Raw genomic sequence first — 57,671 nt, 5'->3', positions numbered from 1 at the left:
TATTACCAATGGCCTTACTGCCTGGTTGCTGCCGCGCGCAAAAAAGATATCCAGGTTCTCTGATGAATTCGGATGTATGTACCCTACCAATAGCTTTATAGCGTCTCATGAGGCCGGAGATAAGCGGATAGAAGAGCAGGAATTTTATTTTACCGAATATCCTTCTATTGAAAATGCGGACAATACCGTTTCTTTCGGCAATTATTATATTTTTAAATATTTTAATGAAGATGCGGTGTTGAGCACGGCTCAAAACGACCTGAACTGGACATTTATCCGTTATGCGGAAGTACTGTTGACTTATGCGGAGGCCGGTTTTGAGGCTTACGGAGCTACCGCAGAGGTGCTGGATGCCGTAAACCAGGTGCGCGACAGGGCCAACCTGCCGCTTTTTGATGCCTCGGTAAGCCGGGAAGATATCTGGAAAGAGCGTTTTCACGAACTGGCTTTTGAAAACAAGACCTGGTTCGATATGGTAAGAAGGAGGAAAGTACTCAACCTCGAGTCCGGGCAATGGGATGATTTTGTGGGACATAGGTTCTCTTACGGAGAAAATCCCCCTACCCTTACGGAAAAGTACCTGCTGTTTCCCGTACCCCAAAGAGAGATTAACAACAATACCAAACTGTCCCAGAACCCGGGGTGGTAGATAAGAAAACCGTATTTTTAATAAATTTTTAAACCTCCTATGAATAAGAGATCATTAACAGTATTTCTACTCGCCGTAACAATGCTGTCCGGAGTGCCCCGGGCGCAGACGGTTATGGTAGACCGGGTGGAGAACCCGGTGGAATGGGCCAGTCCGCTAATGGGAACCGATTCCAAACACAGTCTTTCCAACGGTAATGTATACCCGGCAATTGCCCGCCCGTGGGGGATGAATTTCTGGACGCCCCAGACCGGGGAAATGGGCGATGGCTGGGCGTATATGTACAGTGCAGACAAGATACGGGGGTTCAAACAGACGCATCAGCCCTCACCGTGGATGAATGATTACGGACAGTTTGCCATCATGCCGGTAACGGGAGAACTGCGGTTTGACCAGGACGGCCGTGCCAGCTGGTTTTCCCACAAGGCCGAAACGGTAACGCCGTATTACTACAGCGTTTACCTGGCCGACCACGATGTGACTACCGAGATCACGCCAACCGAACGGGCGGCGCGTTTTCGCTTTACCTTCCCGGAGAACGACAAGTCGTTTGTGGTTGTCGATGCCTTCGACAAAGGGTCCCGGGTAAAGATCATCCCTTCCGAAAACAAGATTATCGGTTACACTACCAAAAACAGCGGAGGGGTACCGGATAATTTCAAAAATTACTTTGTTATCGTATTTGATAAACCTTTTGAATTTACCCATACCTTCAGCGGGGACAAGCTGGGCGATGCCCTCGAGGTCGAGGCCGATCACGCCGGTGCTGTTATAGGATTCAGGACAGGAAAGGGAGAACAGGTCAATGCAAAAGTGGCTTCTTCCTTTATAAGCTACGAGCAGGCAGAGCGCAATCTCAACGAGATCGGCAACGACGGTTTCGATACAGTAAAACAAAAGGGATACGACGAGTGGAACAAGGTACTGGGGCGCATTACCCCCGAAGGAGGTACCGTGGAGCAGATGCGTACGTTCTATTCCTGCCTGTACCGCTCGCTGCTGTTCCCGAGAAAGTTTTTCGAATACGATGAAAATGGTGATGTAGTACATTACAGCCCTTACAACGGGGAGGTCCTGCCCGGCTATATGTTTACCGATACCGGTTTCTGGGATACCTTCCGTTCCCTTTTCCCCTTCCTGAACCTGCTGTACCCGGAGATGAACGCCCAGATGCAGGAAGGCCTGGCCAATGCCTATAAGGAAAGCGGATGGCTGCCGGAATGGGCCAGCCCGGGGCTCAGGAACGTCATGGTGGGGAATAATTCCGCCTCCGTGGTCTCCGATGCCTACCTGAAGATCGGGGAAGACTTCGATTACGATATCGAGACCCTGTACGAAGCGTTGATCCACGGGGCAAACAACGCCGGTCCGCTCACTGCCGTGGGACGTGCCGGAGCAGCGTATTACACAGACCTCGGTTATGTGCCCTATGACGTTGGCATCAACGAAAATGCAGCCCGTACCCTGGAGTATGCCTACGATGATTTTACCATCTATCAACTGGCCAAAAAACTGGGAAAACCCAAAAAGGAAATAAAGCGCTATAAAAAACGGAGCCTTAATTACAAAAATCTTTTTGACCCTGAGACCAGGCTGATGAGGGGAAAGAACAAGGATGGCAAATTCATGGCGCCTTTCAATCCCTTCAAATGGGGTGATGCCTTTACCGAAGGGAACAGCTGGCATTACACCTGGTCGGTATTTCACGACGTGCAGGGGCTTATAGACCTGATGGGGGGAGAAAAGGAGTTCGTAAAGCAACTGGACACCGTATTCAGCCTGCCCCCTGTATTTGACGACAGTTATTACGGTGGTGTGATCCACGAGATCCGCGAAATGCAGATCGCCGATATGGGCCAGTACGCACACGGGAACCAGCCCATACAGCATATGATCTACCTGTATAACTACGCGGGAGAACCCTGGAAAGCCCAATACTGGGTACGTGAAACCATGGAGCGGATGTACCGGCCTACTCCAGACGGGTACTGCGGGGATGAGGATAACGGGCAAACCTCGGCCTGGTATGTGTTCTCAGCCATGGGATTCTACCCGGTATGCCCTGCTACCGATCAATACGTGATGGGAGCTCCGCTGTTTAAGAAGATGACCCTGAAATTGCAGAACGGGAAGGAAGTGGTGATCAACGCTCCCGGAAATGACAGGGACAACCGGTATATCAGCAGGATGAGCGTCAACGGACAGGAGTACGGCAAAAACTGGCTGAGCCACGAGGAACTCATGAAAGGGGCCGTGATCGATATGGAGATGTCCGGGGAGCCCAACCGGAACCGGGGAACGGATAAGGCTGATTTTCCCTATTCCCTGTCTAATGAATAAAAGTATAATATGTCGGAACATTCAGAACAAATGAGACCTGCCGTATATCCCTTTCTCAGGAAGGGATATACGGGGCTTATGATCGCCACCTCGGTTTTGCTGGCGGCATGCTCAGATCATAAGGAAACAGCTTCCCGGGCTTCGGAAAACGGAGAAAAACAGGAAATACAAGACCTGGCCCGTTATGTGGATCCCATGATCGGTACGGCAAAAATGGGCCATACCTACCCCGGGGCCACCGTGCCTTTCGGAAGCGTACAGCTCAGCCCGGATACCGATACCATACCCTATGCGGTAGACGGGAAATACAACCCCGATGTATACCGGTACTGTGCAGGCTATCAATACGACGACCAGACCATAGTGGGGTTCAGCCATACCCATTTCAGCGGTACCGGGCACTCCGACCTGGGTGATTTTCTCGTGATGCCCACTATGGGAGAACTGCAACTCAATCCGGGAACGGCAGATAAACCGGAAAACGGCTTCCGTTCGCGGTTTTCCCATGACCATGAGAAAGCCGAACCGGCCTATTACAGTGTACTGCTCGACGATCATGGCATCAATGCCGAACTCACGGCCAGCAACCGGGTGGGCATGCACCGGTATACTTTTCCCGAAACGGAAAAGGCCCATGTCATACTCGACCTCATGTCGGGCATCTACAATTACGATGATAAGAATGTATGGACCTTTGTGAGGGTGGAAAACGATACCCTGGTTACCGGTTACCGGCAAACCCACGGCTGGGCGCGTACCCGTACGGTGTATTTTGCCATGTCGTTCAGCAAGCCATTTGTGAATTACGGCCAGGCCAATTACGACAACAATGTGTACAAGGGGTTCTGGCGGAAGTTTGACCAGAATGAGAATTTTCCGGAAATGGCCGGGAAAAAGCTGCGTACCTACTTCGATTTTGACGTGGAAAAAGGGGAACAGGTACAGGTGAAACTGGCCATATCACCGGTAAGTACCGAAGGGGCCCTGGCCAACATGGAGGAGGAAATCCCCCATTGGGATTTCGACCGTGTGCGTGAAGAAGGCCGGGAACTGTGGAACAGGGAACTGAACAAGGCGGTGGTGGAAACCGTGTCTGACGAGGACAAGGTCAGTTTTTATACCGCCATGTACCACGCCTTCCTCGGCCCTACCGAATATATGGATGTGGATGGCCAATACCGGGGGCTGGACATGAACGTGCACCAGGCCGGAGATTTTGTGAATTATACCAGCTTTTCACTATGGGATACCTACCGTGCGCTGCATCCGTTGTTTAATGTATTGCAGCCTTCCCGCAATGCCGATATGGTCAGGTCGATGATGGCGCATTACGACCAGAGCGTACATCCCATGCTGCCCGTATGGTCGCACTACGCCAACGAGAACTGGTGCATGATAGGATATCACAGTGTTTCGGTGATTGCCGATGCCATCGTAAAGGGCAATGCGGATTTTGATGCGGAACACGCCCTTGAAGCCAGCGTAAGGTCGGCCAGGGTACCTTATTATGACGGACTCGGATATTATATGGACCTGGGCTATGTGCCGGAAGACAAAAGCGGGGCATCGGTCTCCAAAACGCTGGAATACGCCTATGACGACTGGGCCATTGCACAGGCGGCAAAAAAACTCGGGAAGAACAAGGAGTATGAGGAGTTTATGGCGAGATCGGAAAATTACAAAAACGTATTCGACAGTACCATCGGCTTTATGAGGCCGAAGCTCAGCGACGGTACGTTCAAAAAAGATTTTGACCCCCTGGACACGCACGGGCAGGGCTTTATAGAGGGGAATGCCTGGAATTACAGCCTTTACGTCCCTCACGACCCTGCTGCCATGATCGGTATGATGGGAGGAAAGGAATTCTTTTCCAGTCACCTCGACACCCTGTTTACGATGGACCTGCCTGACAAGTATTTCGAGAAGACCGAAGATATCAGCCGGGAGGGGATCATCGGGAACTACGTGCACGGCAATGAGCCTTCGCACCATGTGGTGTACCTGTACAACTGGACCGACACGCCCTGGAAATCCAACGACAAGATACGGATGATCCTCCGCAGCATGTACCGGACCGGGGCAGACGGTCTGGGCGGGAACGACGATTTCGGGCAGATGAGTGCCTGGTACATTTTCAGCGCTCTCGGCTTCTATCCCGTAGCTCCCGGTTCGGCAGACTATGCCCTCGGAAGCCCGGCGGTAAAACACGCCGTCCTCAACCTCGAGAACGGAAACACCTTTGAAGTGGTTGCCGAAAACCAGTCTGATGACCATGTGTATGTAGAAAAGGCAGAGCTCAACGGAGAAGTATTGCAACGGCCTTTTATCACTCATGAGGACATTCTCGCGGGAGGGACCCTGAAATTTTATATGAGCGATAAACCCAACACAACCCTTTACCGGTAATTGCTCCTGATTACCGGTAGCCCCTCCGGACCCCGGGTCCGGAGGGGTTTTTTATTCCCGGTTTTCCCCTGTTATGCTGTTTTTTTGTGAAATATCACATTAGCAACTTGTAATGTTATATTTGATTAGATATATTTGAGTGTAATTTAATGCAGACATCCATGAAAGCCGATCTTTTTGAAGCCCCCGATTATTATCATCTCGACGACCTTCTTTCCGACGAGCACAAGCTGGTGCGTTCGGCGTGCAGGGAATGGGTGAAGCGGGAAGTATCACCGGTTATCGAAGACTTTGCCCAGCGTGCGGAGTTTCCCGAAAAACTTCTGGGAGGACTGGCAGAGATAGGCGCCTTCGGGCCGTATATTCCGGAAGCGTACGGCGGGGCCGGGCTGGACCAGATCAGTTACGGGCTTATCATGCAGGAAATAGAGCGGGGCGATAGCGGTATCCGTTCTACGGCATCGGTACAGTCGTCGCTGGTCATGTACCCCATATGGAAATACGGTACCGAGGCACAAAAGAAGAAATATCTCCCCGGCCTTGCCGAAGGGAAACTGATGGGTTGTTTCGGGCTTACCGAGCCCGACCATGGATCTAATCCGGGTGGGATGACCACCACTTTCAGGGATATGGGAGACCACCTGCTGCTCAACGGGGCCAAAATGTGGATATCCAATGCGCCCTTTGCCGACCTGGCCATAGTGTGGGCAAAAAATGAAGAAGGCAGGGTATACGGCCTGATCGCAGAACGGGGCATGGAAGGATTTACCACCCCGGAAACGCATAATAAATGGTCGCTCCGGGCTTCGGCTACGGGCGAACTGATCTTTGACAATGTAAAGGTGCCCAAAGAAAACCTGCTTCCGGAAAAGAGCGGTCTCGGCGCTCCGCTGGGGTGCCTGGATTCGGCCCGTTACGGGATTGCCTGGGGGGCGATAGGCGCGGCCATGGACTGCTATGATACTGCCCTGAGGTATGCCAGGGAACGTATACAGTTCGGCAAACCCATAGCGGCGACACAGTTACAGCAGAAAAAACTGGCCGAGATGATCACCGAAATTACCAAGGCCCAGCTGCTGACCTGGAGGCTGGGGGTGCTGCGCAATGAAGACAGGGCCACCTCGGCACAGATCTCCATGGCCAAGCGGAATAACGTGGAAATGGCCCTCCGGATTGCCCGGGAGGCCCGGCAGGTGCTCGGGGCCATGGGTATTACGGGGGAATACAGCATTATGAGGCATATGATGAACCTGGAAAGTGTGATCACCTATGAGGGTACCCACGATATACACCTGCTGATCACCGGGGCCGATATTACGGGATTCGGAGCTTTTAAATAGGATGTTTTACCCGATAACCGGGATCAGCAGGCAGGTTTCCGTTTCATACCTCGGGTTTGCCCCGGTATTCTCGATGGTCTTTGTCGCGGCAGTGATAAGGAGGGTATTGTGAAAAATCAATTTTGTTTACTGGAATAAACAAAAAATATGTGTTTTTGTTTGCCGGAATAAACAATTATGGAGTTTTTAGCAAAACAGTTTCAACAAGGACCGGAAGATATCTCCCCGAATGTTCACCGGTCAGTAATCAACAAGGTCTACAGAGGAAGTCCTGCTTACCGGGATAAATGAAAGTTTGAACGGGTTCAGTATTTAATCCGCTTCCCGTAATGTAATTATTGATTATATTAGAGGTATGTTAGAAGTGCTAAAGCAAAACTACGACTATCTTTTCGAACCGGCTCTTCTCGAGGAGATCAGCAGGATCGGGTCCCTTAAGAAAGTACCGGAAGGATTTCAGTTCATGGATATCGGAGACCCTATAAGAGGGATGCCGCTCATTCTTAACGGAGCGGTAAAAATACTGAGGGAGGACGACAAGGGCCGGGAGCTGGTCCTTTATTTTATAGAAAAGGGCGATACCTGTACCATGACCCTGTCGTGCTGCGTAGGCTCGGCAAAAAGCGAGATCCGTGCCGTGGCCGAGACCGATACCACCCTGGTGATGATCCCGGTGGAGAAAATGGAGGTCTGGATGGCCACCTACAAGACCTGGAGGCAGTTTATACTGCAGAGTTATCACGACCGGCTGATGGAAATGCTCGAAACCATAGACAGCATTGCCTTTCTCAAGATGGACGAACGGCTTCTCAAATACCTTCGGGACAAGGCCATGATCGCCAGGGACGAGGTGATACATACCACACACCAGGAGATAGCCCGGGATCTGAATACTTCGAGAGTAGTGATCTCACGGCTATTGAAAAAGCTGGAAAACCAGGGGAAAATACAGCTGTTCCGCAATAGCGTAAAAGTGATAGACCTGTAGTTGTAATATCCCTGGCCTGTAACCGGTCATGTAACCTTTGTTACGTTTGCCAATGATGCAGCTGCTACTTTTGCAGTGAATCGAGGCAGAAACTATGGATGTATTTCTCATATCGGGTTATCTGGGGGCTTTTGCGATAGGCGTGGTGCTCGGGCTCATAGGTGGCGGAGGTTCTATCCTTACGGTGCCGGTGCTGGTCTACCTTATGGGGGTCGACCCCGTTACGGCTACCGGTTATTCCCTTTTTGTGGTCGGTACTTCCTCCCTGGTCGGGGCCCTGATCAATATGCGGAAAAGACTGGTGGAAGTAAAAACGGCATTTGTGTTTGCCTTTCCTGCCTTTGTGGTGGTTTACCTCATGCGGCGCTATGTGGTACCGGCCCTTCCGGATACTATGATGTCCCTGGGAAATACGGTGGTCACCAAGGCCGATGTCATTATGGTGGTCTTTGCCGTGATCATGCTGATCACCTCGGTAAGTATGCTGCGCAATAAGAAGAAGAATATTATTACCAATGTTTCCGACTATCACTATCACATCCTTTTTATGGAAGGGATACTGGTAGGGGTCGTTGCGGGATTTGTAGGGGCCGGAGGCGGTTTTCTCATTATTCCCGCCCTGGTGCTTTTTGCCAGGTTGCCCATGAAAAAGGCCGTTGCCACTTCCCTGCTTATCATTTCCATCAACTCCCTGATAGGCTTTACCGGCGATGTGGGGGTGATGGAGATCGACTGGACGTTATTATTGCTGTTTACCGGTATTGCCGTCCTGGGGATATTCCTCGGCGGCTACCTTTCTGACAAGGCAGACGGGAAGAAACTGAAGAAGGGGTTCGGATGGTTCGTACTCGTCATGGCCCTGTATATCCTTACTACCGAATTCATCCGGTTGTAAGAGTGCGTGAGAAATAGTTAATTACAAAAAAGAACCTGTGAAAATAGAACAGATTTATACCGGATGCCTCGCTCAGGGGGCATATTATATAGAGAGCAAAGGCGAAGTGGCCATTATAGACCCCCTCCGGGAGGTAAGACCTTATATGGAAAAGGCGGAAAAGAACGGAGCCCGTATCAAATATATTTTCGAGACTCATTTTCACGCCGATTTTGTGAGCGGGCACCTGACGCTTTCCAGGGCCACCGGGGCGCCTGTGATCTACGGCCCTACCGCCAGTCCCGGTTTTGAAGCGGTCATAGCCGGGGACGGACAGGAATTCCGGTTGGGAGAAATTACCATCGTCGCGCTGCATACTCCCGGACATACCATGGAGAGCACGACCTACCTGCTTCGCGATGCCAAAGGAAGAGACCACGCCATATTCAGCGGGGACACCCTTTTTCTCGGTGATGTAGGGCGTCCTGACCTGGCGCAGAAAGCTGCTCACATGACCCGGGAGGAACTGGCCGGGTTGCTGTATGACAGTCTCCGGAACAAAATAATGCCGCTCCGGGACGAGGTCATCGTATACCCGGGACATGGAGCGGGGTCGGCCTGTGGCAAGAACATGATGAAGGAAACCGTGGATACGCTCGGTAACCAGAAGAAAATAAACTATGCCCTGCGCAGCGACATGACCCGGGAAGAGTTTATAGCGGAGGTCACAGACGGGCTTCTCCCTCCTCCTCAGTATTTTCCGCATAATGTACGGATGAATAAGGAGGGCTATGCCGATATTGATGAGGTGCTCGCCAGGGGTGCCCGCCCCCTGGCCCCCGAAGCATTTGAGGCTATGGCCAATGAAACCGGTGCCGTGGTGCTCGATGTACGCCACCAGTCCGATTTTGAAAAGGGACATATCCCGAGGTCCGTATTTATCGGTATAGACGGTAGTTTTGCCCCATGGGCCGGAGCGCTTATCATGGATACGAAGCAGCCGATCCTGCTGATCACTCCCGAAGGCAGGGAAGAAGAGGTGGTGACCAGGCTTTCCAGGGTAGGGTTCGACCATACCCTCGGATACCTGGAAGGAAGTTTCGAAGCCTGGAAGGCAGAAGGCAGGGAATACGATACCGTAAATACCATACCCGCCGGAGAACTCGAAAAACGAGCTGCTGCCGGGGAGATCCCGGTATTTGATGTCCGCAAGGAAAGCGAATACGAAAACGGCCATATTCACGGGGCACATCTCACCCCCCTTGATTTTATAAATGACCATCTCGATGAATTTCCGAAAAAGGAGGTCTTTTATGTGCATTGTGCCGGAGGATATCGCTCCATGATCGCGGCGTCGATATTAAAAAGCCGGGGAATACACAATTTTGCCGATGTTTCCGGAGGATTCGGGGCCATTAAAGAAACCGGTATAGCAATCTCCGGAGAAGGCGGAACACCCTGTTCGCTTTAATAAACTTACACTTTACACTAACCCGGATTTCAGGGGAGAGCCGTTCCGGAGTATGATCCGGGGCGGTTTTTTGTTTCCGGAGTGTCATCCGGACCGGGAGAAGCCCTTGAAGCAGTATTCGGGGTGTATTCATCCATAAAAAAAGGCGGAGTAGAACTCCGCCTTTTTGCCCCAAATCTTACCATGAACTTAACCTACTTATGCTATGGTGATCCGAAAGTATAGCCAATATTTTTACAGACCTAATTATTTCGATAAAAAGCGGCTTAAAAACGTTAAAGTGTAATAACTTGTTACCTGCCTGAAAACCACCGTACAAATATAATTCCCGAAAACATATCCGTGAACATCCGCAAGGTGTTATCCGGCTGGTTTAAGAGGGGAAACAGGATAGTGCAGGATGCGTACTTCAGGCCCGTGTTCTAATTTTATTTCGGAAGAGAGATGCCTGGTTCTGATAACACGGAAGTGTATGGTGTATATGAAAAACCCATAACCCACGGAACGCGAAGTTGGCAGGTTTCGGGTTGCACGTTACAGGTGCAGGTTTGTCTAATTTGCAACCCCACACAGAAATAACTTTTTAATCTCTTAATTTGAATTTATTTGTGTAGAACAGATATGAGCAAGCAGATTTTATTTTTACTGGGGAGAGTGTTTCTAATCTGGTTCCTGCTGGCCGTTTGCCGGGAGAGTTATGCACAGTCGGCGCCCGTGAAGGACGGGGAGCATAAGGCAACATCCGAAATGACCAGGCCGTGGACGAGGTGGTGGTGGATGGGAAATGCAGTCGACAGGGAAGGGATCACTGCAAATCTTTCGGCCCTGAAAAAAGCGGGTATCGGGGGGGTGGAGATCACTCCCATTTATGGGGTAAAGGGGGAAGAAAGCCATTTTATTTCTCATCTTTCAGACCGGTGGACCGCCATGCTTGAGCATACCCTGGATGTAGCCGATAGCCTGGGGATGGGCGTTGATATGGTTCTGGGTACAGGCTGGCCTTATGGTGGTCCCCAGGTTTCACCGGAATATGCAGCCGGTAAGCTGGGGGTCAGTGAATATCACCTTCGTCCCGGTGAAAGTATGGACCGCAACCTGCAGAAGGAATACGGGCCAGGGTCTGTAAATGCGGTGTTACAATATGTCTTTGCCTTTAGGGGCGACGGAGAGTTTGAAAATATAACAGCTGATGTAAAGGGCGGAAGGTTACAGTGGCAGGCAGGTACATCGCCCTGTACGATCTACGCCGTATTCTGCGACAAGACCGGGCAGAAAGTAAAAAGAGCGGCCCCGGGCGGAGAAGGGTTTACACTGGATCATTACTCCGGCAATGCTTTTAAACACTACGTAAATCCGTACGATAAAGCCTTGAAAGGACTTCACGGCAGGCTCAGGGCATTTTTTAATGACAGCTACGAAGTATACGGTACCGATTATACCCCGGACCTTTTTGAATATTTCAGGAAGAAAAGGGGCTACGACCTGGCGCGGGTATTGCCTTTGTTACTGGATACGCTTTCTTCGGAAGCGGGGAACAGGGTGAAGAGCGATTACCGGGAAACCATATCGGATATGCTGCTGGAAAATTTTGTACGGCAATGGACTGCCTGGTCTCATGAAAAAGGCAGTAAAAGCAAGCTTCAGGCCCACGGTTCCCCGGGAAACCTGATCGACCTGTATGCAGCTGCGGATATTCCGGAATGTGAGACCTTTGGCTCCATGCCATTTGATATTCCGGGGTTCCGGAGGGAAGCTTCGGACATCCGTGAAGGGGACGCTGACAGGATGATGCTGAAGTTTGCCTCTTCTGCAGCTCACATTGCGGGTAAACCCCTGGTGTCTTCTGAAAGCTTTACGTGGTTGCGGGAACATTTCAAGACCGCACTTTCCCAGTGTAAGCCCGAGGTGGAAGAATTGTTCCTGGCCGGCGTAAACCACACTTTCCTGCACGGAACCACATATGCCCCGGAACGGGCGCAGTGGCCGGGATGGAAATTCTATGCCTCTGTCAACTTTCATCCCAACAACACGATCTGGGAAGATGCCCCGGGATTGTTCTCTTATATCGACAGGGTGCAGTCTGTATTGCAGACAGGGCAACCCGGGCGCGATGTACTGCTGTACTGGCCTATTTACGATACATGGGGTAAAAATCTCGGGGGTACACGGTTTTTCCAGTTCAAGATCCATTCTCTTGAAGAGTGGTTGTACGGAACATCGTTTTACGAGATGGCCAACCTGTTGCTCGATGGCGGATATGCTGTGGATTTTATTTCGGACCGTTATATTTTACAGGCCGGGAACGAGAACGGAAGTATAAAGCTTCCGGGAGGGAACTACAAGGCAATAGTGGTTCCGGACAGTGATAAAATGCCGCTGGAAACGCTGAAAAAACTATTGGAACTCAAGGATAAGGGAGCAAAGGTCATTTTTGCGGGGCTTCCCGGATCGGTGCCGGGATTTCACCGATACAAACAGCAAAACAGGCAGATGGGGGAGCTTCTTGCACAGCACAGCATCACAACCATAACAGGGGGAAACCTTCTGGAAACCCTTGAAAGGTCAGGGGTGTCCGGAGAACCTCTGGCTGCTTCCGGGATCAAATATCTGAAAAGGGTCAAAGGGGATGAAAGTTATTATTACCTGGTCAATCATCAGGACAAAGCTATCGACGAATGGCTTCCCTTGCGAACCCGTGCCAAAGGCGCAGAACTGACAGACCCGCTTACGGGTGGTTCGGGTAGGGTAAAGGTACTCCAGGAAGGAGATCTTGTAAAGGTCAGGGTGCAGCTGGAACCGGGGCAGAGCCTTCTGGTACACCTGATGCCCCGTTTACCCGAAGGAGAGGAATGGACCTATTATAAGAAAGATGCATCATTCGCTGTAAAAGGGATGTGGGAAATATCTTTTCTGAGGGGAGGCCCGGTTCTCCCCGAACCGGTAAAGGCGGAAAATACGGGATCATGGACGGATTACGGTGAAAACTACGAGGCATTTTCCGGTACCGCCAGGTATACCGTTCTGTTCGACCGCCCGACTGGAAGGGCCGAGAACTGGCAGTTACAGCTGGGAGATGTAAGGGAAAGCGCGAAGGTATGGCTCAACGGAAAATATCTCGGTAGCGCATGGTCGGTACCCTATGTGCTTGAAACCGGGAAATTGCGCAAAAGGAACAACAAGCTGGAAATCGAGGTGACCAACCTTTCGGCAAACCGGATACGGGATATGGAATTGAAGGGTGAAGAATGGAAAATATTCTACGATGCCAATATAGTGGACCGCAATTACAAAAAGTTTGATGCGACCGGCTGGGAACCCATGCCCTCCGGGCTTTTGGGCCAGGTGAAACTGGTGGCCCTGGTCCGGGATGATAAATGATAAAACAGAAATCATGAAAAAGATATGGGTTGCCCTTTTGGCGGGGGCATGCGGAATAATACAGGCACAAACACCTCCCGACAGGGCCGGAGTGCTCAAACAGATGGAACGGGCCAATACCTACTTCATGAAAAAATGGCCTGATGTGGGCAAAACCATTATTACCAATAAGGAGCGCCCGAGCCATATCTGGACCAGGGCAGTGTATTACGAGGGGCTTATGGCGCTGCATACCATTCATCCCAGGGAGGAATATTACAACTATGCCAAAGACTGGGCCGATTTTCATCAGTGGGGGCTCCGGGGAGGCAACACTACCCGGAATGCGGATAACTATTGTGCCGCACAGACTTATATAGACCTGTACAACCTGGCTCCCGGTGCTGAAAAACTCAGGAATATCCGTATACAGACCAATATGTTGCTCCATACCCCCCAGAACGACGACTGGTCGTGGATCGACGCCATACAGATGGGGATGCCGGTCCTGGCAAAGATGGGCGTTCTGGAGCAGGACGACCGGTATTTTGAAAAGATGTACGAGATGTATATGTATACCCGTAACCGTCATGGTAAAAACGGCCTGTTCAACGAAAAGGACGGCTTGTGGTGGCGCGATGCCAGTTTTGTACCTCCGTATAAGGAGCCCAACGGTGAAGACTGTTACTGGAGCCGGGGCAACGGCTGGGTGATCATGGCCCTGGCAAAAGTACTGGAGATCATTCCGGAGGATGCACCACACAGGGATCAGTATATCAAAGATCTCCAACATATGGCAAGGGCACTGGTCCCGGTCCAGCGCAAGGATGGTTTCTGGAATGTAAGCCTTCACGACCCTACCCATTTCGGAGGAAAGGAGCTGAGCGGAACAGCCATGTTTGTGTACGGGATGGCCTATGGTGTGAATAACGGTTTTCTGGACAGGGAGACTTACCTGCCTGTTATCCTTAAAGGGTGGAATGCCATGGTCGGTGATGCCCTCCATGACAACGGGTTCCTGGGGTATGTACAGTCTACCGGGAAGGAGCCCGGAGACGGGCAGCCTTTGAGCCATACCAAGGTCCCTGATTTCGAAGATTATGCTCTCGGGGCCTTCCTCTGTGCGGGAAGTGAGGTATACCGGATAGAGAACCCATAAACAGGACGTCTTTGTTTTTTATGTACCTTTAGACAGTTTCTTGGAAAGTGAAAACAATTTTTAAAACAGATGAAGTTACATTTGGTTCTTTTGACATTTTTTTATTCTGCAGTTTCTTTCGGACAGCAAAAAACCGTAGAGGTATGGCCCGGAAAAATACCCGGTGCTATTGACGCCGGTTCGTATAAAAAGGAAATAAAATACGACAGTAACGGGAAATCGCCGCGTATCAGCAAGGTCACAGATCCCGTTATGGAAGTTTACCTGCCTCCTGCGGAAAAGGCCAATGGTACGGCAGTCGTGATCTGTCCGGGCGGAGGGTATTCCGTGCTGGCCATTGATCATGAGGGCAGGGATATCGCTGCCTGGTTCAACAGCCTCGGCATTGCGGCATTTGTGTTGCAGTACCGCCTGCCGAGCGATGTTATCATGGAAGAGAAAAGTACGGGCCCGCTTCAGGATGCACAGGAAGCCATGCGGATCGTAAGGCGCAATGCCGGGAAGTGGCACATAAAAACCGACAGGATCGGGATCATGGGATTTTCGGCCGGGGGGCACCTGGCTTCTACCCTGTCTACCCACTACAATGCCAAGGTATACCCGGTGGATAAGAAAGTCAGTGCCCGGCCCGATTTTTCCGTGCTGGTCTACCCGGTGATTTCCATGGATGAAAAGATTACTCATAAAGGGTCGAGAAATAACCTTATCGGCAAGAATCCCGATCCGCACCTGGTGAAAGAATTCTCTAATGAACTGATGGTTTCGGAAGATACCCCGAAGACCTTTATGGTCCATTCTTCTGACGACACCGTAGTGCCGGTAGAGAACAGTATCCGGTATTACCTGGCTCTTAAAGACCACGGCGTGCCGGCAGAACTGCATGTATATCCCTATGGAGGGCACGGTTATGGTACCGGGAGGTCGGATAAGACGGAAAGTACCTGGCCCCGGGCACTGGAAAACTGGCTGAAAATGAATGACTGGTTATAACCATAAGGTTTGAACATAAAAAGCTGTTTCACGGTGCCTGAAAATACCGGGGACAGCTTTTTTGTCATTTATTGCGCTTTGATGCCGTAACCGGCAGCGGAAAACAGGATTGTACAGGATGCGCATACACTTTAAAAAAGGGATATTGGCTTTCGAAATGAAAGCTCAGGACCATGCGCAGTATTTTATTCTTACCACTTATATGCATCACAACACTCTGCTCGTGCCGTAAGGAGATTTCGCGGCCGCAATCCGGGGAGTCCTCTTTATGGTGGCATGGAAAGGAAAGGCATGTACATTATCTTCCGGACGGGGAGGATTTTGTGCTTTACCGGGGAAAGAGAAGGTTCAACCGTGCATTGTACGGCTCCGGTTCCGCATTCCGTGTGGAAGCGGGCGACCTGCCCGAATTTGCCATGTACATGCCGGGTATGGGCGGAAATTTTAAATTGGGAATAGTGCGGAATGACAGCAGTAAGTGGCTTATCGATGCAGATTCCATCGAAACCCGTTACCGTCCCGGAAGTATGTTGTATGCCATACGCGACAGCCTGCTGGGGGAAGGGACCGTGAGACTACAGTTGCTGCCTCTTGCCGACGAAGAGGGCTTCGTGCTGAAAAGCGAAGCGGAAGATCTTCCCGGGGAGGTCAGGATTTTCTGGGCTTTCGGAGGGGCAAGCGGGAAGAAATTTTCAAGAAACGGTGATATAGGAGCAGACCCTGAATCGGTCTTCTATCTTCAGCCCGGGTATTGTACGGAGAATGAGTACCGGGTTTCAGGCAATAGATTCGAACTGGAATACGGAGCGGCTTCCAACAGGAATGGGGGGACTAACAACAGAAAAATATTCGGGATATTCCCTGCAGGCTCGGAGGTCAGGATTGCCGATGCAGAAAAACAGGATACGCCGGCGAGACTCTTTGCATCCGGGGAGGGTTCCCTGCCCTTAATTTCGGGAATGAGTAAGCCGGACCCGGACATATCCATGTTCTGGATGATCAGGAATGCCTCAGGGGCAAAAGAGAATGAGACGCCGGAACAGGCATTTCTGAAAGCAGAAGAATTTCGCAGGGAGCTGACTTCCAGGGTAAAGGTGCAAACTCCTGATCCGTTTATCAATACCCTGGGAGGGGCACTTGCGGTTGCAGCCGACGGGATATGGGGAGGAGAGGCCTATCAGCACGGTGCCGTGGCCTGGAGAATGCCGCTCAACGGGTGGAGGGGAGCTTATATCGCCGATCCTCTCGGGTGGCATGACCGTGCCGGGATTCATTTCGGAGGATATGCCAATTCGCAGGTGACCCGTCCGGAAACGGGGCCCGTGGTTGCCGATACGGCACTTCAGCTGGCCCGCCAGAAAGAAGTGATGGGGACCTCGTTGTTCAGCAGCGGTTATATCAGCCGGAATCCCAATAATAATACCCGGCCGCACCATTACGATATGAACCTGGTATTTATAGACCAGGTACTGCACCATATGATGTGGACGGGAGACCGGGAGTTTATGGAAAAAATGTGGCCGGTGCTTCAAAGGCACCTCGACTGGGAGAAAAGGAACTTCGATACCGACGGAGACGGACTGTATGATGCCTATGCTTCCATTTGGGCCAGTGATGCCCTGCAGTATAACGGCGGTGGTGTCACCCATTCCTCGGCCTACAATTACAGGGCAAATCTCCTGGCGGCCCTTCTGGCGGAAAAACTGGGTAAAGACCCTTCGGAATACACAGAGGAAGCGGATAAAATATACGCGGCCGTCAATGAGGTGCTGTGGATGCCCGGCCCGGGCAGGTATGCGGAATACAAGGATATCATGGGAAACCGTTTGCTCCATCCCTATCCCGGGTTATGGACCGTTTATCACGCTATGGATGCAGGGATCCCGGATGCCTTCAGGGCATGGCAGCTGTTGCGGTATGTGGATACGGAACTGCCGCGTATTCCGGTACGCGCAAACGGCCTTGGGAAGGATAGCCTCTATCTTGTCCCCACCACAACATGGCAACCCTATACCTGGTCTGTAAACAATGTAGCGCTGGCTGAAGTACTGCATACCGCGCTGGCCTACTGGCAGGGAAACAGGCCCGCTGAAGCTTTCCGTCTCTGGGAAAGCGCACTTGCCGAAAGCATGTACCTCGGGGCCAGCCCCGGAGGGTTTCACCAGCTTTCCTTTTACGATGCCATGAGGGGAGAACTGTACCGGGATTTCGCAGACCCCATAGGTATGGCGGGACGAACCCTGGCAGAGGGGCTTTTCGGGATCCGGCCGGATGCTGTTTCGGGAAAGCTCGCCATCCGCCCCGGGTTTCCCCGGGACTGGGAAGCGGCAACTCTCGATATTCCCGATGTCAGGCTGGACTATAAACGCCGGGACAACCGCGACGAATACGGTATTGTCCCTTCTTTTAAGACGAAGATGGACCTCGAACTGGTTATTCCCGCTCGTGGTGCCCAGGTCGGGGCCGTGACGGTAAACGGAGAAGAGGCAGACTGGGCGGCCGAGGAGAATGCTGTCGGGTTTCCTTCCGTGGTCATCCGGGCTCCCTCCGCCAAAACCTATGATATTGTGGTGGAATGGGAAGGAAGCCCTCCTGCGGAACAGCTGAAGGGGACAGGGATATCCGGCGGGAATGCGATAACTGCTTTTACGGGCGGGACGGTAAACTTTCATGTTCCCGGTGCGGAGATATCAGGGGTGTATGATCCTCAGCAGGTGCTCGACAGCCCCTCGGTTTCGGAAAATGAAGTGTCGGCCGGAATAGCTTCGGAAAAAGGGGAAAAAACATTTTTTGTACATGTAGGACAGGGAGAATTTCGTTGGTGGCTGCCCGTTGAGGTCTCTGTGGGCCGTGCGGTAACCATTATCCCGCCTCCTGATATGTACCGGGAAAATGAGAAGGGCAATGAAATCACAATACATAATAATACGGGAGAAGAGATCAATGGCAGGATGACAGTAAACCCGGGAAAGGGGCAGCCTGCCGGGGATATTCATATCCCGGGACATTCCGGAATCACCGTACGGTTGCCCCCTGCAACTCTCGTGCCGGGAAGCAATACCGTACGGATCAGCCTGGAAAACGGAACAGAGGTGAAGGAAAAAGTTCTGTGCTGGGAGCAGCAGGCCAGTCCGGAGACAACGTGGAAAACCGTCGATCTGAAGCAATATTACAACAGCCGGGTAGGTGATATCTTTAAAAATGAATACAAGTCGCCCCGACCGGTATCCCCGACACTGCAACTGCCATTACACGGTATAGGAAACTGGTGTTATCCCGGGGTCCAGGTTAATATAGACGACTCCGGATGGCGCAAAAAGGCCGGTGCTGGCAACCGCGTCGTAAGTCCGCAGGGAATCCCTTTTGATACCCCCGGTGCGGAAGGGGCGCACAATGTTGTTTACACTTCCATGTGGGACAATTATCCCGAAGCGGTGGAGATTCCCCTCTCGGGAAAGGCCTCCCATCTGTATATGATCATGGCGGGGTCTACCAATCCCATGCAGAGCCAGCTGGTAAACGGTGAGGTTGTTGTGGAATATGACGATGGCAGCCGGGATGTACTGCAACTCCGCAATCCCGAAAACTGGTGGCCCGTAGAACAGGACTACTTTACCGACCGGTATGCTTTCGATACGGGAGCGCCGAAACCACCGAGAGTGTATTTTAAAGAGGGAAAGATTACCCGCGATTTTAATGATTTTATAACGATAAAGGGCTTTACCGGTTACGGAGTGGACGGAGGGGCCGGAACCCTTCTTGACCTGTCGCTGGATGCTGAAAAGAATTTGAGGAAAATGCAGGTAAGAACGGTAGCCAATGATGTGATTGTAGGCTTGATGAGCGCTACATTGATGCAATATGCCGAATAGAACCGTTGTTTCCGGAATAAAAATACAGAACATGACAAGAGAAGAATTTTTACAACGCATATCCCTGTTTTCGGCAGGAGTTCTGCTTCCTGCTCCCGGGATCGCTGTTCCGGGGACATGGAACAACCGGAACCCGGAAGGTTTTGCGGAACGGCTTATACCCGTAGGGCGGCGCCTGCAACTGGAAGGATATTACGTCTGGTGTAACAGCCCGATACAAGGGGACGACGGAAAGATACACGTATTTTTCTCGAGGTGGAAAGCCGAAAAATCAATGAGTGGCTGGATACGCGGCTCGGAGGTATGCCACGCCGTGGCCGATCATCCGGAAGCACCCTTCCGGTTTATGAGTGTGGTACTGGCACCGAGAGGGGGTAACTATTGGGATGCGACTACCTGTCACAATCCTCATATCCGAAAGGTAGACGGAAAGTACTGCCTGTTTTTTATGGGGAATTCTAACGGAAAGACCAATACCAAAAGGATCGGACTGGCTACTTCCGATTCCCTTTACGGTCCGTGGAAACGCCCGGACAGGCCCTTGCTGGAAGCAGGAGAACCGGGGGCATGGGACGATCATTGTACGACCAACCCTTCTTTTATAAAACATCCCAACGGCGAATACTGGCTTTTCTACAAGTCCTGGAATACTGCCGAGTACCGCAAGGCCGCCGGAAAGGCGGTAAGAGGCAATAGAAAATACGGGCTGGCTATCGGAAAGACCCTGGAGGGGCCTTATGTGAGGTATGAAAACAATCCTGTAGTGGATTTTTCCGGGCGGGGAGATCATGCGCAGTTCGAGGATGCCTTTATATGGTACCGCGGGGATAAATTCAGGATGCTGGCAAGAGATATGGGAGTGTTTGGTGATGATGTGGGATTGTATATGGAATCTGACGACGGAATTCACTGGGGAGAACCTTCTTTGGGATACAAACCCCTCAAGGCATATATCAGGGAAAAAGCCGCTCCTTCATATCTCCGGAGGTACGGAAGGATGGAAAGGCCGCAGCTGCTTTTTCTGGACGGAAAACCGGCCTACCTCTTTACGGCGGCACAGGGGGGCAGGTACGGTACATCGACTGCTGTCCTTCTGAAAATTGCGGAAGGATAACCAGTGGTGCCCGTAGAAATTTAAACAAGTTCTTAAAAGATAAAACCTGGAGTAATGATTGGAAATTTACGGAATTTAATAACTTTTGTGAAGAGAATATCCGTTCTTGCCCTTGTGCTGGTCCCGGCCTGGGGATGCGGGGAAAAACAAGGGGAGAGAAAACAGGAAAACACTATCGCGGTCATAGACCGGGAAGCCCTGGTAAAACGGCATAATGTAAAAGTAAATGAAGTGGACACCCTGGCTTCGCTGTCTGTAGGGAACGGAAGTTTCGCATTTACCGTTGATGTTACCGGTCTGCAATCCTTTCCTGCGGCATATCAGAACGGGATTGCGCTGGGCACTCAATCAGAATGGGGATGGAACAGCCTGGAGAACAGCCGGGGGTACCGGTTTGTGGAGAGCCTTAAGACCTATGAACAGTACGGCCGGAAGATCACCTATGCCTCGCAGTGGTCTGAAGCGGGAAGACACAGGGATGCTGCGGACTGGTTCCGCAAAAACCCGCATCGTCTCCAGCTGGGCAATCTCGGGTTCGAGATAGCGAAGCAGGACGGCAGTATGGTAACGCCGGATGATATAAAGGACATCCGGCAGGAACTCGATCTCTGGACAGGGCAGATAAAAAGTGTATTCAGGGTAGACGACGAGGTCGTGGAAGTATGGACGGTTGCAGATCCGGGGACAGACCTGGTGAGCTTCCGGGTAAAATCCGGGCTTATCGGGCAGGGCCGTCTGAAGATAAGGCTGCGTTTTCCCTATCCCACCGCCGGCTGGGCCGATACCGGTACCAACCGGGGGAGTGCCGGCCGGCATAAAACGGCATTGTCGTCGGTAACCGGTCAGGGGGCCACCGTAGTACATCAGCTGGATTCGTTATCCTATGCGGTTAAAATGAACTGGGAGGAGAAAGCACAGGTCAGTGAAAAGGAACCGCATTATTTTATTGTTGCTCCCGGAGAAGAAGAAAATTCTTTTTCGATGAGCTGCCTTTTTACGACGGATCGTAGTGATACGGGCAAACTTCCTTCGTTCCCGCAAGTGGCGTCGGCGAGTGCCGATGGATGGGAGTCCTTCTGGAAATCGGGGGGAGCCGTTGACTTTTCGGGAAGTACAGACCCGAGAGCCGGTGAGATCGAAAGGAGGGTGGTGTTGTCCCAATATCTGACCAGGCTTCAGTGTGCGGGAGCTGTGCCCCCTCAGGAAACCGGGCTTACGCAGAACAGCTGGTTTGGAAAGCCCCACCTGGAAATGCACTGGTGGCATGGGGTACACTATCCCCTATGGGGTAGGCCGGAACTGCTGGCGAAAAGTATGGACTGGTATAAGAAGGTTTCCCGGAAGGCCCGGAAAATAGCGGAAAGACAAGGTTTTGAAGGGGTGCGATGGCAAAAGATGACGGATATTTACGGAAATGAATCCCCATCCTCCATCGGTGCGGTACTGATCTGGCAGCAACCGCATTACATTACTTTTGCCGAATTGCTGTACCGTTCCGGGAATGGTGAGAGCGTACTGGAGGAATATGGCAACCTGGTTTTCGCTACAGCCGATTTTATGGCTTCCTTTGCACATTACGACGAGGAAAAGCAGCGTTATATGCTGGGTCCGGTACTCATTCCTGCCCAGGAGCGTTTCAGGGCAGAGGAAACCTTTAACCCTACCTACGAACTGGCGTACTGGCGATGGGCGCTCGAAACGGCGCAGCAGTGGAAGGAGCGGCTCGGGGAGGAACGGGTAGCAAAATGGGATGATGTACTGGATAAGCTGTCTCCCCTGCCCGTACAGGACGGATTGTACCTCGCGGCCGAAAGCGCCCCGGATTCGTATACCAATCCGGAATATATAACCGACCATCCTTCTGTTTTCGGGACTTTCGGGATGTTGCCGGAGACGGACGGACTGGATAAGGAAATCATGAAAAATACGTTCGGCTATATCTGGGAGCACTGGTCCTGGGAGGATACCTGGGGATGGGACTTTCCGATGACGGCCATGACAGCTGCAAGGCTGGGACTCAGGGAAAAGGCTGTAGATGCATTGCTTATGGATATACAGACCAACACCTATCTGCCCAACGGACACAATTATCAGGACGAGCGGCTTCGTTTATATCTTCCCGGTAATGGCGGGGTGCTTACCGCTGTGGCCATGATGTGTGCAGGATGGGACGGAAGCAGGGGTAAGAACCCGGGATTCCCTGAAAACGGGAACTGGAAAATAAAATGGGAAGGATTACAGAAAATGCCCTGAAACTAATCTGCAAAATCCCGGTATAGTTTTTCAATACGCGCAACAGGGAGTTTCCTGTGGTGTACTATGACTCTGTGACGAAATTTCAGGGGTTCATCCACGGGTACCCCAAGAAGTCCCCGGCCCGGGAATGCGGGGTTCTGCATGCTTTTTTCCGCCCGGAGTATCCAGCCCTGAAAGGAAGGTAATTTTTCAGGTTCACACATGATAATTACGCCGGTCTGCTCCTTCCCCGCCCCGTAATCGGGGATGGCCTGTATCCAGTTTCCGGCCTGTACGGCGGTATTCCGGGGAGCCACTTCACCTTTCCCGGAGAAGAAGCTGATGCTTTTCGCAGCGTGTATCCTTGCGGAAAACCCACCGTACCCCTTATCGTCTTCGGAGCCTCCTATACGGATATCTTCCCTGAGCCCTGAAAGAGTGGTATCGAAATCCAGGATGTAAAAACCATTTCCGGGAGAATAGGTTATGGAGGTCTTTTCGCGGATGACGGCCTCTCCCTCTTCCCCGGCTTTCCACAGTACTTCCGTTTCCAATACGGCCGAATTGCTCTTGATCCGGGTTTGGATATTTTCGTTTGTCCAGGTAATATTCTCGCAAAACCACGGATCGGCAAGCCTCTCCTCTCCGGCAAAAAGCTGGTGCCACGTCCAGAAGATACCCCGGTGGTGGGGATGGTCACCAGGAAAGTCTTCGGTGAGCATATTGCCCTGCATGTCGTAAAGGGGATGGATGTAATTTGCCCTGGGATAGCGCCCGTCAAGGCTTTTGGTATCCGACTGGTACGTATACCTGGGAGTACCGTTTTCTACCAGCGTCACCGTCCCGTTCCCTTCTTCGAACCGGAGCGACTGGGCATGGCAGAAAATACCCGAACACAGGAAATAAGCAAAAATCAGGAGTTTTTTCATAACTGATCTATATCATTTCAGGGGTTATACCATATATTGTTTTCGTTGTTAGTGGCAGGTTGCAGGTTTAAATCATCACTGTGAAGCCCGGAGATTCACAGAGAGGATCATACGGAATTCCGGTCCAGAAAGCGGAAGACATTCCTGATATTGTCATTCCTGCCCTGCAGCAACAGGTCTGCTGCGGTTTCTCCCATGATCCTGAAATCGGTACTGATCACGGTGATGCCCAGCAACTCTTTGAGCGGAGTGTCATTATACGAAATGATACCTATGTCCCGCCCGGGTACGAGTTGTTTTTCCCTGACCTGTTTTACAAGATTTACCAGGTCGTTTTCTTCTATGATAATGTAGGTATCTCCCGACTGTAGCCCCATATCGTCATAAATTTCGTCGAGGATCTCAAAGTCGAAGGAATGCTCCACACAGAATTTCCGGAAACCGTGAAGAATGCGTAGCGGATAAGGGTATACCGCTTTTCGCGGGTATACCAGGATAAGCTTGTTGTAGCGCTGCAGTTTGTTCAGGGCTTCGGTGAGGGCCTGGTATATGTCATTTTCAAAATCCTGGTAAATGGAGGGGTATTTCCCGGAAACAGGAGGCTTGCCGTTGTCCAGCAGCAACAGCTTGTTTTTCGGGATCTTCTCTATGGCCCGTACGACTTCTTCGGTATTGCTGATGTGCATCAGCTTGTCGTTCTTGAAGTGTGGCATGATCACGTAATAATCGTATGCGCCTATATTTTTTTCAAGGGTCCTGACAAAGAGGGATTCTTCACAGTGGTAGACAAAGAGACTGACGTGGCCGTTTACCCCGATACGGTCTACAAAGGAATTGTATATCCGCATTTTATACGAACTGAGCTTGTTGACCATAAAAAAGACATTGATCCTGGAGATCAGGTCCGTACGTGCCGTATAATAGCCTTTTCCTTTTACCGATACTATAATCTTCTTCTCTTTCAGGAGCCGGTACGCCTTTTCTACAGTGTCCCTCGAAAGATAACATTCCTCACTGAGCTCGTTTATGGAGGGGATTTTCTGCCCTATCTTCAGGTCTCCGCAGGCTATTCCCTCGATAATGGAATCTACGATCTGTTTGTATTTGGGAATACGGGAATTTTCATTGATCCGAATATCAGAAATGGCTGGTGTAATATTCATAGTGCACCCTTTATGTTAATTAATAGCAATTTTGTTAAAAAGGAGAGGTGTTTTATTATAATGGTAAAAATAATAAAAAATGTGTTTCTTACACACTATATTGCGGGAAGCTTGTGTTTTGTATTGAGCAGTACACTACAGGATAGTTGTTTGATACAGAACATATATTTTCGTCCATGCTTGAATTGTAAACCCTGGCCGTTATAGCCTTGCAATGCTATGGGGCCTAAAAAAGAAAGTCGATGAAAATAGTGGAGAAAAAGAATTTCAAATACGTGGATTACCTGTGGGATGAAGCAAAGGCTGCCACACTGGAGGGCAACGAAGTGGATTTATTGCTCTATCGTTCCAATCTGCTCGGAACAGATCTCCGGATCACGAATTACGGCGGGGGAAATACCAGTTGCCGTACTGTTGAGAAAGATCCCTTAACGGGGGAAGAAACCGGGATCATGTGGATCAAGGGATCGGGAGGAGATATCGGAAGCCTTACCAGGAGCGGCCTGGCCGGATTGTATGTAGATAAGCTGAGGGCCCTGAAGAAGGTATACCGCGGCATTGAACACGAGGATGAAATGGTAGCCCTGTTTAATCACTGCATCTATGACCTTGACAGTAAAGCACCTTCTATAGATACTCCCCTGCACGGCCTGTTGCCCTTTAAACATATAGACCATCTGCATCCGGATGCCCTGATCGCCGTGGCGGCGGCAAAAGACAGCAGGAAAGTGACCCGGGAGATTTGGGGCGACAGTATGGGGTGGGTACCCTGGCAGCGCCCGGGATTCGACCTCGGGTTACAGATCGAGAAGTGCCTGGCCGAAAACCCCGGTATCAGGGGGATAGTCCTCGGAAGCCACGGACTTTTTACCTGGGGGGATACGGCTTATGAATGTTATATCAACAGTCTTGAGGTTATCGAAATGGCCTCGGAATATATAGAAAAGAAGATTGCGGGAAACGGAGGAGTTGTTTTCGGAGGGGAAAAAATAAAGAGCCTGGAACCCGGAAAGAGAAAGTCGCAGGCGGCAGCCATCGCACCTTTGCTGCGCGGGCTGTGTTCTTCCGAAAAGCGGATGATCGGGCATTTTACCGATGCCGACAGGGTATTGCAGTATATCAACAGCAATGACCTGGAAAGACTGGCCCCTATGGGTACATCATGCCCGGACCACTTTCTCCGCACCAAGATACAGCCGCTTATCCTGCCCCTGGAGGCCGGGGCCGACCTGTCTGATACCACAAAGCTGCTCGGAAAACTGGAACCGGCCTTCGAACAGTACAGGGCGGAATACAGGGAATATTATGAAAGCTGCAAACACGATAACAGCCCGGCTATCCGCGATTCCAACCCGGTGGTCATACTCTGGCCCGGTGTGGGAATGTTTACCTTTGCCAAGAACAAACAGACCGCCCGGGTGGCATCGGAGTTTTACGTCAACGCAATCAATGTCATGAGAGGGGCCGAAGCGATCAGCGAATATACCTCTCTTCCGAGACAGGAGGCCTTTGATATAGAGTACTGGTTGCTGGAAGAGGCCAAACTGCAGCGTATGCCCAAGGAAAAGCCATTGTCGAGGAAGGTAGCCCTGGTTACCGGCGCAACGGGAGGTATCGGGAAGGCCATAGCTGATAAACTCGTGGAGGAAGGAGCCAATGTGGTGCTTACCGACCTGGATGCGGAGCTCCTGAAAGAGGCGGAGGGAACGTACGGGAAAGATGAGGTTTCTGCGGTAGTCTGTAATGTTACCGGTGCAGCTGATGTGGAAGGGGCCTTCCGGCAGGCATGTCTCGGTTTCGGGGGAGTGGATATCATCGTACATTCTGCCGGGCTGGCCATTTCGAAGCCCCTCGAAGAGACTACGGAAAAGGACTGGCAACTATTGCAGGATGTACTGGTCAAAGGACAGTTCCTCCTGGCTCAAAGCGGGGTTGATATTATGCGAAAGCAGGGGCTGGGCGGAGATATTGTGAGTATTGCCAGCAAGAACGGGCTGGTGGCAGGCCCCAATAATGTGGGATACGGGACCGCCAAGGCAGCCCAGCAGCACATGACAAGACTGCTGGCAGCCGAACTGGGGCCGGACAAGATACGGGTGAACACGGTAAACCCCGACGGCGTTATCGTGGGAAGCAAGATATGGGAAGGAGCATGGGCCGAAGGACGGGCCAGGGCTTACGGAATAACCGTGGAGGAGCTGCCGGCACATTATGCCAAACGCAACCTGCTCCATGAGATCATACGCCCTGAAGATATAGCCAATGGGGTATATGCCCTGCTGGGGATACTGGATAAGAGCACCGGGAATACCATTAATGTAGACGGAGGCATGGCCAATGCCTTTGTGAGGTAAGGGATCCCGGGATACTTGCGAATGATGAAATGGTCAGAAGCCGGAAGTTGTCATTCCGACAGCCTGTCCCGAACATCGGGAAAGGAGAACCCCGAAGGGCTCAACGCAGTTAAATCTCCGGGGCTTCCGTTCTGCTGTCAAACTCCCGGACTAACAACTAAGAACGAATAAACTAAATGAGAATACAACAAGAACAGATCGATGCCCTGAACAGGCAGCAGGATAGTTTTCACAGGCAGCAGCTGGACGGGCTTCGGACGCTGTATGAGGAAAAACGGATGGCACAGACCATACAGAAACTCGCGGATTTCCAGGTAGCCCTGCCCAGCTGGGCCCTTGGGGCCGGGGGCACGCGCTTCGGACGTTTTTCCTATGGGGGCGAGCCCGGAAACCTGGAACAGAAGATAGAGGATATAGGACTTATACACCAGCTTACCCGCACGGCAGGGGCCGTGTCTTTACATATTCCGTGGGATATCCCGGAAGATGTAGCCGCCATCAGGCAACTGGCTGATGAACTGGGAATTTCGTTCGATGCCATGAACTCGAATACCTTTCAGGACCAGGCAGGAGCCGGGGAGAGTTACAGGAACGGATCGTTGAGCAGTGTACACCGGGCTGCCAGGGAACAGGCCATTGCACATAACATAGAGGTGATCCGTATCGGGGAGCAGCTGGGCTCCAAAAGTCTTACGGTATGGCTGGCAGACGGGGCCAGTTTCCCGGGGCAGTACAATTTTCAGACCGTATTGCAACATACCGAAGACAGCCTGAAGCATATTTATTCGGAATTGCCGGACGACTGGAAGCTGCTGATAGAATACAAACCCTACGAACCGCATTTTTACAGTACCGTTATACAGGACTGGGGCACATCTTTTGCCCTGGCCAATGCCTGTGGCGAAAAAGCATTTACCCTGGTAGACCTCGGGCATCACCTGCCCAATACCAATATAGAACAGATCGTGGCCACCCTGATGAAGAAGGGGAAACTGGGAGGCTTCCACTTCAACGACAGCAAATACGGAGATGACGACCTTACCGTGGGAGCCATAAAACCGTATAACCTGTTCCTGATCTTTAACGAACTGGTCTACGGTATGGAAAACAACCCTCAGAACCCGGATCTGGCCTGGATGATCGATGCAAGCCATAATATAAAAGATCCCCTTGAAGACCTTATACAGTCGCTCGAAGCGATCCTGATAGCATATGCCCAGGCATTGCTGGTAGACCGCAACGCCCTGTTTACAGCACAGCAGGAAAGCGATGTGGTACGGTGCCAGGAGATATTGCAGCATGCTTACCGTACCGACGTACGGCCATTGCTCCGCGAGGCCAGGCTCCGCGCGGGGGGAGCTTTTGATCCGCTGGAAACCTATCGTTCCCTGGAAGTGAGAAAACAGCTGGTAAAAGAGAGGGGCAGCAGTACCCGGGCCACCGGACTGTAGAGCTTTGTCAACCAAGTATAACCATTTTACCGCCATGACAGCCAAAACCGAGGTAACCGCCGTATTCGACATAGGCAAGACCAATAAGAAATTTTTCCTGTTCGACAAGGAGTTCAATGAAGTGTACAGGGAATATACCACACTGGATGAAACGACAGATGAAGACGGCTATCCCGCAGAGAACCTCCCCCAGCTCCAGCAGTGGCTCAAGGGAGTGTTCGACCGTATTCTGCATTCGGGCGAATACAGGGTAAGGGCCATCAATTTTTCCAGTTACGGCGCCAGTTTTGTTCATCTCGACGAAACAGGGAATGTGCTTACCCCGCTGTATAATTACACCAAGCCTTTTCCGGAAAGTGTAGCGGATGAATTTTATAATACCTATGGCGACGCCTTATCCGTGGCTGCCGAGACCGCATCGCCCAGGGAGGGAATGCTGAATTCGGGAATGCAGTTGTACTGGTTAAAAAAGACCAGGCCGGAAGTTTTCAGTAAGATAAAATATTCCATCCACTTTCCGCAATACCTCTCCTACTTGTTTACGGGCGTACCCCTCAGTGACTATACCAGTATAGGGTGCCATACCGGGTTGTGGGATTATGAGGCCAATGATTATCACTCCTGGGTATACAGGGAAGAGATCGATAAAAAACTCCCCCCGATAGTGCCGTCGGAAACCAGTCTCGGTATGACTTATAAGAGGAGAAAGATAAAAGTGGGGGTAGGGATTCACGATAGTTCCGCAGCGCTCCTGCCCTATATACTGAGTGAGAAAAAGCCGTTTTTGCTGGTATCGACGGGTACCTGGAGTATTTCGCTGAACCCCTTTAACCAGGAGCCGCTGACCAGGGAGGATATCGAGTACAACTGCCTGAACTATATGCGGACCAAAGGTAAAAGAGTGAAGGCCACCCGTTTCTTTATGGGCAATGAGTACCGGATACAGGTGAAGAAGCTCGGGGAGTATTACGGAAAGGCTTACGGATATCACCGGAAGGTGAAGTTTGATAAGGAGATCTATAAGAAACTTATTTCCCGCGCTTCCGTTCACTTTAAATTTGAAGGGATCAGGCTGCGGCGCAGAAAGCTCAACAAGACCGACCTGGCCCCTTTTGCGTCCTTTGAGGAGGCTTTTCACCAGTTGATGATAGAGCTCATGGAACTACAGGTGGAGACCTCCAGAAGGGCTATCGGAAATACGGAACTCAGGAAGATATTTATAGACGGAGGGTTTACGGATAATGAGGTTTTTGTAAAACTGATGGCACATCATTTCAAGGATTTCAAGGTAAGAACAACCCGGAATTCACTGGGGTCGGCCCTGGGCGCTGCCATGGTGATCTCTGAAGAAAAGCCGGGGCCCAAATTCCTGAAAAAAACATATAAAATGGAAAAACTTTCACCCCTGCTGCTCTCACCGGAGACAGACAGGGTCTGACCGTTTTTTATCAACCGTACTAAAAAGATGTGAATTGTCGTTAGTTTGCAAACGACGAAACGGGCGGGAGTTGGAAGTCCGAAGCTGGAAGTCGGGAGTTGTCATTCAGAACGTAGCGCAGCGGAGTGAAGAATCCCGACCCCAGCCCAAAGAAACTTCAACAGCATAACGAAAAGCCCGGAGATTTAACTGCGTTGAGCCCTTTGGGGTTCTCCTTTCCCGATGTTCGGGACAGGCTGTCGGAATGTGCAACTAACAACTAAGAACTACAAACTAATAAACTAAATGGAACAGACCAATACCGAAGGACATACACCGGATGGGACCGCTTCTTCCGGGGGCGAATTCGAAAGGGAGGCAGTACCCGCATCGAAATGGAAAGGATGGAAAAGTTTTCTCGGAATGTATGCCGGAGAGCATGCCGCCGGTACCGAATTTGTTATCGGCCCGCTGTTCCTGACCACCGGGGTCAGCGCTTTCGACCTTATTGTGGGGCTTTTACTGGGCAATTTCCTGGCCGTACTGAGCTGGAGGTTCCTCACTGCCGGGATAGCGGTAAAGTACCGCTGGACGCTTTACTATCAGCTGGAGAAGATCTGCGGAAGAAAGCTGGTTACCGCATATAACCTGGCCAACGGTGTGCTGTTCTGCTTCCTTGCCGGGTCTATGGTGACCATATCGGCTACGGCGGTCGGGATTCCCTTTGATATGGAAATGCCCAGGCTTACCGATACCATGCCGAACGGCATTACCTGGATTGTTATCGTAATAGCCATAGGAATGGTTATTTCCGTCATTGCCGCAAGGGGTTATGAAACGGTTTCTAAAGCGGCCAACTGGATGTCGCCGTTCATAGTGCTGGCATTCCTGCTTTGCGGGATCGTTGCCCTGAACAAACTGGGGGTTTCGGGTTTTTCAGACTTCTGGGATATATGGGGTGAGGGCAGTGAACCTTTTCCCGGGCAGGTAAAGTTTACCTTCTGGCATGTGGTGTTGTGGTCCTGGTTTGCCAATGCGGCCATGCATATAGGTATGTCCGATCTCAGTGTCTTCCGCTATGCAGATAAACCCTCGGTGGGGTGGACCACGGCAGCGGGAATGTACGTAGGGCATTATATGGCCTGGATCTCGGCAGCCCTTATTTATGCGGTATACCTCCGTTCTCCCGAAGTACAGGCCATACTGAATTCAGGGGAAGCTCCTTCGGTCGCTCCGGGCCCCCTGGCCTATGATACCCTCGGGGTTTTCGGTATTATTGCCGTGATCCTGGCCGGGTGGACCACAGCCAACCCGACGATATACCGGGCGGGGCTTGCATTTCAGGCTATTATGCCCAGAACCTCCACGGCAAAAGTGACCATGATTGCCGGCGGCATAGCTACTGTTGCCGGGCTGTTTCCGGCCATAGCCATGAAACTCCTGGATTTCGTGGCGCTATACGGGTTTATACTCGCCCCTTTTGGTGCCATTATCGTATTTGAACACTTTTATGCCGAAAAGGCGGGGATACAGCGGTTTTATGCCGAAAAGGCGGGGATACGGTTTAATAATGCCGTTTTCCTGGCCTGGCTGGTCAGCTTCGGGCTGTTTTATTTTATCTCCCTGAAATTCGATGTGTTCCTCTCGTTTGTAACCCTTCCCACATGGCTTGCCTGTGGTGTATTATTCCTGTTGTTCAGCCGTTATTTTCAGAAGAAGAAAGAAGGGTGATGCCTGGAAGAGCACGAAACACGAAGCCAGGAGTTTCTTTGAGTTGGGGTCGGGATTCTTCCTTGCCGGCCGGTAGGCAGGACTCCACTGCACTCCGCTCTGAATAACAGGATATTGTCATTCCGACGAAAGGAGGAATCTCCGGCGCTTCCGTGTTGCAGCTGTAACCAGCAACCCTGTAACCTGTAACCGGAAAACCCTGTCATCATGATCAGAAGCCATAAGACAGGGTTTTCGGTACGGTTGCTTTTTAACTGTTCCGGTTTAGAAATTATACGAGAAGCCGGCTGCCAGGTTCCTGGTCAGCTGCGGGTTTATCGTAGACCATCCGGTATAGTATTCCTCGTCTGTGATATTGTTGAGTTTCAGGGTAATCCTGAAGTCTTCGGTGCCGTAGAATGCGGAGGCATTGAGTACGGTGTATTCCGGAACGGTAAAGGTGCCTACGGTATTCCGGTTCATGATCTTGTTCTCCCCGGCGTAGTTTCCGCCGAAGCCAATCCCGAAGCCCTTGAGTTTTCCTGTGCTGAACTGGTATCCGGCCCACAGGTTTGCGGTATTTACGGGCCCTGCTCCTTCTGGCCTCCTGTTGACCAGGTCTTCGGTCCCCTTTTCGAGTTTGCTGTCCAGGTAACTGTATCCGGCAATGAGGTTCAGCCCCTTGACCGGACTGGCATTGACCAGGGCCTCAAATCCCTTGTTGCGCTGCTCCCCGTTTTTGGCATAGTAAAAATCGGTGGGGTTATCGGCGGTCGGGTCGTCGACACGCAGTAACATGTCGGCAACCTTGATGTCGTAGTAGCTCAGGGTAGCAGTGAGTTTGTCGTTAAAGAGGTTGAGTTTTGTTCCGAATTCAAGCTGGGTGGCATGTTCCGGATCAAAGGAACGGAAGGAAGATACCGAATTCCTGACCTCTTCCCTCGGGCCTATATTGGTAAAGCCGTCCATATAATTGGCAAAGATGGCGACCTGATCTATTACGGGCTGATAAACGATCCCGAATTTCGGGGAAAAAGCGGTCTGGTTATAGGAGTTGTCCCAGAACCGGTCTACCCGAAGGCTGGCCATTGCGGAAAGCTCGGGCAGAATATTGATCACGTCGGAGGCGTATACACTGAAAATTTCCTGAATGGCCCTGGACGGGCTTATCTTTCCGTTGGCCAGCAGCGCATCGGTGCCGGCTGCGGTCAGTACCCCGCTGTCGTCTGTATATTGCGAAGGATCTGTGATCCCGAGGATATCACGGTTAAAGGTTTCCATGTCCGTTCCGCCCATATACACCATGCCGTTCAGGATATACGGACTGTTGTTGGAGGTAACGGTGGTTTTCAGGTAATCAATGCCTACGACCATCCTGTTGCGGACTGATCCTATCTTGAAATCGCCGATGAAGTTCTGTTGTATGTCTGTTCCTATGGTCTCGGAATTCTGGTCGCTGATATACCGGCCGAATACCATTCCGTCATTCAGGGTTACGTCGGCTGCTGTTTCTGCTGCTGTAGTACTTTCGGTCAGGTAGGAGTAGTATCCTTCGGATTTCGCAGAGGAATTGGAAAGTACAGTCTGTGAAGTCCATGTTTCACTGAGTTTGTAGTTCATCTGTGCCTGAAAGCTGTATGAAGGGTTGTCGATATACAGATCATTGCTGGTGTACGATCGTTTATGGTCGTATCCCAGCTCGTCTATGTTGTGTGCCCCTATGGGGTTTACCCTGTCCAGGAACAGCATGGTCTGGTTGGTACTTCGTCCGTTATAGATCTCGGCATTGACCAGGAAAGAGAGTTTGTCATTGACCTCGTAGGAAAGCGAGGGAGCAAAGAAGAACGACCTCCTGAAACCGGCATCCTGGTAACTGTTCTGGGTATGGTAGGCACCGTTTACCCGGAGGTTGATGTTCTTTTCCGTACTCAGGGGAGTATTTACATCTACGGTGACCCGGTTGAGCCCGTAACTCCCGGCGGTATAGGAAACATTGCCCTTGAACATGTTAAAGGGTTTTTTGGTGACGATATTGATCAATCCGCCATAGGAGATCAGGCTGCTGCCATAAAGTGTTCCCGAGGGGCCCTTGATGACCTCTATCCGGTCTGTATTGGCCAGGTCCGGGCTCCCGTTGGTAAGGGAGGGAAGACCGTTCAGCATGGTGGGCTGCACGGCAAAACCGCGGACGGAAAAATATCCGGCTCCGTCACTGGCCCTTCCGGTAGGTTCCCACAGCATGGTAACTCCCGGCGCATTGCGGATGGCATCGTTAAAACCGGTAATGACCTGGTCTTCCAGGAGCTGGCTGCCTATGCTGTTGAATACCTGCGGGTTTTCGATATCCTTCAAAGGAAGTTTGGAGACATAAGTGCTTTCTTTCTGTGCGTACTTATTGGTCCTGTTGCCTGCAACAACAACTTCCCGAAGCTGCTCCTGCTGTTCGGGAAGTGTAATGTCCGGTAGTGTGGTAACCCCTCCTGCATCTACCACAATGCGGATTTCACGGGTCTTGTATCCTACCGAGGAAGCTTTCAGGGTATACGTTCCCGGCGAAATATTCCGGATCTCATAGTTTCCCCGGCTGTCTGTAAGAGTTCCCTTCGTGGTGCCGTTATGGCCCAGGGTAATGGTCACATATTCTATAGGGTTGTTCTTTGTGGATATCACAGTTCCCCGGATGGTTCCGCTCTGCGCTGCGACGCCGGTAGCGACCAGTACAAGGGTTAAAAGGGCAAATAGCTTTTTCATAGTGGTTTTTATTTAGAATAAATTCAAACAATGCAAAAGTATTTAACCCCTCTGTAATGGCAAAGTATTTTTTGGAATTAACAAAAAAAACCTTCATCCGGTTCCGGATGAAGGTTTTTTAATATTGTAAAGGAAGTGTTCCTTACGCTTCGAACGGAACGATGGAAACGTAAGATTTGTTGTTCCTTTTCTTTTCAAATTTTACGACACCGTCAACTTTCGCATGCAGGGTATGATCTTTACCCATGTATACGTTTTCACCCGGATTGTGGGCTGTCCCGCGCTGACGTACGATGATATTTCCGGCAATGGCAGCCTGCCCTCCGTATATCTTTACACCAAGACGTTTAGATTCTGATTCCCTACCGTTCTTGGAACTACCTACACCTTTCTTGTGAGCCATTTTGTTCGGTTTTTTATCCCGGTCTACTTAGTGGTAAACAGGGAGGGTTATACTTTAATTATCGTTTACGGGGGTTATTTTTCAATACCGCCGTCCAGTTTTTCCTGCAGATCCTTCAGTTCGTCCCATTTGCCATCTGCAGCAAGCTGGGCCTGTTGCGGCCAGGTATCCGGAACCTTGTTGGCGTAATTCGGGCCGGCTTCTGTCAGGATATCCCTGAGCTTGTCTACAGCAGTGGCGGCGAGATCCGTATAGGTTACAATACCGTTGCTGTTAAACAATTCGGCAATTTTCGGTCCGATACCCTCAATTTTTTTCAGGTCGTCCCCTTTTTTGGCTGTCTTTTTAGCAGCAGCCTTTTTTGCGGGTTTTTCCGCTTTGGCTTTGGGAGCCTGCTTTTTTGCTCCGGAGGCAAGGATGTCTTCCACTACGATCTCGGTAAGAAATTGCCTGTGACCGTTTTTTACACGGTACCCCTTACGCCTTTTCTTTTTGAAAACAATAACCTTGTCACCTTTGAGGTGCTTGACGACCTTGGCTTCTACCGAAGCGCCGTCTATAGCCGGGGCGCCTATGGTAACATCACCTCCGTTGTCTACCAGAAGAACATTGTCGAAAGAAACTTTCGACCCTTCGTCTTCTGCCAGGCGGTGAACGAATACCTTCTGGTCTTTCGCAACTTTGAATTGCTGCCCTGCTATCTCTACAATTGCGTACATAGCGTTCTTAATTAAGAATTATTTTTTTATATAAGCCCTGCCCATGGCAAAGGCGGGTGCAAATATACTCCTAAATCCTTAACAGGCAAACAGCTCAGGCTAATTTTTTGGCCTTTTCCGGTATTTTTGAAGAGAGGTTCCAGCTGGGCTTGAATTTCTGCATAAAGGCGAGGGTGAGTATCACCGAAGAGGCAAATCCTTCGATACCCAGAATGAACAACAGCATACCGGGACCCTGGTTATGCCCCTTGATCCAGGTATTCATGATGCTTTCGGGGAATTTCGGGTCCAGGTGGAACATGTATACCGCCATAAAACCAACAAAGAGAACAGTGGCGACAAACCCGGTGGACAAACCGGTCATCGCCCCTGAAAAATAATCGAACTGCTCGCGTTGTACCAGCCTTTTGAAACGGATGGAAGCGTAAATGCCATAGGCTACGATACATCCGTTGAACAGCCGGAGCCATATATTTTCATGCAGGTCGAACAACCTTACGATCAAAAAATAGGCAATGAGCACAAGAGCCGTGACAATGCCGTATCTGAACTGTATGAACTTTGCTCCCATGATCTTTCAATGTATTGATTAGACAGCAATTAAATTACGACAAAAAAATGTAAATATCAAGTCCGGGGTATTTTGCCGTTCTCTTTCCGGGCTGTACGTCGTGTGGCCTCGTCTTTCTGCGTGCGTATACCCGGTTCCGGAAAACCGGGTTTTTATTTTTTTACATTATATACGGGAATTTAATTTTCAAAAATTTGTTTTTGTAAAAAAAATGTTAATTTTACTCGAAAGATATGGGCATGCCCCCTGAATACCCGGGATGTTTTTATCCTGGAAATAGTTGCCCCGGCCGGATTTTACCATGCTGTCGACTTCAATTATGTGTTCGATAACATAAAGAACTGCCTTCTTGTGACTTCCGGTTTTGCGGAAGGGTTAACAGGTTGAAAACGGATAGTTTTTTAACTATATGAATTTCAGGCATTTTGAAAAGTAACAGGGAAATACACGATTTATGGGAAGAACTTCGCAGGGGGAGTACACAAGCTCTTGGTGCCCTATACGACCGGTATGCGGGCTTACTGTTTTCTTACGGAATGAGGGTTTCGGGCGATAGGGAGAAAGTGCTCGATGCCATACATGATCTTTTTCTCGACCTCTACAAATACAGGAAAAAGCTGTCTGCCTGTTCCAACGTACAGGCTTATCTCGTCCGGTCACTGCAGCGAAAGATCAGCCGCCGGTTCAGGACAGCGGAAAATACGCGGACGGTTTCCGTGGAAGATACGGAGCAGTATATTTTTGTCCCCCAGCAGTCCGTATGTTCTGCGGAAGAAGATTATATTTTTAACGAATGGCATACCGAAAGGGCGCTCCGCCTGGAATCGTCTTTCGGTCTGCTGACGGACAGGCAGCGACAGGCCCTGTTTCTCAAATACAAGGAAGAGAAACCCTATGAAGAAATAGCGGAGATCATGGATGTTTCGATAGAAACTTCCAGGACACTGATCTACCGGGCGGTAAAAGTGCTTCGTGCGCATTTGCTGCCCTGCCTGCTTATACTTTCCGGGTTGTTTTTCTGCATATAGGTTCCCGTACGGGCAGGTGATAGAAACAGCTTTTGTCAATCACCTGTTTCTCAAATATTTTATTTCCGTTTTAAGAAAACATCTGATATTTTCTGAAAAAAGTTTTAAAAAACTGTCTATGCCGGGGCAAAAACGGCCTTTTATATAATAGAGCCCCCCGGTACGCACCATGCAGGACGCGGAATAGTCCGGTACTTATGCTGAAAATGCGTTGTATGTTGTATCGGGCAATGTCGGAATGCATTTCAGGCTTTTGCCGGGATAATAATCGTTGAAGAAACTATCGTGGAAAAAAGTAATAACAATACAGAAGGAACAGCCGTGATCCGGGAGGAAGAGCAGGACCTGTTAAAAAAACGGATTATGCGGTCCGTACACGGATACAGAAGGCGCAACAGGATCAGGAGGGGAGCCCTGGTCCTGGGGTGCGTGGTGTCGGTACTGGTAGCTGGAAAGATGTATTTCCGGGCCACACAGCCGCCGGGCGTTTATCATTATGCCAGATCGCTGGACCAAGGCGGGAAAGATAGTGGCGGGGAAGTCAGGCTTGTTATGGGAGAAGAACAGGAAATAAGCCTGGGCGCGGCCGACTCTACGGTTTCCTATTCCCCGAACGGTGAGAAGGTAACCATAGGAAAATCGAAAACCGTATTGCAGAAAAAAGACGATAACAAACAGGTAGCATTCAACACCCTTATCGTGCCCTATGGTAAAAGATCGAGGATAGCATTGTCCGACGGCACCACGGTTTGGCTCAACTCAGGTTCGAAACTGGTATACCCGGCTGTTTTTGAAGGGGATAAAAGAGAAGTATACCTGGAAGGTGAAGGTATTTTTGAAGTGACCCACAACAAGGAGAAACCTTTTATGGTGCTGGCCGATAACCACCGGATCCGGGTGTTGGGAACCGTGTTTAACGTGAGCAATTACGCCGGGGACGATGCGGTAAGAACCGTGCTGAAAAGCGGAAGTGTTGAAGTGGCCTATAAAGGGGAAAGTATGTGGCAAAGGGAGAAAACCATCAGGATAAAACCGGGGACCATGACCGAATACGAGAAGAACACCGGGAGAATGACCTCGAAGGAGGTGGATGTGGATGATTTCTTTTCCTGGAAGGAAGGCGTGCTGATCCTCGAGAACAGCAGGATGGACGAGATCGTAAAAAAGCTGGCCAGGTATTACAATATAGAGATAGAGATCACCGACCTGGTATTGGCCAGGCAGACATTTTCAGGGTACCTGGACTTAAAGGACAGCGTAGAGAATGTTATAGAGACGATCAGAAAAACTACGGATTTCGAATATTTCAGATCCGGAACAGGAAATAATAAATGGATTATTAACTAAAAAACTTGTTGAATATCATGACATGACACCACAGCTCTAAAAACAAGAAACCGGAAGATGCTCCAACATCTCCCGGTGGAAAATTAACCTTACCGGGCCTTGCCGGTAACAATTAATCAACAAACACAACAAAAGTATGAATAAAAATACTAACCCTGGCTTCCCGGGGGGCTTTCCCCCTGTGAGGTTCTTATGGACCGCGATGAAAATATTTCTTCTCTTTATCGGTATCGGATTGTCTTCGGTATATGCCAGTCATTCTTCTGCACAGACCAGGATGGACATTAACATGAGGAACGTTACGGTAAAACAGGTATTCGAGGAAATACAAAAGAACAGTGAATACGTCTTTTTTTATAAGGATGGTACGCTGGATGAAAGGGAAAAGGTATCCCTCGACGTAAAGGATGCCACCCTGGAGGATATCCTGCACAAGATATTCGGGAAGACTACCCTTACTTATGAACTGGACGGCAGACAGGTCATTGTACGCAAAAAACCCGGAAAAATACCCGAACCGGGTACATCCGAAACCAATATATCGGCAGGGGAACAGGGGATGGAAATATCGGGAACAGTGACCGATTCGCAGGGAACGCCGTTGCCCGGGGCAAATGTACTGGAGAAAGGGACTGCACACGGTACACAGACCGACTTTGACGGGAATTATACCTTGACGGTTTCCGGGAAGGATGCGGTACTGGAGGTTTCTTACCTCGGTTTTGTGAACCAGGAAGTTCCGGTAGACGGGCGGACAGAGGTACAGGTAGCATTAAGAGAAGATGTTTCTGCCCTGGAAGAAGTTGTTGTCGTAGGGTACGGAACACAGAAAAAGAGCGATCTTACCGGGGCTGTTTCTTCCCTGAGCTCTGAAGACCTGACCTCGGGAGGCTCGGTCAGCAATGTGGCCCAGGCTATTCAGGGAAGGGCTTCCGGGGTAGTGGTGACCCAGAATTCGAAAGCGCCGGGAGGGAGTATGTCGATCAGGATAAGGGGCGCAAATTCGGTGAGCAGTACCAATGAACCCCTGTATGTGGTAGATGGGTTCCCTACAGATAACGGGGTAAATATAAACCCGGACGACATAGCCTCCATGGAAATACTGAAAGACGCATCTGCCACGGCCATTTACGGTTCGCGAGGAGCCAACGGAGTAGTCATGATCACTACCAAGAGGGGAAAGGAAGGGATCAGCAATATCACCGTAAACGCATATACCAGTATTCAGCATATTACCAATCCGTTCGACATGCTGAACGGCAAGGATTATATGAGCCTGGCCAACGCACTGTATAAAGAGATACCCGGGCAGGAAAACCAGGAATACGGAGTGTATACTCCTTCGCAACTGGAATCTGATGTCAATACCGATTGGGTAGAAGCCACTACCCGGAACAGTGTGATACAAAACTACAGTATACAGGTTACCGGGGGAAATGAAAAGACAAAGATACTGACCAGCCTGGGTTTTTTTGACCAGGACGGGGTTTTGAAGAATACCAACTTTTCCCGGGTTTCCGGGAGGGTAAACATAGATCACAAGATCAATGATTTTCTCAAAACCGGGGTTAGCATGATGGCCCAGCGCGAAAAATCGGATTACCAGTTATATAGTGGTAATATATTGAATTCCAATGTGCTGTATGCGGTTCTTACGTACGACCCTACGGTTCCCGTTTACAATGCAGACGGTAGTTTTGCCCGGCCTCCCGGGGGAAGGGGAGACAATCCGCTGGCCAACCTGATGTCCAGGCAGAACGATCTTCAGAAAGATGCCTTCAACGGAACCATGTTCATGGAATTTAACCTGGCCGAAGGACTTACCGCCAGAGTGGATGCCGGGACGGAGATAAGGCACGATCAGCTGGGCACCTACCTGTTGCGGGAATCTTACCAGGGAAGCGCAGACAACGGGGTGGCCTCGACCTCCGATTATTCGCTTACCCATAACCTGTTCGATATGTTCCTTACCTATAACAGGGAATTCAATGAAAAACACGCCTTCCAGTTTATGGGCGGATACTCTTATGAAAAGTTTATCAATGAGCGGAAGGGAATAAATGTATATGGTTTTTCAACCGACCTCTACGGTTATAACAATCTGGGGGCGGCCTCGACGATCACCGGGGTATCTTCGTATAAGAGCGAAAACATACTGGCCTCCTTTTTCGGAAGGGTCAATTATACCTTTGACGACCGGTATTTACTGACCTTTACGGTCCGGGCCGACGGTTCGTCCCGGTTCGGGGAGGACAATCGCTGGGGGGTTTTCCCCTCCGGGTCGTTTGCATGGCGGGTTATCAATGAACAGTTCATGCAGGACCAAAACCTGTTTTCCGACCTGAAATTCAGGGCGGGTTACGGTAAGACCGGTAACGAAAGGATCGGGGATTACGCCTCTTACGGTCTTATGTCCAATGCCAAATACACTTTTGACGGGGAACAGAATTCTTCGGGGGCATACCTGAACAATACCAGCCCGGAAAACAGCAGGCTGAAATGGGAGACTACAGACCAGTACAATGTGGGAGTGGATTTCAGCTTCCTGGACAACAGGCTGAGCTTCAATGTCGATGCCTATCACAAGAAAACCGAAAACCTGCTGATACGAGTAAATCTTCCGATGTATACGGGCTATGTTTCCGGCCTGAAAAATATCGGGGCCATTGAGAATAAGGGAATAGAATTCGGGATGGAATCCAAAAATGTTGTAGGAGAAGATTTTACCTGGACCACTCATCTCAACCTTGCCTTTAACAGTAATAAAGTGAAGTCGCTGGGAGGGGAAAGCGATATATTGCTTACCTCGTCCAAGCCTATGGGAACGGTTTCTGAAGAAGCCTATGCCATAATCAGGGAAGGAGAGCCCCTGGGGTCGCTGTTCGGGTATAAATATGCGGGGGTGCTCCAGGAGGGTGAAACCTACGGGCCGCAACCCGGTGCGGTGCCTGGTGATCCGTTGTTTGTTGATGTTAATAATGACGGGGAAATCACTTCTGCAGACCGGACCATCATAGGGAATGCGACTCCGAAAATGACACTGGGGTTTACGAACAGTCTTACCTATAAGGATTTTGACATGTCGTTTTTCCTGTACGGAAATATAGGGAACGACCTGCTGAATATGACCAGGATGAACCTGGAATGGAACAGGACCAGGGACGCATTGAACCGGTGGACCCCGGATAATACCGATACCAACCTTCCGAGAAATGGTTTCTATTACGCACAGTACGGAGGGTATGTCAACGATCATTTTATAGAGGATGCCTCGTTTCTGCGCCTGAGGAACCTGACCCTGGGATATACCGTACCCCTGAAAACGGAAAAAGTGGAATCGCTGCGGGTGTATCTGATGGGAGAAAACCTTTTTACCATAACCTCCTATTCGGGATGGGACCCGGAGGTGGATACCAAGGGATATGAGAATAATAACGGGCTCAGCGCAGGGGGAAATCAGCAGGCGGCGAATGCCGGAGCGGGACTGGACTTTAATTCCTACCCCAGCATGAGATCGTTCACTTTTGGTTTAAGTGTTAAATTTTAAAGAGAAGCAAATGATGGATTATAAAAAATATATTGTCATACCGGTCATCAGCCTGGTCTTTGCGGCGTGTACCAACCTGGAACCCGAACTGTACAGCGACCTGACCACCAAAAATGCGTATAGCACGGAGAGTGATATAGAAGCAGCCCTGACCGGGATCTATTCCAAGCTGAACCCGTATCCGGGAGATGCCTATCTTTACTATGCCGGGTATTTGGTCATGATCACGGATTACGCGACCGATATGGGGTTTTCCACGGCAGCGGGAGATCCTACGAAGATGAGCAATTTCACCTATGATGATAACAACCGGTATTTCCGGCTGAACTGGCAGAACATGTATGAAGTGATCAGCAATGCCAATATCCTGCTGGGCAGGATAGAGGAGGTGGAAATGGATCAGGCCCGAAAAGATTATATTACCGGGCAGGCGCGCTTCCTGAGGGCACTGGCCTATAAAGACCTGACCGATTCCTGGGGCCCGGTTCCGCTGATCACCACCTATGAAAACCCGGGAGAAAGCACAGATTCCCCGCTGTCGCCCGTGGAAGAAGTGGAAAAAGTGATCATCGAAGATTGCGAATTTGCCATAGAACACCTTCCCAAAACCTGGGATACGGAATACGGATTGGGGAGAGCTACAAAAGGCGCTGCGCTGACCCTCCTCGGAAAGGTGTATATGCGTTCACATGATTATGCCCGGGCCAAGGAGTATATCGATCAGGTGCTGGCCCTGAGAGATGAAGGCATCTACACCCTGAACCCGGATTTTAAGGACGAATGGTCTGAGTCCAATAAAATAGATGACGGGCTCATTTTCGGGATATTGCACGAAGCTGCACAGAACGGGGGAGAGATTACCAATCACTTCGGGCCGTCAGATCACAAAGTGGTCCAGAACAGGTGGCAGTATTATGCCGTATCGCTCCCTTTCTGGAGAAAATATGCGGATGAAGACCCGAGAAAGCAGTTCTTTTACTTTGACTACGAAGGGGCCTCTCCCAGGGATGGCAATACAGAAAGCGGTTTCTATTACAAAATGCCTGAGGTGGGGGAAACAGTGCCTCCCAACGATACTACAAAGCTGCTGCAAAATGTGGCCACTAAAAAATATTCTTATGAGATGATCTCCAATTCATACCTGGACGGAAGGACCATACAGGTGTTCAGGCTGGCCGATGTGATCCTCTGTAAGGCGGAAATCGAGAATGCCCTGAACGGTCCTGATGCTGCCCTGCCTTATGTAAATGAGATCAGGGCCAGGGCCGATGCGCCGGAATACGGAAGCAGTGCAGAGTTCCCCATTCCTGCAAGCAAAGAGGAAATGATAGATGTACTGGTCGATGAAAGAGGTTTCGAACTGGTTTTTGAATACCACAGGAGGGCAGATCTTATACGGCTGGGGAAATACGTGGAGGTGTGCAACGATTACCTGGTTTCGCGGGGAATGGCCCCCGTGGTTACGGAAAACATGAGGTATTTCCCGTATCCGCTGGATGAAGCCATGCTTCACCCGGAAATGGCAGGGGAAAATGCAAACAGGATGCCTTAAAATTTGCGTATGGGACTATCGTTGAAAAGAGGAAGTGTTATTATTCTGTCCGGGGTACTTCTGGTTATCGTACTGGCTGTTTTTTACCTGCTTTCCGGTACTGTAGAGATCAGGGAGATAAGGTTGAGTTCTCCCGGTAACTCGGCACTTAAGGAAGACATAAATATCGTGCTGAACAAGACGGCTTCGGTGTATGTCGAGTACTGGAAAGAAGGCGGGGCCGAAAAGTATACGACCCCGGTTTCGGAGGATAGGGAAGAACACGATATTCACCTTCTTCTCCTGGAACCCGGAACAACATACGAGTACAGGATTACCGTAAAGGGATTGTTTGACAAGTCGACGGATATCCGGAGTTTTCACACTATGGACGCTCCCCCGTGGATGGTTCACGACTGGATGAAAGAAGGGGCTCCCCGCGACGTGACTGCACTGGACGACGGCATGGTCATGCTGTGTTACAGGGGATACCCCGGTTATATTGCCATAGTAGACGGCAACGGGGTGGTCCGCTGGTATTGGCAGGATGATGACCTCGGGGTACGGATAGCGACGATAACCCCCCGGAAAACCATTCTGGCCTTATTGGCCCCGGCCCGGAAGGATGAGTTCAGAAAAAAAAAGAAAGGAGAAAATGCCGGGGTAGCCAGCTATTACATGAGAACAGGTAAAACAGGGTTTGTCGGCGGAACCGAAATCGTGGAACTCAACCTCGAAGGACATGAGCTGAGACGTATAAACGTGGCAGAAAAGGACCTGGTATTCCATCACGATATCCGGATGAATGACCAAAGCCAGATCATGAGCATCTACAGGGATTACAGGATGTATGACCTTAAAGGTTCGGGAGAGGCCAGAGATACCCTGTGGGGCGACGGGGTCATGATCATGGATACCCTGGGGGAAGTGGTGAAAAAATGGTCTGCCTGGGAGGTATGGGACATCGAAAAGGACACCCGGCTGGAGGAATATGCGGGAGACCGGTTTCACTTTAATTCGATCCGGCTCGACCGGGATGGAAATTACCTGTTGTCCACTCCCATTGAAAACCAGGTGTGGAAGGTGAACCCGAAAACCGGAAAACTTGTCTGGAAACTGGGTAAGGGAGGAGATTTTGAAATGGATTCCACCTCGTATTTCTACTTTCAGCACGATGCCCATATCAACAGGCTTGGAGACCTGATGCTGTTTGACAACGGTGATTTTTCACCTAACGACACCACGAAGGTCAACAAGTTCTCCAGGAGTGTTTCCTTTGACCTGGATACCGTGAATATGCGGGCCAACATAAAGATCAATACCGTACTTCCGGGGAGGTACTACACGTCCAGGATGGGGAGCTCCACCCTGTTGCCGAATGATAACATACTGTTTACCAGTTCCAAGACAGGCGGGGTCGTGATCAGCGATCAGAAGGGAGAGGTATTATGGGCCCTGAACTCGTATTTTATTCCGTACCGGGCAGAATATGTGCCCCGGTCTACCTGGTCTGCTTATTTTAAAACAGAACAACAATGAGAAATTCAAATGGCATAGGCCGTATTATACTGATAAGTTTCCTTTTGATTACCGGGCATACGCTTCCGGCCCAGCAACACCTGTATCCTCCACAGGAGGAATTATGGGATGCAGATTCACTGGGAACCCAGCGGGCAGTGGTCCAGGTAAAGAAAAAGGTGGACGGAGTAACCGTTTCCATAAACTGGCGAAATCGCAATGTAACCAGAAACCAGGCGATTATTGTAATCGACAGTGCCGGGCAGGAGGCCGTACCGGAAGTACAACCGGTCGATATCACCCCGGAAAGAGGGGTCCTGACCTTTGCGACCAACGGGAACAAAGGAATATATTATGTGTATTACCTGCCTTATAAACTGGAGGGGAGAGGGAATTATCCCGATGCCAGGTACCTGGACCAACCGGCCAAAAATACGGAAAACCGTAAAAAGTATAAGATATCGAAACGGTCTGTGGCGGAAGTGATCCGCTTGGAGCCGGTAGACGATTTTAACAGCAATACACCTATGGAGGTTATTGCTACCCGGGAGGAAACGGAGGAATTTAAGAAAAAAGTTAAAGGGCAGCCCTATGTGGTTTTTCCGGAGTACCGGGAATTCCCGGTAAAAATGAAAAAATACCTGCCCGCGAAGTGGGTTACCGGAACCTTGAAGCCGGTATTCAGCGACCGGGTAAAGCGGGGAGAGCACTACACCTTTCAGCTGGGAGTATGGGCAAAGGACCAGGACCTTACCGATATATCCATCTCGTATTCCGGTTTCAGGGACCGCGACGGGAATATATTGCCCGAAACCCTTTTTTCCTGCTTTAACAAGGAAGGTACGGACTATACCGGAACACCTTTTTCAAAGACCGTCAATGTCGCCAAAGGGCTGGTACAACCACTGTGGTTCGGGATAGACCTGCCCGAAGAGACCCCTGCCGGGACCTATACCGGGGAGATCGTGCTTAAACCGTCGAACAGTGCGGAAGTAAAGACGAAGATCGAACTTACCGTTACGGAGGAGGTCGCCGGGAACAATGGTATGGACGAACCGTGGAAACAGACCAGGCTGTCCTGGATCAACTCCACGCTGGCACAGGAGAACTCGGTGATTGCCCCGTATACACCGGTAGAGGTAAAGGGCAACACGCTGTCGATACTGGGACGAAAGGTAGTCCTGGGTGAAAACGGCCTGCCTTCCGCGGTCGAAAGCTTCTTTACCGAAGAAATGACCTCGGTATCGGATAAAGCAAAAGATATCCTGGCCTCCCCGTTCAGGTTCTCCGTTAAAAAGGCAGGCGGACCGGTTGTGGAAACGGACGGTTCCGGGGTGAGTTTCCTGGAAAAAGAATCCGGGAAGGTCAGCTGGAGCGCTGTGAGCAGCGGGCATGACCTGCAGATGAACGTGTCGGGCTCATTGGAATTTGACGGTTTTATGAATTACGAAATAAAACTTACCGCGCAGCGCGATGTGGAGCTTGAGGATGTTTCCCTGGAGGTGCCCTTGTCTGAAGACAGTGCGGAATACTTACTCGGGCTGGGGTTCGAAGGTGGGGAGCTGCCGGATGTGGTAGACTGGAAATGGGATGTAAAGAACAGGAACCAGGACGGCTGGTGGATAGGGGATGTAAATGCAGGGATGCAGCTGAGCCTCAGGGACGAGCATTACCAGCGGCCGCTGAATACCAATTTTTACCTGCAGAAGCCGCTGAGGCTACCCGCCTCCTGGGGCAATGACGGAAAGGGGGGTATACGCATCGGTGCGTCGGAAGGCCGTGTGGTGGTCGATAATTACAGCGGAAAACGATCGATGAAAAAAGGAGAGGAACTGTATTTTAATTTTACACTGCTAATTACCCCGTTTCACACCCTGCAAACCGATAAGCACTGGAACAACCGTTATTTTCACGCCTACAAACCGGTGGATTCTGTGATCAGGAGCGGATCGAATGTGGTCAATATTCATCACGCGAACGAGATCAACCCCTACATCAATTATCCCTTTATTGCGACTAAGGAAATGAAGGCGTATATCGATGAAGCTCACCGTAAAAACCTGAAAGTCAAAATATACAATACGGTTCGGGAGGTCTCTAACCGCCTTTACGAACTCTATCCCCTGAGAAGCCTGGACAACGAGGTCTTTTCTGAAGGAGACGGGGGAGGAAGTGCCTGGCTGCAGGAACATCTGCAGGACCATTATATCGCGGCATGGTATGTGCCGCGATACAAGGATGCCGCCATTATAAACAGCGGCATGAACCGCTGGCACAATTATTACGTGGAAGGCATGAACTGGCTGGTGCGCAACATAGGGATCGACGGGATATACCTCGATGATGTGGCCTTCGACCGCATCACCATGAAAAGGATAAAACGGGTATTGACCCGCGGCGGGCATCCCGGGCTTATAGACCTGCATTCGGCCAATCAGTACAATGAACGCGACGGTTACATCAACAGCGCTCACTTGTATATGGAGCATTTTCCGTATATAGACAGGCTCTGGTTCGGGGAGTATTTCGATTATGAGAAAGCATCTCCCGCCTTTTATCTCACCGAGGTGAGCGGGATACCGTTCGGGCTTATGGGGGAGATGCTGCAGGACGGGGGAAACCCGTGGAGGGGAATGGTATACGGGATGACCAACAGGATGCCGTACCAGGAAAAAAGGCCCGATGCGATCTGGAAGGTCTGGGACGATTTCGGAATGCAGGGCTCAGACATGATAGGGTACTGGGTGAAGAAGAACCCGGTAAAGACCGGCAATGAAAAGGTACTGGCAACAGTATACAGGAAAGAGGGCAAAGCCCTGGTGTCTGTGGCGAGCTGGGCAGAAGAAGATACTTCGGTAACGTTGCAGATAGACTGGAAAGCACTGGGAATTGACAGGAAAAAGGCTGGGATACGTGCTCCGGAAGTCAGGGATTTCCAGCCCGGAAGGGCCTTCGGTACAGACGAGGAGATCCCCGTGGAAAGGAATAAGGGTTGGATGTTAATCATAGAGGAAAGATGAAAAAATTATCAACAGTTTTAATCCTGGTCCTTATTTCCTGCGAGGTCTTTGCCCAGCAGGGGGCTATGTACAGGGAATACATGAAGCCATACACCACTTACCCCTTTTCCGACCCTGACCCGGTACCGGCAGTACCGAAACTATACCCGTATTTCCGCTTTGACGGTTTTACCCGGGAAGCGGTGCAGAAGGAATGGAAGGTTGTGGAACTGGAAAACGACTATATCAAGGTGATGATCATGCCGGAAATAGGTGGGAAGGTATGGACCGCCTATGACAAGATCAATAAAGAATACTTTTTGTATAACAATGAAGTGGTAAAATTCAGGGATATAGCAATGAGGGGCCCCTGGGTAAGCGGGGGTATCGAGGCCAATTACGGTATTATAGGGCATACTCCCAACAGCGCCACCCCGGTAGATTACAAGGTGATGACCAGGGAAAACGGCAGCGTTAGCTGTGTGGTAAGTGTACTGGACCTGCTCACCAGGACCCGGTGGGTACTGGATATCAACCTGGAAAAGGACAGGGCGTATTTTACGACGCAGTCTTACTGGTTTAATCAGACCGGTGTGGAACAGCCCTATTACACCTGGATGAATGCAGGGATCCCCGCGGGAGACGACCTGCAATTCCTCTATCCGGGCAGTCATTACATTGGCCATGACGGAAGTGCGCATACCTGGCCGCTGGATGCACAGGGAAGGGATCTGTCGCTGTATTCGGAGAATGGTTTTGACGGATCGAAGTCGTATCACGTGCTGGGCGTTTACAGCCGGTATTTCGGTGCCTTGTGGAAAGCGCGTGATTACGGCATGATACGCTATTCGTACAGGGGAGACAAACCGGGAAAAAAGATCTTTCTGTGGGCCCAGTCTGAAGAGGGAAAAATATGGGAAGACCTGCTTACCGACCACAGCGGGCAATACGTGGAAATACAGAGCGGCAGGCTGTACAACCAGAATGTGGACCAGAGCAGTAAGACGCCCTTTAAGCAGATCGGGCTGATACCCTATACCGATGAGTCGTGGAAAGAGTATTGGTATCCTTTCGGTAATATCGGCGGGTTTACACATGCGAATACTGCGGGGGCTTTCAATATCAAGCTGCAGGGTACGGCCCTGTATATTGCACTTTCCCCGGTAAAGGAATTCAAGGGAGATATGGTCCTCCTGGGGGCAGATGGTGATGAGATATACAGGGAGGAGATTGTGGTCAGTCCGCTGCGATCCCTTGAAAAAAGGGTAACACTGCCGGAAAATGCCCGGTTGCGGTTTATACAGCTCGGCGATGACCGCATAGACCTGGCCGGGAACGATCAGAAAAAACTCAGCCGGCCGGTGTCTTCCCCCGAAGGATTTGATACCGGCAGCTATTACGGGTTGTACCTTCTGGGAAGGGACTATGCCAATTTCAGGAAATACCGGCTGGCCGAGGAAACCATCGGGGCTTCTTTAAAAGAGAACGGTTTTTTTGTTCCCTCCCTGGTAGAGATGGCGAAGATCAAGTACTTTAAGATGGAGTACGATTCCGCTTTCCGGTATGCGAAAAAAGCATTGAGTATCGATACTTACGACGGCGATGCCAATTACTACTATGCCCTGTCGGCATCCGGAACCGGAAGGTTTTACGATGCCCTGGATGGCTATGAAGTGGCTGCCCTGGATTCCCGTAACAGGAACGCTGCCTATACCCGGCTGAGCCACCTTTACCTGAAAAAGAATGACCTTGACAAGGCAGGCGAATATGCAATGCGGGCCCTCGATAACCGTCACCGGAACATGGATGCGCTACGGGTCTTATACGTAATTGCCCGTCTGGAGCACGATGAAGCGGCGATGAACGAAATGGAAAGCAGGATTGAAAGACTCAATCCTCTCAGTCACTTTATGCGGTTTGAGCGTTATCTCAGGACGGGATCCGAAAAGGATAAAACGGATTTTACCTCGCTTATCAGGAATGAAATGCCGCTGGAAACCTACCTGGAGATGGCGATCTGGTATTATGAACTGGGAAGAACGGACGAAAGTGTGACACTGTTAAAACTCGCCCCCGGAAATGCACTTGCCACGTACTGGCTGTCTTTTCTGTCTGACCGCGAAGAAGACACTGACCGCTATTTTGAACAGGCTGAAAAAATGTCACTGGATTACGTATTCCCCTTCCGGGAGGAAAGTGCGATGATGCTGGAGCAGTTACAACAGGAAAGGCCTTCCTGGCGGCTCAACTACCTCCTGGCATTAATACACAGTTTCAGGGGCAATAACCACAAGGCGGACTCTCTGCTGAACGCTACCGGAGTGGATTATGCCCCGTATTATGTGATGAAGGCCAGGGTAGGCGAACAGGGTGGTATGGCTGCAAAGCTCGGTTACCTGGACAAGGCGACAGACCTGGCCCCGGAACAGTGGAGATACCAGGTTATGTATGGGAATCTTCTGGAAAAGTCGGGAGAAGCGGGAAAAGCGGTCGGCATGCTTGAAAAACTGTACCGCAGGAACCCGGACAATTATGTGGCGGGGCTGGCCCTGATAAAGCTCCTTATGAAGCAGGGAGCATATCCGCGGGCAGAGGAAGTGTTGTCACGGATCAGGATATTACCTTTTGAAGGAGCAACCGACGGACACAAATACTTCAGGCAGACAAAACTGATGCTGGCTTATAAGGCCTATAAAAAAGGACAATATGAAAAAGCATTGCGGAAAACCGGGGAAAGCGAGACCTGGCCGGAGCACCTGGGGGTAGGCAAACCCTATGAGGATATGATCGACAGGGATCTTCAGCATACGCTGAGAATGTATGTGTACCGAAAGCTCGGGGACAGGGAACAGGAAGAGAAATACAGGGTGTTACTGCCCGGAAAACCACTGAGTGAAAGCGATCTCGAACAGGAAATAAGGCAGATTTCTTTCAGGGAAGATGAATATCTCTTTTAGTCGGATACGGTCCCGGGGCGGGATATATCGTTGTTCTCCCATCGCAGACTCTCCATAAGCCTCCGGATGTCCCTGCCCAGGTATTTCGCTGCCGGAAGGATGGAGTCGTAATTGGGCCTGGAATAGAAGTACAGGGAGCCTGTGAGAAAATGTGAGGTGCTGTCGGTAACGTAAAATTGTACCTGTGAAGCGGCGTTGCCGGCAACCTCGTATAAACGGCCGTATACCCTGCTCTCCGCGTTCTCGAACTGTCCGCCCACGCCAATTTCATCTGCCTTGACCACGTGGTCGAAGGTCAGTTTTTCGGCGTCTGTCATCAGTTCCTTCAGGTTGTTTTCCACGGGCATATACGTGAGAAAGATGGTTGCTTTCATTTCGGGATACCCGATATCGAGCCGGCAATGCCCTTTGTCCCCGATCTGTGCGATACTGTTTTTTTCAAACCGGAAAGGACAGTGGGGGGGCGAGGTGGCCTCGTAGGAGGGTTCCGGATATTCCAGCCGCAATACGGCCCTGGGTTTGGGCACCGGGTCGTGATGACATGCCGTAAACAGGAACAGCAAAATAACGGGTAATGCGAATGCAATGCGTTGTCGCGTTATTTTCATTGCGAAGTTTTTTCTGTCTCCCGGGGCTTCCCTATGGTTACTTTTATCTGTTTGATACGCTTTTCGTCCAGCGCTTCTATGACAAACGTAAAATGATGGAAGTTTATTTTCTCCCTGATCCGGGGAAATTTACCCGCGATCTCGAGAACAAGACCGGCAATGGTCTCCGATTCTCCCTTTTTCTCCTCGAAAAGCGCCTCGTCGTTTTCCAGGCGGAGTACCCGGTAAAAATCCTTCAGGCTTGTTTTGCCTTCAAAGACGTAATTGTTTTCGTCCAGTTTGGAAAAAATGAGGTCTTCGTCGTCAAACTCATCGCTGATATCGCCTACGATCTCTTCTATGATGTCCTCGAGGGTCACCAGCCCGGAAGTTCCCCCGTATTCGTCTACCACAATGGCCAGGTGCATTTTCATGTCCTGGAATTCCTTGAGCAGGTCGTCGAGTTTCTTGTTTTCCGGAACGAAATAGGCTTCCCTTTTTAAGCGGGCCCAGGCAAAGGTCTTTTTGTCGATATGGGGCAGGAGGTCCTTGACGTAAAGTACGCCCGTAATATTGTCTACATGGTCTTTGTACACCGGGATGCGCGAATAGCCGTTTTTGACGATCTCGCGGATAACCTCCTGGAACTTCAGATCTTCACTGAGGGCAAAAATATCGATACGGGGGCACATGACCTGCTTGGTGTCGGTGTTTCCGAAAGAGACTATGCCCTGTAGTATTTTCTGTTCTTCCCGGGTAGTGTCTGATTCGGAGGTAAGTTCGAGGGCATGGGAAAGCTGGTCTACGGAGAGGTTGGTCTTCTGCCTGCCGAGCTTGTGCTGCAGGAAAGCCGTGGAGGCTTTCATGGGAATGCTGAAGGGGAGCAGTACCCTGTCCAGTACGGTCAGCGGATAAGCCATCAGGTGGACAAACCTGACCCGGTTGCGGCTGGCGTAGATTTTCGGGAGGATCTCTCCGAAAAGAAGGATAAGGGCGGTGGCTACCACTACCTCCAGTATAAAGCGCAGTTCCACAATGCCGAAGATGGTTTGTTCCATACCTCCGAAGAACGATTGCCCGAGAGAACTGAACAGCAATACGATAGCGATATTTATAAAATTGTTGGCCACCAGTATGGTCGCCAGCAGCCTTTTCGGCTTTTGCATGAGTTTTACGATGAGGGTCCCCCTGTTGCTCTTTGAGGCGATCTCTTCATTGATATCGGTTTGGGTAAGGGAAAAGAAAGCTACTTCCGCTCCCGAGATCAGGGCAGAACAGCACAGCAAAACGACAAGGATGATGAATTTAAAAATGGTAATGCCTTCCGTACCTGACAGCAAGGCGATAAAACTCGAGGGTTCAGGGTCCAATCGCTGTTAATTTGGTTAAACTTAAAATTGATTACCCCGGAGTAAGCCTTCGAGGTATTCAAATAAACATGTCCCGCCCCGTTCCGGGGCCGGGCACGGGAAATTTAATCCCGTCCGGGGGGATTAAAACGGTAAATCGTCATCGTCCCCGTTGTTATCCTGTGACGGTTCGGGACGGTTCTCAACAGGGCGGTTTCCTGCCGACGCAGAAGAGCTTGCCGGGGAATAATTATCGTCCCCGCTTTCCTTTTTAGTGGAGAGAAAGGTGAAATCGGTAGCCTGTATTTCCGTAGAATAGCGGGTGTTACCGTCTTCTCCCTGCCATTGCCTGGTCTTTATTCTGCCTTCCACATAGATCTTGTCTCCCTTACTGAGGTATTTCTCGCATATTTCGGCGGCCTTGTTCCGAACTACAATATTGTGCCATTCGGTATTGGTGACCCGCTCTCCCGTCTGCCTGTTTACATAGGTCTCATTAGTGGCCAGCGGGAAGCGCCCGAGTGAGTTGCCTCCTTCAAAATAATGCATTTTCACATCATCCCCCAAATGCCCGATCAGCATTACTTTGTTCAGTGTTCCGTTCATAACAGTTGTAATTCCAATTACTCAAATATACTAAAAAAATAGCTGTATTCCCCGTCGGGGATCAAAATTCATACTCGCGTACAAAGTTAGCGATTAAAACGGGTACCGGGTAGGCGCCGACCTCCGATTTTCTGACGGTGCCGTTTACGGGATCACCGGGATATACAACCCAGAAGGAGGCATGGATATGCTGGTGCGACAGTTTGTGTATGACTGTTTCTCCGTATTGTTCGAGCCGGAACGGGCTGTCGCCGACGAGTTTCCGGAATTCCTTGTGATGTTCAATATCGCTTTTGTCCAGGGGACCGTCTGCCTCGATAAGCGGAAATTCATAGAGATGTTGCCAGATGTCCTTGTGTTTCCGCTGTTGAAGTACGGTGTATTCGTCATGTTCTATGACGAGATAGTGAAAGTACCGGTGCCTTATGCTGTTCTTCCTGATCTTTACGGGCAGCTGTTGTACCTTGTCGTCCCTTAATGCCACACATCCGTCGTTTAAAGGGCATTCGTGACATTTGGGGGCCCTGGGGCTGCACTGTATGGCCCCGAACTCCATGATGGCCTGGTTAAAGGTGGCAGGGTCCTGCCGGTCTATAAGCTCGCCGGCGAGTTCCTTGAAGTATTTTACACCTTCGGAAGCATTGACCGGGATGGCGACCCCGAAATACCTGGACAGCACACGGTACACATTGCCGTCTACCACGGCTGCCGCCTCGTTAAAGGAAATGGAGGCAATGGCGCTGGCGGTGTAGTCGCCTATGCCTTTGAGTTTCAGTAGTTCCTTATAGGAAGAAGGAAACCTCCCGCCCAGTTCTTCTGCCACATAACGCGCGGTGTGATGAAGGTTCCTGGCCCTGGAATAGTATCCCAGGCCCTGCCAAAGCTTGAGCACTTCGTCTTCCGGAGCCGCCGCCAGGTCGAAAACGGTGGGATAAGCAGCCGTAAACTTCAGGTAATAAGGCAGCCCCTGCTCTACCCGGGTTTGCTGTAGCATGATCTCCGACAACCAGATACAATAGGGGTCTGTGGTTTTACGCCAGGGCAGATCTCTCTTATATGTGCGATACCAGTCTGTAATTGTCTTTGAAAAATTCATGTTCTTAAATACCGGGTCCGTTTACAGGGTTCGTGGATCAAAAGTATAAAGTTTGGACCGTTTTCCTATGGTTAAATGGCAATCAGTAACATTTTAATCGGGATGATGATGGAAGGCTTCGGGAAATTGCGACTTATGACTGTGCTTTAATGTGTTGTTTTTCATTCAGTTGGTAATGCCGAAGCCTACACCCCCGGATACGGTAGTCCCGGGCTGTTATTTATATAATTTCCGCTACTTATTAAAAGCACCTGAAAAAGGCAGATAAAATCAATTGCTTTGACCTGTTGTAGGAAAACATTTTGGACGCTATTGAATTTTAATTAATTAGGGTTTAAAAATTGAGTAATTAATTTATATATTTGCATCCCCTAAATAATACAGTTAATAAAACAAATATAAAAATGACGAAAGCAGACATCGTAGCCAGGATTTCGGAAAAGCTTGGCATGGAAAAAGGAGATGTGCAGGCCACAGTAGAATCTTTTATGGAGGAGGTGAAAAACTCACTGGAGAGTGGAGACAATGTGTATCTGAGAGGGTTCGGGAGTTTTATCATTAAAACCCGCGCAGAAAAAACAGGGCGTAATATTTCAAAGAATACGACCATCAAGATACCTGCCCACAATATTCCTGCATTCAAGCCTGCAAAAGTTTTTGTTGAGGGTGTAAAATCGAATGTAAAAGTAAAGTAAAATATTAATCTAATTCTTACAGACTATGCCGAGTGGTAAAAAAAGAAAAAGACATAAGGTAGCTACGCATAAGCGCAAGAAAAGAGCGAGAGCTAACCGACATAAAAAGAAAAAATAAAGTAGGGACACACTGAGAGGTGTGTCTCTGCCGTTTTTCGTTTTATAAAACACAAAAACGTTCATTGAAAATGAAACTGTTCCCTCCGGGGAAAAGTTTCGCCGGGTTTATCATCCCGCCAGAAGCGGGAGACCTGTGAAGATTATTGTTTAATCCTTTCGTCTGTCGGTGTCTTACCGGACAAGAGCAGACGGATATAAAATCATTCGGAGTGAATAAGGAACTTATCGTACGGTCTGGTTCCTCTGACGTTGATTTTGCCTTGTTAAAGGATGGAAAACTAATCGAATTACATAAAGAGGCGGACAGCAGTGATTTTGCCGTTGGCGATATTATGCTGGCGAAGATCCGCAAGCCTGTTTCCGGCTTGAATGCTGCCTTTGTAAATGTGGGATATGAGAAAGATGCTTTTTTGCATTATCACGATCTCGGCCCCAAATTGCCTTCTTTATTGAAATTCATAAAACGTGTAAGCACAGGTAAATTAAAAGACTTTTCTTTAAAAGACTTCCCATTTGAAGAAGATATAGACAAGGACGGCAGTATATTGAATGTACTCAAAGCTAACCAGTCTATATTGGTACAAATTGTAAAGGAGCCCATTTCAACCAAGGGTCCGAGGATCAGTTCGGAACTTTCCATAGCGGGAAGGTACCTGGTACTGGTCCCGTTCTCCGATCGTATCTCGATTTCGCAGAAAATTGAAAGCAAGGAGGAAAAAGACCGGTTGAAAAGGCTTGTTCAGAGCATCAGGCCCAAAGGGTTCGGTGTTATAGTTCGTACCGTAGCAGAAGGCAAAAAAGTCGCAGAACTGGACAAAGATTTACACAACCTGTACAGCAGGTGGATAGCCATGTGTAAAAAAATCTATAAAGCGCCTCATCCGTCCAAGGTTCTGAGTGAAATGAATCGTGCGGCATCCATTTTAAGGGATGTCTTCAGCGATGAATTCACCGGGATCCACGTAGATGACGAAACGCTTTATTATCAGATTAAGGATTATGTGCATGAAATTGCACCGGAGAAAGAATCCATTGTAAAATTGTATGAATCCCGTATACCTGTATTCGAAAAATACGGGGTGGAAAGACAAATAAAAACTTCTTTCGGAAAAACGGTATCCATGAGCAGAGGTGCTTACCTGGTGATAGAACACACAGAAGCACTGCATGTGATAGATGTAAACAGTGGAAACCGTTCCAACAAAGCCAAATCCCAGGAAGAGACCGCATTGGAGGTAAACCTCATTGCGGCTACCGAAATAGCGAGGCAACTGCGGTTGCGCGATATGGGAGGTATTATAGTCATAGACTTCATAGATATGACCAGGCAGGAAAATCGCAGGAAACTGTACGACCATCTCCGGGAGGAGATGAAGGAAGACAGGGCAAAGCACAAGATACTCCCGCCCAGTAAATTCGGCCTCATACAAATCACCAGGCAGAGAGTGAGACCGGAAATGAATATCAAGACCAGGGAAGACAACCCCAACGGAACCGGGGAAGTTGAAGCCCCTATTGTTATTATTAACAAGATTGCTGCCGATCTTGAAAGAATTATGCAGAGTAAAAGCTACAACAACGGAATTGTACTCAATACACACCCGTTTATTGCAGCTTATTTAACCAAAGGATTTCCATCCATCCGTTCCAGGTGGTTCCTGGAATATAAAAAATGGGTAAAGATTTTACCAAGAGATGCTTACACGTACCTCGAATACCGATTTAAAGATAAAAAGGGAACACTTTTATCGTAATAAGAAACCACGCTTTCCGGCGTGGTTTTTTGTTTTACAAAACACCCGGCCACCCCAGGGTCGTCGTACAACCCCCGCATTCCCCCATCGGCCCATCGGCACATTCCCCCATCGGCCCATCGGCACATTCCCCCATCGGCCCATCGGCACATTCCCCCATCGGCACATTGACACATTCCCTCATTGGCACATTGGCACATTCTCCCATTGGCACATTGGCACATTCTCCCATCGGCCCATCGGCACATTCCCCCATCGGCCCATCGGCACCATT

Annotated in this window: 37 protein-coding genes (1 of these 37 running past the window's edge); 26 read left to right on the top strand and 11 right to left on the bottom strand. The window is 50.2% G+C overall.

Annotation, left to right across the window (positions count from 1 at the left end):
• From DN748_RS15005 to DN748_RS14945, 13 genes are all read left to right on the top strand, one after another.
• Window positions 1-649 carry the 3' end of a RagB/SusD family nutrient uptake outer membrane protein gene (locus DN748_RS15005; protein ID WP_112372648.1) on the top strand. The gene continues 863 nt to the left of window position 1, outside the view, so 649 of the gene's 1,512 nt are visible here — the last part of the coding sequence; the start codon falls outside the window, past its left edge; the stop codon is at window positions 647-649.
• A gap of 81 nt (window positions 650-730) precedes the next feature.
• On the top strand, window positions 731-2,989 hold the full coding sequence (locus tag DN748_RS15000; protein ID WP_236636885.1) for a GH92 family glycosyl hydrolase: 2,259 nt from the start codon (window positions 731-733) through the stop codon (window positions 2,987-2,989).
• A gap of 9 nt (window positions 2,990-2,998) precedes the next feature.
• Window positions 2,999-5,395 carry a GH92 family glycosyl hydrolase gene (locus tag DN748_RS14995; protein WP_112372646.1) on the top strand — a complete coding sequence of 799 codons (2,397 nt, stop codon included), beginning with the start codon at window positions 2,999-3,001 and terminating at the stop codon, window positions 5,393-5,395.
• A 161-nt stretch (window positions 5,396-5,556) separates the two neighbouring features.
• Complete coding sequence (locus tag DN748_RS14990; RefSeq protein WP_112372645.1) at window positions 5,557-6,735, top strand: acyl-CoA dehydrogenase family protein; 1,179 nt, start codon at window positions 5,557-5,559, stop codon at window positions 6,733-6,735.
• Between the two features lie 355 nt (window positions 6,736-7,090).
• Complete coding sequence (locus DN748_RS14985) at window positions 7,091-7,723, top strand: Crp/Fnr family transcriptional regulator (protein WP_112372644.1); 633 nt, start codon at window positions 7,091-7,093, stop codon at window positions 7,721-7,723.
• A gap of 94 nt (window positions 7,724-7,817) precedes the next feature.
• On the top strand, window positions 7,818-8,618 hold the full coding sequence (locus DN748_RS14980) for a sulfite exporter TauE/SafE family protein (protein WP_112372643.1): 801 nt from the start codon (window positions 7,818-7,820) through the stop codon (window positions 8,616-8,618).
• A 37-nt stretch (window positions 8,619-8,655) separates the two neighbouring features.
• On the top strand, window positions 8,656-10,068 hold the full coding sequence (locus DN748_RS14975; protein WP_112372642.1) for an MBL fold metallo-hydrolase: 1,413 nt from the start codon (window positions 8,656-8,658) through the stop codon (window positions 10,066-10,068).
• Window positions 10,069-10,689: 621 nt separating this feature from the next.
• Complete coding sequence (locus tag DN748_RS14970) at window positions 10,690-13,446, top strand: glycosyl hydrolase (protein ID WP_112372641.1); 2,757 nt, start codon at window positions 10,690-10,692, stop codon at window positions 13,444-13,446.
• A 13-nt stretch (window positions 13,447-13,459) separates the two neighbouring features.
• Window positions 13,460-14,584, top strand: a complete 1,125-nt coding sequence (locus DN748_RS14965; RefSeq protein ID WP_112372682.1) for a glycoside hydrolase family 88/105 protein — start codon at window positions 13,460-13,462, stop codon at window positions 14,582-14,584.
• A gap of 69 nt (window positions 14,585-14,653) precedes the next feature.
• The gene (locus DN748_RS14960; RefSeq protein ID WP_112372640.1) at window positions 14,654-15,574 is read left to right on the top strand and encodes an alpha/beta hydrolase; all 921 of its coding nucleotides are present in this window, start codon (window positions 14,654-14,656) and stop codon (window positions 15,572-15,574) included.
• Between the two features lie 173 nt (window positions 15,575-15,747).
• Window positions 15,748-19,446: a DUF4450 domain-containing protein gene (locus DN748_RS14955; RefSeq protein ID WP_112372639.1), complete on the top strand. Its 3,699-nt coding sequence runs from the start codon at window positions 15,748-15,750 to the stop codon at window positions 19,444-19,446.
• Window positions 19,447-19,477: 31 nt separating this feature from the next.
• A complete protein-coding gene (locus DN748_RS14950; RefSeq protein WP_112372638.1) occupies window positions 19,478-20,560 on the top strand; it encodes a glycoside hydrolase family protein in 1,083 nt (360 codons plus the stop codon).
• An 87-nt stretch (window positions 20,561-20,647) separates the two neighbouring features.
• Complete coding sequence (locus tag DN748_RS14945; protein WP_112372681.1) at window positions 20,648-22,813, top strand: glycoside hydrolase family 65 protein; 2,166 nt, start codon at window positions 20,648-20,650, stop codon at window positions 22,811-22,813.
• 2 nt (window positions 22,814-22,815) lie between these two features.
• Here the strand turns inward: DN748_RS14945 and DN748_RS14940 are convergent, their stop codons facing one another.
• Together DN748_RS14940 and DN748_RS14935 are read right to left on the bottom strand one after the other, a co-directional pair.
• Complete coding sequence (locus tag DN748_RS14940) at window positions 22,816-23,724, bottom strand: DUF6807 family protein (RefSeq protein ID WP_112372637.1); 909 nt, start codon at window positions 23,722-23,724, stop codon at window positions 22,816-22,818.
• A 107-nt stretch (window positions 23,725-23,831) separates the two neighbouring features.
• Window positions 23,832-24,887, bottom strand: a complete 1,056-nt coding sequence (locus DN748_RS14935) for a GntR family transcriptional regulator (protein WP_112372636.1) — start codon at window positions 24,885-24,887, stop codon at window positions 23,832-23,834.
• 242 nt (window positions 24,888-25,129) lie between these two features.
• On the opposite strand from DN748_RS14935, the gene DN748_RS14930 reads away from it, so the two are divergent.
• From DN748_RS14930 to DN748_RS14915, 4 genes are all read left to right on the top strand, one after another.
• Complete coding sequence (locus tag DN748_RS14930; RefSeq protein ID WP_112372635.1) at window positions 25,130-27,241, top strand: bifunctional aldolase/short-chain dehydrogenase; 2,112 nt, start codon at window positions 25,130-25,132, stop codon at window positions 27,239-27,241.
• Window positions 27,242-27,417: 176 nt separating this feature from the next.
• Complete coding sequence (locus DN748_RS14925) at window positions 27,418-28,692, top strand: TIM barrel protein (RefSeq protein WP_112372634.1); 1,275 nt, start codon at window positions 27,418-27,420, stop codon at window positions 28,690-28,692.
• 34 nt (window positions 28,693-28,726) lie between these two features.
• Window positions 28,727-30,130 carry an FGGY-family carbohydrate kinase gene (locus DN748_RS14920; RefSeq protein ID WP_112372633.1) on the top strand — a complete coding sequence of 468 codons (1,404 nt, stop codon included), beginning with the start codon at window positions 28,727-28,729 and terminating at the stop codon, window positions 30,128-30,130.
• Window positions 30,131-30,415: 285 nt separating this feature from the next.
• A complete protein-coding gene (locus tag DN748_RS14915; RefSeq protein WP_112372632.1) occupies window positions 30,416-31,840 on the top strand; it encodes a purine-cytosine permease family protein in 1,425 nt (474 codons plus the stop codon).
• 264 nt (window positions 31,841-32,104) lie between these two features.
• Here DN748_RS14915 and DN748_RS14910 read toward each other — a convergent pair whose 3' ends face one another.
• The 4 genes from DN748_RS14910 to DN748_RS14895 all read right to left on the bottom strand — a co-directional run bounded on the left by DN748_RS14910 (window position 32,105) and on the right by DN748_RS14895 (window position 36,263).
• The gene (locus tag DN748_RS14910) at window positions 32,105-34,570 is read right to left on the bottom strand and encodes a TonB-dependent receptor (RefSeq protein ID WP_112372631.1); all 2,466 of its coding nucleotides are present in this window, start codon (window positions 34,568-34,570) and stop codon (window positions 32,105-32,107) included.
• Between the two features lie 142 nt (window positions 34,571-34,712).
• Entirely contained in the window at window positions 34,713-34,973 is a 261-nt protein-coding gene (rpmA, locus tag DN748_RS14905) for a 50S ribosomal protein L27 (protein WP_112372630.1), read from the bottom strand.
• Between the two features lie 74 nt (window positions 34,974-35,047).
• Window positions 35,048-35,692: a 50S ribosomal protein L21 gene (gene rplU, locus DN748_RS14900; RefSeq protein ID WP_112372629.1), complete on the bottom strand. Its 645-nt coding sequence runs from the start codon at window positions 35,690-35,692 to the stop codon at window positions 35,048-35,050.
• A 94-nt stretch (window positions 35,693-35,786) separates the two neighbouring features.
• A complete protein-coding gene (locus tag DN748_RS14895) occupies window positions 35,787-36,263 on the bottom strand; it encodes a DUF4199 domain-containing protein (protein ID WP_112372628.1) in 477 nt (158 codons plus the stop codon).
• 425 nt (window positions 36,264-36,688) lie between these two features.
• On the opposite strand from DN748_RS14895, the gene DN748_RS14890 reads away from it, so the two are divergent.
• The 7 genes from DN748_RS14890 (at window position 36,689) to DN748_RS14860 (ending at window position 51,190) form a co-directional block, all read left to right on the top strand.
• Window positions 36,689-37,291 (top strand): RNA polymerase sigma factor, encoded by a 603-nt coding sequence (locus DN748_RS14890; protein ID WP_161554571.1) that lies wholly within the window; start codon window positions 36,689-36,691, stop codon window positions 37,289-37,291.
• Between the two features lie 285 nt (window positions 37,292-37,576).
• Window positions 37,577-38,638 carry a FecR family protein gene (locus tag DN748_RS14885; protein ID WP_112372626.1) on the top strand — a complete coding sequence of 354 codons (1,062 nt, stop codon included), beginning with the start codon at window positions 37,577-37,579 and terminating at the stop codon, window positions 38,636-38,638.
• A gap of 202 nt (window positions 38,639-38,840) precedes the next feature.
• On the top strand, window positions 38,841-42,185 hold the full coding sequence (locus DN748_RS14880) for a TonB-dependent receptor (RefSeq protein WP_112372680.1): 3,345 nt from the start codon (window positions 38,841-38,843) through the stop codon (window positions 42,183-42,185).
• A 10-nt stretch (window positions 42,186-42,195) separates the two neighbouring features.
• Complete coding sequence (locus tag DN748_RS14875) at window positions 42,196-43,737, top strand: RagB/SusD family nutrient uptake outer membrane protein (RefSeq protein ID WP_201741495.1); 1,542 nt, start codon at window positions 42,196-42,198, stop codon at window positions 43,735-43,737.
• Between the two features lie 9 nt (window positions 43,738-43,746).
• Entirely contained in the window at window positions 43,747-45,255 is a 1,509-nt protein-coding gene (locus DN748_RS14870) for an aryl-sulfate sulfotransferase (RefSeq protein WP_112372625.1), read from the top strand.
• Window positions 45,252-48,254, top strand: coding sequence for a glycoside hydrolase domain-containing protein (locus DN748_RS14865; protein ID WP_236636882.1), 3,003 nt, complete (start codon window positions 45,252-45,254; stop codon window positions 48,252-48,254). Before DN748_RS14870 ends, DN748_RS14865 begins: the two co-directional genes overlap by 4 nt.
• The gene (locus tag DN748_RS14860; RefSeq protein WP_112372624.1) at window positions 48,251-51,190 is read left to right on the top strand and encodes a DUF5107 domain-containing protein; all 2,940 of its coding nucleotides are present in this window, start codon (window positions 48,251-48,253) and stop codon (window positions 51,188-51,190) included. Before DN748_RS14865 ends, DN748_RS14860 begins: the two co-directional genes overlap by 4 nt.
• On the opposite strand, the gene gldD is transcribed toward DN748_RS14860, so the two are convergent.
• The 4 genes from gldD to mutY form a co-directional block, all read right to left on the bottom strand.
• Complete coding sequence (gene gldD / locus DN748_RS14855; RefSeq protein ID WP_112372623.1) at window positions 51,187-51,798, bottom strand: gliding motility lipoprotein GldD; 612 nt, start codon at window positions 51,796-51,798, stop codon at window positions 51,187-51,189. The two genes, DN748_RS14860 and gldD, sit on opposite strands and share 4 nt — an antisense overlap.
• Complete coding sequence (locus DN748_RS14850; protein WP_112372622.1) at window positions 51,795-53,147, bottom strand: gliding motility-associated protein GldE; 1,353 nt, start codon at window positions 53,145-53,147, stop codon at window positions 51,795-51,797. Before DN748_RS14850 ends, gldD begins: the two co-directional genes overlap by 4 nt.
• Window positions 53,148-53,270: 123 nt before the next feature.
• Entirely contained in the window at window positions 53,271-53,732 is a 462-nt protein-coding gene (locus tag DN748_RS14845; protein WP_112372621.1) for a single-stranded DNA-binding protein, read from the bottom strand.
• A 61-nt stretch (window positions 53,733-53,793) separates the two neighbouring features.
• Window positions 53,794-54,828, bottom strand: coding sequence for an A/G-specific adenine glycosylase (mutY, locus tag DN748_RS14840; RefSeq protein ID WP_112372620.1), 1,035 nt, complete (start codon window positions 54,826-54,828; stop codon window positions 53,794-53,796).
• Window positions 54,829-55,232: 404 nt separating this feature from the next.
• Between mutY and DN748_RS14835 the strand changes: the two genes are divergently transcribed.
• A complete protein-coding gene (locus tag DN748_RS14835) occupies window positions 55,233-55,523 on the top strand; it encodes an HU family DNA-binding protein (protein WP_112372619.1) in 291 nt (96 codons plus the stop codon).
• Between the two features lie 329 nt (window positions 55,524-55,852).
• On the top strand, window positions 55,853-57,397 hold the full coding sequence (locus DN748_RS14830) for an Rne/Rng family ribonuclease (protein ID WP_112372618.1): 1,545 nt from the start codon (window positions 55,853-55,855) through the stop codon (window positions 57,395-57,397).
• A 34-nt stretch (window positions 57,398-57,431) separates the two neighbouring features.
• On the opposite strand, the gene DN748_RS14825 is transcribed toward DN748_RS14830, so the two are convergent.
• Window positions 57,432-57,671 (bottom strand): hypothetical protein (locus DN748_RS14825; RefSeq protein WP_201741494.1); only part of this gene is annotated, 240 nt, incomplete at its 5' end.

The organism is Sinomicrobium soli (genome assembly GCF_003285545.1).
In the GTDB taxonomy this organism is placed as follows: Bacteria; Bacteroidota; Bacteroidia; order Flavobacteriales; family Flavobacteriaceae; genus Sinomicrobium.
This window is presented reverse-complemented; position numbering and strand designations above follow the sequence as displayed.

What these genes read in the sequence shown, in the direction of transcription:
- DN748_RS14835 (WP_112372619.1), top strand. Translation starts at nt 55,233, where the DNA reads ATGACGAAAGCAGACATCGTAGCCAGGATTTCGGAAAAGCTTGGCATG.
- DN748_RS15000 (WP_236636885.1), top strand. Translation starts at nt 731, where the DNA reads ATGCTGTCCGGAGTGCCCCGGGCGCAGACGGTTATGGTAGACCGGGTG.
- DN748_RS14990 (WP_112372645.1), top strand. Translation starts at nt 5,557, where the DNA reads ATGAAAGCCGATCTTTTTGAAGCCCCCGATTATTATCATCTCGACGAC.
- DN748_RS14915 (WP_112372632.1), top strand. Translation starts at nt 30,416, where the DNA reads ATGGAACAGACCAATACCGAAGGACATACACCGGATGGGACCGCTTCT.
- DN748_RS14860 (WP_112372624.1), top strand. Translation starts at nt 48,251, where the DNA reads ATGAAAAAATTATCAACAGTTTTAATCCTGGTCCTTATTTCCTGCGAG.
- DN748_RS14985 (WP_112372644.1), top strand. Translation starts at nt 7,091, where the DNA reads ATGTTAGAAGTGCTAAAGCAAAACTACGACTATCTTTTCGAACCGGCT.
- gldD (WP_112372623.1), bottom strand. Translation starts at nt 51,798, where the DNA reads ATGAAAATAACGCGACAACGCATTGCATTCGCATTACCCGTTATTTTG.
- mutY (WP_112372620.1), bottom strand. Translation starts at nt 54,828, where the DNA reads ATGAATTTTTCAAAGACAATTACAGACTGGTATCGCACATATAAGAGA.
- DN748_RS14970 (WP_112372641.1), top strand. Translation starts at nt 10,690, where the DNA reads ATGAGCAAGCAGATTTTATTTTTACTGGGGAGAGTGTTTCTAATCTGG.
- DN748_RS14930 (WP_112372635.1), top strand. Translation starts at nt 25,130, where the DNA reads ATGAAAATAGTGGAGAAAAAGAATTTCAAATACGTGGATTACCTGTGG.
- DN748_RS14995 (WP_112372646.1), top strand. Translation starts at nt 2,999, where the DNA reads ATGTCGGAACATTCAGAACAAATGAGACCTGCCGTATATCCCTTTCTC.
- DN748_RS14965 (WP_112372682.1), top strand. Translation starts at nt 13,460, where the DNA reads ATGAAAAAGATATGGGTTGCCCTTTTGGCGGGGGCATGCGGAATAATA.
- DN748_RS14980 (WP_112372643.1), top strand. Translation starts at nt 7,818, where the DNA reads ATGGATGTATTTCTCATATCGGGTTATCTGGGGGCTTTTGCGATAGGC.
- DN748_RS14870 (WP_112372625.1), top strand. Translation starts at nt 43,747, where the DNA reads ATGGGACTATCGTTGAAAAGAGGAAGTGTTATTATTCTGTCCGGGGTA.
- DN748_RS14935 (WP_112372636.1), bottom strand. Translation starts at nt 24,887, where the DNA reads ATGAATATTACACCAGCCATTTCTGATATTCGGATCAATGAAAATTCC.
- DN748_RS14940 (WP_112372637.1), bottom strand. Translation starts at nt 23,724, where the DNA reads ATGAAAAAACTCCTGATTTTTGCTTATTTCCTGTGTTCGGGTATTTTC.
- DN748_RS14865 (WP_236636882.1), top strand. Translation starts at nt 45,252, where the DNA reads ATGAGAAATTCAAATGGCATAGGCCGTATTATACTGATAAGTTTCCTT.
- DN748_RS14920 (WP_112372633.1), top strand. Translation starts at nt 28,727, where the DNA reads ATGACAGCCAAAACCGAGGTAACCGCCGTATTCGACATAGGCAAGACC.
- rplU (WP_112372629.1), bottom strand. Translation starts at nt 35,692, where the DNA reads ATGTACGCAATTGTAGAGATAGCAGGGCAGCAATTCAAAGTTGCGAAA.
- DN748_RS14910 (WP_112372631.1), bottom strand. Translation starts at nt 34,570, where the DNA reads ATGAAAAAGCTATTTGCCCTTTTAACCCTTGTACTGGTCGCTACCGGC.
- DN748_RS14875 (WP_201741495.1), top strand. Translation starts at nt 42,196, where the DNA reads ATGATGGATTATAAAAAATATATTGTCATACCGGTCATCAGCCTGGTC.
- DN748_RS14880 (WP_112372680.1), top strand. Translation starts at nt 38,841, where the DNA reads ATGAAAATATTTCTTCTCTTTATCGGTATCGGATTGTCTTCGGTATAT.
- DN748_RS14895 (WP_112372628.1), bottom strand. Translation starts at nt 36,263, where the DNA reads ATGGGAGCAAAGTTCATACAGTTCAGATACGGCATTGTCACGGCTCTT.
- DN748_RS14950 (WP_112372638.1), top strand. Translation starts at nt 19,478, where the DNA reads ATGACAAGAGAAGAATTTTTACAACGCATATCCCTGTTTTCGGCAGGA.
- DN748_RS14845 (WP_112372621.1), bottom strand. Translation starts at nt 53,732, where the DNA reads ATGAACGGAACACTGAACAAAGTAATGCTGATCGGGCATTTGGGGGAT.
- DN748_RS14925 (WP_112372634.1), top strand. Translation starts at nt 27,418, where the DNA reads ATGAGAATACAACAAGAACAGATCGATGCCCTGAACAGGCAGCAGGAT.
- DN748_RS14955 (WP_112372639.1), top strand. Translation starts at nt 15,748, where the DNA reads ATGCGCAGTATTTTATTCTTACCACTTATATGCATCACAACACTCTGC.
- DN748_RS14960 (WP_112372640.1), top strand. Translation starts at nt 14,654, where the DNA reads ATGAAGTTACATTTGGTTCTTTTGACATTTTTTTATTCTGCAGTTTCT.
- rpmA (WP_112372630.1), bottom strand. Translation starts at nt 34,973, where the DNA reads ATGGCTCACAAGAAAGGTGTAGGTAGTTCCAAGAACGGTAGGGAATCA.